Source organism: Candidatus Neomarinimicrobiota bacterium, assembly GCA_021157965.1.
Taxonomy (GTDB): Bacteria; Fidelibacterota; Fidelibacteria; order Fidelibacterales; family Fidelibacteraceae; genus Fidelibacter.
In genome coordinates this window covers 57,672-106,235 of sequence record JAGGVO010000057.1, presented here as the reverse complement: position 1 = coordinate 106,235, position 48,564 = coordinate 57,672, and the positions used below count along the sequence as shown (strand labels likewise).

Here is a 48,564-nt window from a genome sequence, read left to right as displayed (position 1 = left end):
TGTGACGAGCTTCAGCTTTTTGTGGCACCTAAAGTGCTGGGACAGGGAGTACCGGTTTTTGGAGGATTTGCAAAAAATCTGGACCAGGCTGTCCGACTGATATGGGATGAAATTCAAATGGTCGGTGCTGATATATTAGTGCGTGGGAGGCTTGAATCATGTTTACAGGACTGATTGAAGAGGTGGGAACTATCCGACGGGTGAAGGATAATACCGAGGGCAAATTCTTTGAAATTGCCGCCCAAAAGGTCCTGGAAGACTTAAAAATCGGGGACAGCATTGCCGTGGATGGAACATGCCTGAGCGTGGTGTCAGTGTTGAAAGATGGCTTTACGGCCCAGGCGGTTCAGGAAACCATCCGAAAGACGACCCTGGCTTTCTTTCGTCCCGGTTCGCGGGTGAATCTGGAGCGGGCCATGGCGGCAAACAGTCGCTTTGGCGGACACTTTGTCCAGGGACACGTGGACGGGATCGCTCCCATATCCTCCATTGAAAAAAAGGGAAATTCAGCCGTGATCACGCTGGAGATCCCGGAAAATTTAAGACGTTATATTGCCGTCAAAGGGTCTGTCGCCATTAACGGTATCAGCCTGACGGTGGCGGAATGTGCCGGAAGGTTTGTTTCTGTGGCAGTGATTCCCCTGACCCTGAAAGATACCCACCTGGGATTGAAAAAAACCGGGGATTATGTCAATATCGAGGTGGATATCCTGGCCAAATATGTGGCACGGCAACTCTCCGGGAATTCAGAGAATGAAACTCCCCTGGAAAAAAAAATCACAAGCTGGGGATATAAAAAGACATAAGGAATACCATGGATTTTAAAGAAGTGAAAAAGGCGGTTGAGGATATTCAAAAGGGGAAATTCGTCATTGTGGTCGATGATGAAAAACGGGAAAATGAAGGGGATTTTATCATTGCCGCAGAAAAAATTACCCCGGATGCCGTCAATTTTATGGCTATACACGGCCGGGGATTGATTTGTGTAGGACTCACAGAAGCCCGGGCCCGTGAACTGGATCTTGAGCCCATGGTGACGGAAAATACAGCTCTTCACAGTACCTGTTTTACCGTCAGTGTGGATTATGTAAAGGGAACGACTACCGGCATCTCAGCCTTTGACCGTGCGGCAACAATTAAAGCGCTGGCAGATCCTGATACTCATGCGGAAGACCTGGGGCGTCCGGGACACATTTTTCCCATCATTGCCCGCCAGGGCGGTGTGTTGCGACGGGCAGGACATACTGAAGCCTCGGTGGATTTGATGAAAATGGCCGGACTTACTCCGGTGAGTGTCATGTGCGAGATCATGGATGATGATGGCGAAATGGCCCGGGGTGAAGCCCTTGAACGCATCGCCCGGAAATTTGGCATCCGGATGATTACAGTGGAAGAATTGATTGCCTACCGGCGGACGGATGAATGCTATATTGAACGGATCAGCCAGGCGACCCTCCCGACAAAATATGGAAAATTTGATATTTCCATCTATGTGGATCATTTGGAGAACAAGGAACATGTTGCCCTCACAATGGGGGATATTACCAACGGTGAACCGGTGATGGTCCGTATTCACTCGGAATGCCTGACCGGTGACGTGTTCGGATCGCTCCGTTGCGATTGTGGTGACCAGCTTGACGAATCCATGCGGATGATCGCACAAAACAAGCGGGGCGTGATTCTCTACCTCCGGCAGGAAGGTCGGGGAATCGGCCTTCGGCATAAAATCAATGCCTATGAATTGCAGGACCAGGGTCTGGATACGGTAGAGGCAAATATCAAACTGGGTTTTTTACCGGACCTGAGGGATTATGGGATGGGTGCCCGGATTTTACACGATTTGGGCGTCAGGAAAATCAGACTTCTGACTAACAATCCCAAAAAGATTGTTGGATTGCAGGGCCATGGTTTGGAAATTGTGGAAAGGATTCCCATTGAAATCGCCCCCAATCCGGTTAATGAAAAATATTTGAAAACAAAACGTGATAAAATGGGACACATTATTTTAAACACAAAGAAGGTGTAATATGGTAAAAATCATTGAAGGACATTTATCTGCTGAGAAAATCAAGACAGCGATTGTGGTCAGCCGATTTAACGACATGATTACAAAGGAACTGACGGAGGGTGCTGTAGACTGTCTGAAACGGCATGGCGCCAGTGAAGAAGATATTGCAATCCATTGGGTCCCCGGAGCCATGGAAATTCCCCGTGTGGCCAAATCCGTTGCCCAATCAGGAAAGTACGATGGAATTCTCTGCCTTGGGGCTGTAATCCGCGGTGCGACACCCCATTTTGATGTGGTAACAGCCGAATCTTCCAAAGGTGTTGCCCGGCTATCCATGGAATCCGATGTGCCGGTAATTTTCGGGATTATTACTACCGATTCCATCGAACAGGCTCTGGAACGGGCCGGCACAAAAGCAGGTAACAAAGGCTGGACCGCCGCATTGAACCTGATTGAAATGGTGAATTTGCTGAAAGAAATATAAGCGACGAATATCCATCACCCCAAACTTCAGTCAAGAGCAAGAGAAAGGATTTTCCGGACCTTAATCATGGGAATTTGTGGGCACGAGGGTATGGAGGGGTGATACTACGGACTTCCGCCCGTGGAACTTTAAGGAATAAAAAAAGCCCGTTTAAACGGGCTTTTTTCATGTAAGAGAGGATTGTAATGAATATTATAGGGTCGGTATGATTTCGTCAATAAGCTCTAACAGGGTTTCCAGCTCTTCGGGTTGCCGGTCTGCCATGTGAGCGATGCGGAAAGTTTTTTCCTTCAAATCACCATAACCATTGGAGATTTGGTAACCCTTTTCACCCAGTTTGGCATTTAGCTCTTTGACGGAAATACCCTTGGTGTTTTTTATACAGGTTACCGTGTTGGACGCATACGCTTCCACCGGAAAAAGCTCAAAATGTTCCTGTGCCCAGGCCCGGGTCCGTTCAGCCATTTTCAGATGCCGGGCAAAACGGTTTTCGAGTCCTTCTTCATTCAGGATGTAATCCAGTTGAATATCCAAAGCAAACATATGGCTCAGAGAAGGTGTGGAGGGATATTGATAGGGTTTTTTCAAAATATATTTGTATAGATCCAGTAAATCCAGATATCCCCCCCGGTATTTAACCTGTTTGCCGTGTTCCAGTGCCCGTTCGCTGGCTGAGCACATGGAAAATCCCGGAGGAAGGCCAATCGCTTTTTGTGTGGAAGTGATACACACATCCACACCCAGCTCATCCACGGGAATGGGTGTACCGCCCATTGAAGAAACGGCATCCATCAGCCATAAAACATCCGGATACTTTTTCCGGATTTCGGCAATTTCTTTCACGGGATTCATCAAACCGGTGGATGTTTCGTTATGTGTGATCGTAAAAACATCGTATTTCCCGGTTGATAAATATTCATCCACAATTTCCGGTGTGGTCGGGTGCCCCCATTCCGTCCGGACCAGGTCTACGGGGACGTTGTTACATTCTGCCAGTTTCGCCCACCGGTTTCCGAATGCTCCTACGGAAAAGACAACCGCTTTTTTTGCCGTGAGAGACCGGATGGATCCCTCCATTAAGCCTGTACCGGATGTGGTTGATAAGAGAATGGGATTCTTTGTCATAAAGACTTTTGCAACCTTTTCCGATACCCGTTTCTGAAGTTCGGTGGCGTCCTTGGTTCTGTGACCGATCATGGGCGTACCCATGGCTTTAAGAACTTCCGGTCTTACATCAACCGGTCCTGGAATAAAGAGTTTTTTGTGCATGGGACCTCCTGAAAATTAGTGTTTTTTTAACCATATCAATGAACAAATGCAGGTAAATGTGGAAAATAATCGATTATTATTTTTTATTTTTCAAAATATGCCGGATAATTGTATCTGTTTCCGCCTCGGGATTTTCCAAAGCAAAATGTTTCACCGCTTTCAGCACATCTGTTTTTCGGAAACCCAGCGTTTCCAGCCCTGCAAGGGCTTCTTCCACCCGTTGCTCCATGGGTCCGGCCGGCGCTGAACCGGTCATTTCCGCTAATTCTTCCTCTGAAAGTTTTTCTTTTAGTTCAATGATGATTCGTCGTGCCTTTTTTTCACCCACTCCGGGAATCTTTATCAGGCTTTTAATATCTCCCGACAGAATACACCGGCGGAATTCATCTGCTTTGATGCCCGATAGCATGCTTTGGGCATTGCGGGGGCCGATTCCGTTTAGGGATATCAGTTTTAAAAAGAGATTCTTTTCTTCAGGATCGGCAAAGCCGTAGAGATTCAGAATATCCTCCCGGACATGGAGGTAGGTATATAACTGGCAGGATTCACCTGTCTCCGGCAGGGATTCGTAGGTGTTCAGTGTGATATGAACATCAATACCGACCGGTCCTGCCTGAATGACGGCCATGTCGGGATGTTTTTCTGTTAGAATGCCCCGGAGACTTGATATCATCGGGTTCTCCTTTGCTTTTTGTCCGGATACAGCAGGGACTCGTATTTCATATGATGGCAATGGGTCAGGGCGATAGCCAAAGCATCGGACGTATCCATTTCCGGGGGGAGATTTACCAGTTTCAACAGTTTCATAACCATATACCGGACTTGTTCTTTGGAAGCACCACCGTTTCCCGTCAATGCCTTTTTAATATAACGGGAAGCGTATTCAATGACGGGAACCTCCAGATTCCGGGCGGCTACCATCAAAACACCCCGGGCATGTCCCAAAAGAAGGGAAGTACGGGGATTCCGATTGGAATAAGTTTCTTCTATAATAACCAGTTCGGGCTTGTAATGTCGGATAATATCCCCCAGCTCCCGGTAAAGATGGTGTAATTTGTCTGGAAAAATCATCATCCGGCTGTTCTTGATCACGCCGGCGGCAATAAACTGGGTATGATGGGGGTTATAGTCTATTAATCCGTATCCGGTGGTGTTCAATCCCGGATCTATGCCGAGTAAAATCACTCATTCTCCACTTTGTTCATGATCTCTTCCGGGATATCCGAATTATCCCAGATGTTTTGGATGTCATCGTGATCTTCCAGGAGATCATAGAGTTTCAAAAATTTTTCCGCTGTTTGTTTATCTTCAATTTTTACCGTTGTACCGGGGACCCGGGAGATTTCCGCACTTTCGATTGGATATTTTTTTTCCAGAATTTCATGGATGTTGTTAAAGGGAGATGGGTCTGTCGTGATTTCAAAATAATCACCATCCCGCTTCATGTCCTCGGCTCCGGCTTCCAAAACATCCATCATCAATTCATCTTCATCCACACCTTCCGCCGGTATCAGGATAACACCTTTGCGGGTGAAATTCCAGGCAACCGATCCGTTTTCCCCCAGATTTCCCCCGTGTTTGCTCAGAATATGGCGAATTTCCGAAACAGTTCGCTGTTTGTTGTCTGTTACAGCTTCCAGAAGGAGAGCCACTCCCCCCGGACCATATCCTTCATAAGTGATTTCCTCATAATGAACCCCCTCCAGTTCACCTGTACCTTTTTTGACGGCACGAAGAATTGTATCATTGGGGACATTGTTTGCACGGGCTTTTAACAGGGCGGTTCGCAGTCGGGGATTCGCATTCTCGTCTCCTCCGCCTTCACGGGCGGCGATGGTGATCTCTTTCAGCAGTTTTGTCCAGATTTTTGCCCGCTTGGCGTCCTGGGCCGCCTTCCGGTGTTTGATATTTGCCCATTTCGAATGACCGGACATAGATACCTCAAAGTTCGTTTATTTGTTGTTTTTACACATAAAGTCTCCAGAATCTCTTTGTTTCCGGAGCTTATTATAAATTTAAAAATTTCTTCATTCATTGCACAGAATAATCAGTGGATCCTGAGGAGTACATCTCATTGATTAAGGTGGCATATCGGGATTCCACAACCTGCCGTTTGACTTTCAAAGTGGGCGTAAGTTCGTTTTTTTCCAAACTGAATGGTTCGGGAAGCAGGGTGAATTTTCTTACCTGTTCATACCGTGAAAAGGGTTTCATCCGGTCTTCAACTTCTTTCTTTATAATCTGGAATATTTCCGGATCTTTTGCAGCCTTCTCCAGCGGGAGAATGGGTTTCCCCTGTTTTTTGCAGTATTCAGAGAGGGTTTCATACGAAGGAACAATCAAGGCGCTTACAAAATTCCGGCCGTTGCCCGTCACCATAACCTGCTCGATCCATGAACTGGTCAATAATGCGTTTTCAAGGGGCTGGGGAGAGATGTTTTTTCCGCCGCTGGTGACCATGAGGTTCTTCACACGTCCGGTGATATACAGAAATTGATCTTCATCCAGTGTGCCCAAATCACCGGTTTGAAACCATCCCTCCTTGTTGATGGCTTCTTCCGTTAAAACCGGGTCTTTATAATATCCTTGTGTCACGTTATCACCCCTGACCAGAATTTCTCCTTCTTCGGAGATTTTCACTTCATTGCAGTCAATGGGCTGCCCCACTGAACCGGACCGGTTTGCTTCCGGTTTGTTCAGGGCGATAATTGGCGACGTTTCCGTTAAGCCGTATCCCTCAATGACACTCAGGCGGATAGACCGGAGAAAATCGCCGATTTCCGGCGTCAGGGGAGCTCCGCCTGAGATAAACATGCGGAGACGCGGACTGACGGCTGCCAGGATATTTTTGTATACCAGTGTATTGTAAATCCTGTCTTTCAGGCGGTCGGCCACACTGTATGGGATCTCACCCTGTGTATGCCTGAAATGTTTGCTGCCCTGAGCCATGGCCAATTTGAAAAGAGTCCGTTTCATTTCCGACATTCCGGCAATTTTCCCCTGGAGTTTTTCATAGAGTTTTTCCAAAAGTCGCGGGACGGTATTAATAATAGTAGGATGAATTTCTTTGGCATTGTCAATCACGGTAGCAATGCTTTCTGCATAGGCAATCTGTGCGCCGACAAAGAGTGGACAATAATACCCGGCCATGCGTTCGAAGGCATGGCTCAGAGGTAAAAAGCTGAGGAAACGGTCTGAAGGATAAATGGGAAGAGACCGGATGGCGGAAAAAGCATCGGTGACAATATTCCGGTGTGTCATCAAAACACCCTTGGGTTCTCCGGTGGTCCCGCTGGTATAATTGATGGCAATAACGGTATCAGGATTCAGTTTGGTAATGCTTTCCAGATAAGCCACCCGTTCATCCATATCCGCCTTTGAAAGTCTGAGCCAGCGAAGATGAGGGATATCATCCCGGATTCGGTCGATGGAATAGAGTGCGATTCCCAACTCTTTCAGCATTGCTTCGTGAGGTTCCAGAAGATCCCGATTTTCTACGAAGAGTGCCTTGGCTTCAGAATGGAGGAGCAGACTTTTTGCGTGTTCACTGCTCAGACTTGTATAAAGGGGAACAAGCACCGCGCCGATACTTTGAATGGCCAGATCAATGACCGGCCATTCAAAACGGTTCCCGCTCAGAAGCGCAATCTTATCCCCTGTTTTAACCCCTTTTTCTTTTAAAAATGAGGTCATTCGAACGATGATATTTCCCAGTTGATCATAACTTATGGATTCGTATGTCGAACCGTCAAATTTCTGATAAACCGCCGGCCGACTCTGCTGAGTTTGTATCTGTTCCCAAATGACTTCCGGAATTGTTTTCATTTCTCTCCTTTGCAAATTTCAAACTCACAACTTAATTTGTTATTTAAAATAAGTATCCTAATCCAATATAGAGTCCCCCGTTCCCGTCATTTTCATCGGCAGCCCGTCCGTAATCCACGGCGACAATAAAATTCTCATTCATGGCAATCCGGAAACCACCGCCGTAAGCGAGATGGAGTTGATCGTCCTGAACGGCGATTTTTTCCGTATCGGGAACTCCGCCTTGGTCGTAATCCCAGCGATTTGTCACTATACCACCATCCAGAAATGTGTTCAGGGCCAGGTAGAAATTTTGATTTAAAAGTGTGAAATAGGTGAATTTCCACCGGAGTTCGGCATTGCCGAAAGCCACGGCATCCCCTACCAGGCGATTCCGGAAAATGCCCCGAATGGTTTTAGCGCCGCCAAAGGCATCACGGGTCTGGTAAGAGTTGATATAGTAGGGAAGCATATAAAAGGGGATATCTCCACTGAGTTTTCCCTGATATCCCAAGCGGAGGGCAAGGGAAAGATCCCGGGGAATCAATGTAAAATACTGGCGGTGGGTAAGGCTGAGCAGTGTATAATCTCCTTCGTTATTACCCAGCAGGGAAGGTGCTGCTACGAGAAAACCCTCGGTCCATATACCCTGCATGGGATTGGCTTCATTATCCCGGCTGTCGTAGATGACTCCGAGCTTAAGGAAGCTTGTGGCGCCGCCATCTGCCTGATTGGCCGGGATGATGCCCCACCGGACATATTTGTCGTAAAGTCCGTCTACGTCCGGTAGCTTGTCTGCGTCATCCTGTCCTTCATTCAGGGATTCAATGTCCACAGGTCCAATATCATGACCAAAATAACCGAAACCGGCCAGCCAGCGGAGATTCTTGTGCATCATCTGACCCTGAAAGTCAGATGTCACCCTGAAAAGCTTTCGTTCATGACGGTAATAGACCCGGGAAATGTATGCCGAATTGGCCGGGTCATCATCTACATAGGATTCTTCAAAGGTTGATTCAATACCGTTAAACCCATAGAAATCCAGGGCTTTTTCGGTTAAATAATTGATTTCGGCCGTCACACGGATACCGTGGGGCAAAAGGTATTTTGAATCAAAAAAGATCTGGTTGGTCCCGCTTCCTTTGGTTGTCCTCGACCATTCCCCGTAAATGGAATAGCGGTAATCCGGATACATGCTTCCATCGCCGTAATTAAAAAGGTTTAGGATAATTCCGTAACGGAAGCCGGTATCGGTGCTGTAGGCAACAGCCGGTACACCGCCAACATTCCAGCCGGATTTGGCATCGGAAGCGGGTATCTTCCCTTCTGCCAAACAGTATCCGCCCAGCATCAATAAGAGCAAGAATCCTTTCAAAAGATACGTATTTTTCATGGTTCCCCCTGTGTTTTGCTTTCATCGTAAATACCGACCCGGCTGTATTTATCCAGCCGTTTTTCCAGTAATTCTTCCCGTGTAAATTTTTTTAATTGTTGAAGTTCATCCAGAATGACATCTTTCAGAATCTCAGCCATTTTCCGGGGATTCCGGTGGGCTCCGCCCAGTGGTTCGGGGACCACCCGGTCTGCAATTCCCATATCAAAAAGATCCTGAGCAGTTACCTTCATGGCTTCGGCAGCCAGTGGTGCCCGGGAGGCATCCCGGAAGAGAATAGATGCACAACCTTCCGGTGTGATGACCGAATACCAGGTGTGTTCCAGCATTACAAGGCGGTCTGCCACACCAATCCCCAGGGCTCCGCCACTGGCCCCTTCCCCAATCACAATGCTGAGAATGGGAACGCTCAGTCTGGACATTTCAAACAGGTTCCGGGCTATGGCTTCTCCCTGTCCCCGTTCTTCAGCTCCCAGACCGGGATATGCACCGGGTGTATCAATAAAGGTAATGACAGGTTTATTGTATTTTTCAGCCAGTTTCATTAAACGGAGGGCTTTTCGGTATCCTTCCGGCTGTGGCATGCCGAAATTCCGGATCATATTTTCTTTTACATTCCGCCCTTTTTGATGACCTATGATTATCACACCCGTCTCGGCAATCTGGGCAATACCTCCAACAATTGCCGGATCATCGGCATATCGGCGGTCTCCGTGAAGCTCTGTCCAGGTGTCTGTGATGTGTTGTATATAATCAAGGGTATAGGGCCTGTCCGGATGCCTGGCCAACTGAACCCTCTGCCAACGGTTCAGATTGGCGTAGGTTTTTTGTGCCAGTTCCTCAAATTCATCTTCCAATACCCTTATTTGTGTACTGTAATTTTCACCGTAAAGCTTTTCGCGTTCTTTCAAATCCCGGATCTGGGCTTCAATTTCCGAAAGCTCCCGCTCAAAATCCAAAATGATTTTTGCCATGTCCCTACCTTGTTCCGCTTATGGTTCTCACCAATAATTCGATATCCATCATGATGGAATAATTTCGCATGTAAAAGGTCATATACCTTTCGTGCTCTTCTTCTGATATATCTCCGGATTTTTCAAGCTGAAGAAGGCCAGTCAATCCCGGTTTGTAATATCTCTTATGGTCGGCAAATGTTGGGTCATCCCCCACGAAAGTCCAGTCTCCCTTCAATATCAAGACTAATTTACCATACCAGCGGGCCAAGGGTGAATTAAAAATGGCGCCGATGGCAGCAGGAAGGGCCAGAAAAATTAACAGCAGCAGACTCATACTAACATCAAAGGCCCGCTTAATAAAGGCACTGACAGGTTGGTAAATGTTGAACTGCATATCTACCATGGAAATATTATCGATGTTTTCAAGGTGGGTTTTCCCATAAATGGTATCCAGATTTTCGGGAACGATTTTAATATTCACAGGCATCGACTGAATCCGGTTCATGATTTGCATCATTTCCGTGCTGTGTGTTTCACCGGGGGCAAAAATGATCTCATCGATATGTTTCATCCGGACAATTTCCGGTATATCCTCAATCCGGCTGATTGTCATGGGGTGGTTGAAATCCCGGGCGGCAAATCCGACAAAAAGGTAACCCGTTTCCGGATGAGCCGTCAGGGTTTTGGCTATTTGTTTTCCCTTGATTCCCGCCCCCACGACCAGGGTTTTCCGCAGGGTGGATGTATCGTCTGTCCGTTTGCGGAGGAAAATGTGATAGATCAGCCTCCAGCCCGGAAGAAACAGGAGGGTGAGGAAGAATGCAATGAGGAATACCAGGCGGGAATGTGCAATAGGCGGAATGAAAAAGGTGATGGACCCGTTAATGAGTCCGCCCAATATGATACCGGCAAAGGTCCGGGTATAATCAAATTTCCGGTTTCTCAAGGTGCCCAAAGCCAGAATGGATGCCAAATAGACGGCGGCGTAGAGGGGAATGATAGGTTGATAGGTAAAGAACCAGGACGGATCCCGAAATCGAATCACCAGAGCCAGGGCATGGGCCAGGGCAATAAGGAAGAGGTCGAAAAGAGGTGACCGGAGCTGATAGAGAATCCTCCCGATAAATTTGAAAAGCAGGTGGAGGAAAATGCCTAAGCGGAGGGCCAAAACGGTAAAAAGCCATTTCCCCGGTCCGAAATGTTTTCGGACAAACTGATCCATGGCGCGGTAAAAAGCAATCAGACTGTCAAAAGGGGCTGATTTGGAACTTTCTCCCTTGTAGTGGACAATCGTTGTATCCGGAACATAGGTAACCTGATAACCTGCTTCCCTGACCCGGTAACATAAATCAAGATCTTCGCCGTACATAAAAAAGCGTTCATCAAAACCCATCAAAGATTGAATCAATTCCGTCCGGCAAAACATGAATGAGCCACTGACAGCATCCACGGGATAACTTTTTTCGGGGTCCAGATAGGTCAGGTTGTATTTTGCCAGAAAAGAATTCCCCGGGAAAAGGGAACTGAGTCCCAACATTTTTGGGAGGGCTACTGATGGCCGCGGAAAACTCCTCCGACAGGCAAGCTGAAGTGTCCCGTCCGTATTCAGAATTTTACAGCCCCCCAATCCTGTTTCGGGATGATCCTCCATAAATTGCATCATCACTGCCAGGGTGTCTTCCCGGATGATAGTGTCCGGATTGAGGAAAAGTGTGTATTTCCCCCGGGCGGTTTTCAGGGCCTGATTGTTTGCTTTTCCAAATCCAAGGTTTTCTGAGTTGGCAATCAGATGGACCTTCGGAAAATTTTTCCGGATCATGTCCGGTGTGCCATCTACCGAACGATTGTCTACGACAAAAATTTCAGTATTGAGATTCCGCGAAGCTTCTTGAATGGATTGAAGACACTGGCGGAGAAAATCCCGGACATTATAACTGACAATAATAATGGAAATATCGAATGGCGCGTCTGTGGAACGTTCGTTTTTCATGGGTTTTCGACGCTTTATTGTCGATGAAACAGACTGTTGAATTTTAGTTTCCAGACCATAATGACCGCTTCCCGGATGATTTTTTTTGACATTTTGGATTGTCCTACGGTACGATCAGCAAAAATAATAGGGATCTCGTGAAAACGGTAGCCCTTTTTCCATGCCCGGAAATTCATTTCGATCTGGAAAGAATATCCCTGAGATTTGATAGTGTCCAGGTCGATGTTTTCCAATACGGTACTTTTCCAGCATTTGAAGCCGGCGGTTCCGTCTTTTATCGGCAGACCCGTGATTAACCGGGTATACCAGTTGGCCCCGTAACTAAGAATCAAGCGGTGTAAGGGCCAGTTCACCACATTGATTCCTGAAACATAACGGCTTCCGATGACCCAGTCATATTCTTCTGCCACCTTAAAAAGTTTAACCAGATCTTTCGGGTCGTGAGAATAATCGGCGTCCATCTGGGCAATCAGATCATATCCGCGATCCAGTGCATAATGGAATCCTTTGATGTAGGCTGTACCTAAACCCAGTTTTCCGGGCCGGACAATCAGATGAAGTCCATCATCTTTATTTTGCATATCCCGGATCAAATCGGCTGTTCCGTCAGGAGAGTTGTCATCCACAATCAGAATATCCAGCGGATTCAGCCCTAAATTCTGGATGTCCCGGATCAGATTGCCGACATTGGCTTTTTCATTGTACGTTGGAATAATGACGATGCGTTTCAATAACCTGTTTCCTTTATGCGTTTTAGGATTGTTTTCAAGGGTGTCAGCGGGATGTCCGGCAAGGATTGCAACCGACTGATATCCAGTCCGCCTCTTAAAGGCCGTGGAGCTGCCAATGCCAGACGGTTTGTCGTGATGGGATGAATCAACGTCCTGTCCAGATGAAAAATGTCACTGACAAGACAGGCAAATTCATACCGGTTCAAATAATCAGGCCCCCCGTAATTTATAACTCCTGTAACCTCCAGCTGATCTAATTGTTTCACGGCCAATGCCATATCATTACTCCAGGTGGGATTATTGTATTGATCGTCCACTACATGGATCAGGTGGTTGTTTCGCAGGCTTTCCACAACCCAGCGGACAAAACTGGCCTTTTCTGTGGGACCTTTTCCAAAGAGGACATTGGTCCGGATGATCAGATGGTTTTTGAGAATACGCCGGATCTGGGATTCACCGCCTAATTTGGATAAGCCGTATATATTAATTGGGTCGGGACTTGCTGTTTCGTCGTAGGGACCGGCTTCTCCGTTGAAAAGATAGTCTGTGCTGAAGTGAATCAACTTACATGTATTCAAAGCACACCACTCCGCCAAATTGCGCGGGCCAAAGGTGTTTACTGCAAAGGCGGTGTCTACGGCTTTTTCGCAATCATCCACATTGGTAAAAGCCGCTGCATTCAGAATCAGGGATGGTTTGAATTCGTTGCACAGGGAAAAAACGGCATGTTTATCGCTGATATTCAGGGGGAAATAGGAAACACCGGGACTCAAAATATGGTCGTGAATATCCGTTGACAGGATTTTCCATGTGCCATCCCCGTAGACACGGGTCAGATGATAGCCCAATAATCCGTTCCCGCCTGTGATCAGTACTTTTTTTTCATTCATATCTTCGATGCTCAAATGATTCTAAAGAATCAATGAAATATAAGGGATTTCCTCCATGAATGAAAAGACGTTTAAACTTCTCAGCATCTCAATTTCTAAACGTTTAGTGGTTGAGATTGATCTTGAGAATCTTTAAAATCATCGTCTTGTGAAAAATAGGAGTCAATCATGCTATATGCTCTCATCATTGTTCCCCTTGGATCTATTGCAGCCCTGTTGGTTGCCTGGTACATGTATCACTGGATTTCTGGCCAGCCTGCCGGCCATGAACGGATACAGGTCATTGCCGGTTATATCCGGGAAGGGGCTATTGCCTATCTGAAACAGCAATACAAAACTTCGGGAATCTTCTTTTTGGCGGCCTTTATTCTCTTATTCATTTTTGCTTTTGGATTTGGAGCCCTTTCAGGATTTGTGCCTTTCGCCTTTTTAACCGGAGCGTTTTTCTCCGGTCTCAGTGGTTTTATCGGCATGATGACTTCTACAAAAACCTCCAGCCGGACAACTCATGCTGCAGAATCCTCTCTGAATAATGCCCTGAAAATTTCTTTCAGAGGCGGATCCGTGTTGGGACTTGTGGTAGTTGGACTCGGGTTGCTGGATATGATCGTGTGGTTTGTCATTCTTGAAATGACGGTGAATATTCCCAATCCCGTGGAAAAGCTCCAGATTATTACTACAACCATGCTGAGTTTCGGCTTCGGTGCCTCGGCCCAGGCTCTCTTTGCCCGTGTCGGTGGAGGTATTTTCACCAAGGCGGCAGATATGGGAGCCGACCTGGTGGGTAAAGTGGAAGCGGGAATCCCCGAGGATGATCCCCGGAATCCGGCCGTGATTGCCGACAACGTGGGGGATAATGTGGGGGATGTGGCCGGTATGGGTGCAGACCTTTACGAGTCGTATGTCGGATCTACACTGGGCGCCGCAGCTCTGGCCGTGAGTGCTTTTGCGGGGACGGATTTCCTCTATCAGGCGGTGACCCTTCCAATGATCATTGCCGCCCTTGGGACATTGGCTTCCATTTTCGGGATTTATTTCGTCCGGGCCAAAGAGCAGACAGAGCAAATTGGTCTCCTGAATGCCATAAATAGAGGAATTAACTTTTCATCCATCATCACATTGGGGCTCAGTGCCCTTGTTATCCATTTCCTGATTCCCGGCTATTTCTGGTCCCTCTTTTTACCCATTATTTCCGGGCTGGCTGTGGGTGTGGCCATTGGGTATACCACTGATTACTATACCAATGCAGCCTTTTCTCCGGTGAAACGCATTGCCGATCAGGCCCGAACCGGCCATGCCACGGTGATTACTTCCGGACTCTCTGTGGGATTCATTTCAACAGCCCCCACCTTTATTTTCATTGTGGTGGGGATGTTCCTCGCGTTCTGGACCGGTGGTGGTTTTCAGAATTTTTCTTCGGGACTTTTTGCTATCGGACTTGCTTCCGTCGGAATGCTCTCAACACTGGGGATCAATCTGGCAACGGACGGCTTCGGTCCTATTGCCGATAATGCAGGGGGACTGGCAGAAATGGCGGGAATGCCCAGCCAGACCCGGAAACGGACCGATGCCCTGGATGAACTGGGTAATTCAACGGCCGCCCGGGGGAAAGGCCTCTGTGTCGGTGCTGCTGCTCTGACGGCTGTGACCCTGATTGCTGCATTTATCGAAACGATCCGGGCAGCTCTTATGGGAATGAATATCGATATTATCTCCCTGGATGCCGTGGATATCCATATTAAAGATGCCAATGTCCTGCAGATTCTGGACTACCTGGGAGCTTCCATTATGGATATCCGCTTTATTATCGGACTTTTTATCGGAGGGATTCTCTGTACTTCCTTTATCAGTAAAACCATCGATGCCGTTTCCCGGGCTGCCGGTGAAATGATTGATGAAGTCCGCCGGCAGTTTCATGATATTAAAGGTGTGATGACCGGTGAAACACCTCCGGATTACAGCAGCTGTGTACGGATTTCCACTAAAGCTGCCCAGAAAAAAATGGTAAGTCCCGCCATGATTGTTATTCTCACTCCGATTCTTACAGGATTCCTCCTGGGGCCTATCGCTGTTATCGGACTTCTCCTCGGAAACCTGCTTGTGGGTATTATCCTCGCTATTTTTATGGCCAACGCCGGAGGTGCCTGGGATAATGCGAAAAAATATATCGAACGATCCAAATCTGAACTACGCTTCCAGATTGAGGACGGGATTAAAGCCATTTCAAAACGCGGACTCTGGCCTTTTTATCTGACCCACGAAACCAACCGCTTCCTTTATGAATTGGTGAACATGAATCCTCTGGCCTTTTCCATTGATGAAGAGGTTTCCGATTATATGGGACACATTATCGAATATGTCCAGGATGAATATGTGAAAAAGGGAAAAGATTTGAAACCGCTTATTGCATGTTATGGATCCCGGGATGTTAAACCCTCAGAGGATGAAACCCTCCACGAGTTCTGGGAAAAATTGAACCGGGATGACAAATTCATGTTCCGGGAATTTCTTAAACTCTCACATGAGGATCAGGATGTCCTTATGTCTATGCGTGAGATGAATGCGAAATTCAGGACGGTGATGGAAAGTTATCATGCTGCCGTCACAGGAGATACAGTGGGAGATCCTTTGAAGGATACCAGCGGCCCCTCTTTGGATATTGCTATCAAATTGGCGACCATGGTGAGTATTATCACGATCGGACTCATTCTCCGGTTTAATCTGGCGCAGTATTTATGAATCGACAGTGATATGTTATGCATATCACAAAGAGGCAGGGAAACCTGCCTCTTTGTCTTTATTCACAATTAATAAATTGAAAAGGATCATGATCATGTTATATTTAAGGGTATTTTTGTAACGGTGAAGCAATTCACGGGACTTATCACACATCACATTCTTTTGCTGAAAAATGTGGTAATTTCTGTTAAATGAATTCAAAACGGAGACATAGATGAATATGATAAAAAGTGCGGCACTTATAATAACCATCATGATGCTGGTCGGTTGTATGGAGATCAATACGAATCCTTCGCTCCCCCAATGGGAGGTGGACGTGGATGCTCCCATCACAAAGGTGGTTGTTAAAGCAGAAGATATTATCCCCGAAGATTCTTTGATTCACAAGGAAGCTGTCATGGGAGAGGATGGCTTTCAATACGTTTTTAAAGACACGATGGATATTGACGAACAGGAAGTGGGGGATCAGCTTAAACTCGATGCCATCAGTCCTCAGACTATCTCTCAAAGTGTGGACGATATCACGGTGGAAGGGACCAATAAAAACTTTGAATTCAAATTCGACACCGTCGGTGTGGACCCCATTGCCAACGGCACCCTTTCTGAACTGGGTAACATTGAACTGAATGATACAGACCCTGCATCTACACCCGATATTACCATGACGGAAGTTTTCCCCGACTTACCTGAGGATGAACAGAGTTATACCATCCCCCAGGGGACCGATTTTGATCCCATCGAAAAAAATATAGAATTTACCAATTTTTCGACTGCCACGTTTGTCAATGGTGAGCTGGAAGTAAAGATTGTAAATAACCTGGTTGTAGAACTCGGTTATCCGATTCAGGTGGAATTGCTGAAGACCGATCTTACACCCATTGGGTCAGGACTGGTTGCCACCTGGAATACAGGTGTGATGCCCGGGGATTCCAGCAGTCGCATTATTGATATATCCGGGGAAACTCTTCCCGGAAATATGACCGTCCGGGTCTCAGGGAAAATCGCCGGCAGTGGTGAAGCCAGCGGTGTGGTTGATGAATCGGTCCGCAACTCGTTCTTTGTAATTAAATCCCAGGCCCGGAATCTGGTGGTTTCACAGGCGACGGCGATTGTACCGGAGCAGGTGATTGATACCACAAGTTCCATTACCCTGGCAGCTGAAGAAAAAAATAAAGTCCAGCGGGCTGTAATTGAAGAAGGGAATCTTGGAATTATAATCCAAAATGACCTGCCGGTCAATGCCGTGATCAACCTTCAGGTTTCTTCTTTGGACGTAACACCGGATCAAAGCGGTGTACAGCCTTTTGAAAGGACGATCAACGTCCTTGCAAATAAGACTACGGATGTTACTTACAATATTAATGATATGGCACTGGTTATGGATGTATCAGACCAAACGGTCTATTACTCCTACGAAATCCGTACGGAAGATACATCTCCCGACAAAGTTCTCCTGAGTAAAAATGATGCTTTTCAGGTGGATATGAGCATTTACGGAGTCTCTCCCTCTGAGAAAATTACCTTTAAACAAATTACGGGAATTGTGGAACCCCAGGATATCACTGAAAGCGGTGAAATTGATGTCAGCTCTGATTCTGAAATCCGTGAGGCTTACATATCCAGTGGATCCATTATTATCGAGGTGGATAATCAGATTAACATGACCAATGCAGCTTTGCCCAATCTGGTGCTGGATATGCCTGAATTTTTTAATACATCAGGTGATCCTATCCGGGAAGTACGAGATCTGGGACCCGGATTAACGACCATTGTGATTCCCCTGGCCAATCATACCCTTGTTCCTCAGTCCCGTCTCAGCGGATCAGAGCTGAAACAATTTATTACTTACCAATCACATGTCACCACTCCGGCGGATGAATTAGGTTCCTATAATGTGACCGATTCCATCCGTGTGAATATTCAGGTAACCGAACTGAAATTCAGTGAGGTGACAGGAAAATTTTCCCAGGAAGCCATGGTCACGGATAGTGTTATTACGCTGGATGATAATAACAAACTGGACAGGGCTGTTCTTCAGAAGGGGAACCTTAACTTGATCTTTAATAACAATATCGGGGTTATCGCCGATGTGGTTTTCCTTTTACCGGAATTGTTGAAAAACGAACAACCTTTCCGGGAAGTTATTCATTTATCGGATGACTCAGCTCCCCAGATATTCACGATCCCCCTGGACGGGTATGTTCTGGATTTGGATTACATCTCACCGGATGTGGATCAGCAGATTGCCTACCGTTCCACGATCAGTCTTCCCGTCGATTCGGTAATGACTCTTTCACTAAACCAGGAAATCAGGGTGGATGTCGAACTGACGGATATGACTTTTAAAGAAATAACAGGATATATTGATACCGTAACTGTAGATATTGAACCCATTGAACAGTCCATTACCTCTCTTCCGGAGGAGTTGAAAAATGTGGATTTTGCCGATGTCTCCATCCAAGTCGTGTTTGAGTCACCAATTAATGTTCCGGTCTATCTGGATTTGAACATTACATCGGAAAATGAAGAAGGTGAGACGGTAAATGTAGCAGTAAGTCAGAATATTACAGACAATCCGGTTCTGGATATCCCTAATGCCAAGGATCTCATCAACATTTTCCCCAATAAAATCACCGCATCGGGACAGGCCCGGGTTGTGGGCGAAGGTACGGTCCGCCAGACGGATGTGGTCAAAGGGCATCTTTTCCTCTCAGCTCCCATCGCATTTGAAATTGGAGATTCCGTGTTTATTGAACTGGACGTGGAGAAAATGGATAAGAACGATATCCCGAATGAGTTTAAAAGCGCGATACTGAATGCAAGAGTGAATAATCTGTTCAGATTCGGCGCCGAGGTGACCGTCTGGGGAAGTCCTGATTCCAACTTCCTGAAAATTCCGGATCATCCTGATGTGATAGAAATTGCCCGGCTGGATGTGAATGCCGCCGACACTTCGCTTCAGGTTCTTGAACTCGGTGAAGATGTCATCGAATTCCTGAAAGAGGGGGGATATATGAAAACCGATGTCCGTCTGAAGGGACCGGAGGACGGTTCAACAGCACGGCTTTTAACGACCGATTCTATGACAGTATGGCTTTACGGGACATTCAAGGCGCAAATCGGCGGAGAGGATGAGGAGAATGATTGAGATGATTAAGAATAAGACTAAAAATAAAATTGAGATTGGAAGAGGGCTTGTATTGTTGATAGCCGGGTTTCTTCTACTGGGATCGGGAAGTCTTTTTGCCCAGAAGGCGGTAAATACCGGTGACACATCCCTGGAAGAGGTTCGTGAACGGGCCGATAAGGCTTTCGAAGAACTGGATCGTGAGATGGATGAATCGCAGGCAGAGGAAGAAGTCTACGATATGTCCGGTCAGAATTTTCTGGAAAAAGACACTTCCGATAATAAACAGGCCACAGAACAGGATGTAAATGTTTGGGAGCCGGAAAAGCAGCCGGTATCTCTTGCCTCTGCTTCGTCGGTTATAAAAGAAGACGGATCGGATGTTGCAGATTCCTATACGGATATCGTCTATAAACGAACATTCCGCCAGCCGGCAGCGTTACAGGGCAATCCGGCAAACCTTGGGATTGATCATGAGTCCATGGTTTCCCTCTCTCTCGTTGCACCCATGGTGAATATGGATTTCCAATTCTCCAACGGTGCACTTACCGTGGCGAATTATAACGATTTCGTGTCCCGGGATATACTGACTTTTGAAGATCGGGAATACTTTGCCGGACTGTTTGAAGAAAATGGCCTGCCTTTCTATTCACAGATATCCTTCCCAACTCTTTTTGCTCTGAGGGTGGGCCCCGTTTTTTTTAATAGCGGTGTCCATGTCGGGGTCTCCGGAACACTCCCCGGTGAAATCCTGGTCATTCCATTCCTGGGAAATCAGGCACCGGGTTTCAGTTTCGGCAATTCCATTACCAATATGGAAACATCGGCTGAAGTTTATGCCTATATAAGGAATTCACTGGGTATGGGACACACCATCAGCCAGTATATACCCATCGTTCGGGATATTGTGGATATCCGGGTCGGACTGGCCGTGAATGCCTATCTGGGAGGATTCAGTCTGGCTGAAGCCCATGATGTGGTTATCGGTGTGGATGAAACCTCTGTTCAAACCGCCGGAATTGCAAGCTACAGCTTTGTAAATCCTGATGCCGATGTTGAAGTGGCTGGACCAACCTTTGGCTTTGATTTCGGCGTGGGTGCAAAACTGAAGGATTTTCTGCCCATTCCCTTTGTGGCAAACCGGGTGGATGTCCAGCTTTCTTTCCTCGATCTTGGAGCAAGCGTCAACAGCTCCAATATGATTAAAAAAGAGTATCGATGGGATGCATGTATTGAAGACCCCGTTGGTACATTTTCCGAAGACGATCTGGATGTGGATTCCCTGCTGAATGCCAGCCATACAACTCTTGATTCGAACTTCGTTATGACCGAAAACCTGGCTTCCCGCATGAAGCTGGATTTGACATGGCAACCTATATCCGTATTGATGGTTCGCACAGGTTTAACTGCCTTTTTGAATGAAGGCCTGGGATATGAAGAATCCCCCCGGACATATCTTGAACTGGATATTTTTCCGTTGAAATGGCTTATGCTGAATCTGGGGGCCGGTTTTACCAATGGCAACGGGTACCTGAAAACAGGCATTGGGTTTAATACCCGGATCTGGGATATGGGTATTTATACCTATTCGCTGGGAAGTGCCGGATTTACAGACAATATCCGGGGATTTGGATTCAAACTGGTGAATAACTGGTATTTTTAACTTCTGCTAATTTTTATAATTTTTTTTCATAAAAACCCGGTGTTATCCGGGTTTTTGCTTTTAGTTGAGAATCTGTAGAAATTTTGTTGGGTTGATTTATTATTGTAAATAGAATAAAATATTTACAGGAAGATAGTTATAGAAAAATGATTATTAACTATTTCAAATATCCTGTCGTGAAACAGCATCAGACTTCGGACTGCGGGCCGGCTTGTCTTTTAAGTCTGATTCGCTATTTTGGCGGTTATGCTTATCTGGATAAGCTTCGTCTATTGTGTCATACTGATTATAAAGGATGTCGATTATATGATTTGAAGCAGGCGGCCGAAAAAACAGGCTTGAAATGTTCCGCGTTCCGGATTGAAAAAGGGAAATATCCGAAAGTTGAGTTGCCTGTCATCCTTCATTGCGAACTCCCGGAACATCTTGCCCATTATGTGATAGTCTATGCTCACAAAAAGGGCCGGTTTTTAATTGGGGATCCGGCAAAAGGTCTTTACTGGCTGGATCAGAAGGATCTGGACTCCCTGTGGAAAAGCAGGGTTTTGATGACTGTGCAGTGTGTTTCCCCTTACCGGGACCCGGATTATTTATCTGACGGGGAGTGGCTTTTATCCTATGTCAGGAAATATGCAGATCACGTTCTTCAAATTCTTTTCTGTGGCTTGATTTCGATTTTTGCAGGTTTTTTCACGGCATTTCTGATCAGGACTGTAACAGAACGTGTTATTCCCCATCAGGATAAACAACTATTATTAATAAGTCTTGTTTTTCTGGCATGTTTTCTGCTCATCAGAAGTGCTGTATCTTATATCCGGAATCTTCTTTTTTACCGGCACGGAAAAATTCTTTTTAAGGATATTTTTCAGGAATCCATTGCCCACTTTACTCATCTTCCATATTCGATTATAACACGATTCAGTACCGGTGAAATGACTTCTCGGTTTCTGGATATTTTTCGGATACAGTCGTTTTACCAGTTTACTCTTTTGCAGGGATTGGCAGATGCTTTTATTTTGGCCGGAAGCCTTCTTGTAATGGTCTTTTTCTCTCCTTTTTTGGCAGGATTATCCACCTTGCATGTTCTGTTGTTGGCCGGGATTTTGACAGGGTTTTATCCCCGGCTTCGAAAACTTCAGAATACTATGCTTCAAAAAGGTGCTGCCTTCAGTCATGAATTGATAGAAACGATGGAGGGAATGCCGGAAATTTCTGCGTTTGGGGTACATACCTATTTTATCGGGCTGAACAGGGAAAAATATGATTCTTTTTTAAACCGGTGGAAGGAAGTGGGGTTGTTAAACAGCCGTTTATTTGTGTTTTCCGAGTGTTTTCTCGGACTGTTTCAGCTTCTGTTTATCGGTTGGGGTATCGTGAGTGTACTGAATGAACAAATATCCTTTGGCAACTGGCTTGCCGCCTTTATTCTCACGGCTAATTTTATCCCCTCCCTTTTCAGATTGATGGAAAATGCTTTAAAGGGGGCTGAAGCCCGGGAAGCGATCACACGGATCCGGGATTTGCTGGTCCATCCTGTGGAAAAATGTGATGGGAAATCCGATGATCCCACCTCGGATTTTTCTCTGGATCTCCGGAACTGCACTTTCCAATGGCCAAAATATCACCCTCTTTTTGAAAAAATCAGTTTTTCGCTCCGGAAAGGATCCCTGATACAGATTTCCGGTGACAATGGGACAGGAAAAACAACCTTGGTCCATTCCATCCTGCGTCAGTATCAATTTTGTGAAGGGGATATGTACTGGAATGGGAAACCTGTCATGATGACGGATGTTGCGGATTACCGGCGGCATTTTGGCTTGGTCAGCCAGGATGTGAAAATTTTCAACATGACACTGTGGGATAATATTTCCCTGGGACGAAAACCGGAGGATTATCGCTGGCTGAATGATATGCACCGGGATTTCAACTGGTTTTTTCAAAAATTTGAATATGGTCTTCTGACGATTCTTGGAGAAGGACACCTCCGGCTCTCCGGGGGAGAAAAGCAAATCGTGGGACTTCTTCGGGCTATCTTCGAAGAGCCGGAGGTCCTGATTCTGGATGAGTGTTTCAATTCTCTGGACCATATGACCCGTCAATGGGTTCTGAAATGGATCAAAGTGTATGCCGGAAACCATGCGGTCATTCTTATCAGCCACGATACCCAGATTACGGATCTGGCTCATACCGTTGTGGACCTGAAAAGAGAATACGTCGGGTGATGCTATGTTTATGATTGCTTATCAATCTTTTTTCAAACGCATGAAGTCTGTTCCCTGGAGTGGATTTCTTATCCTGTGGTCCGTTTTATCTATGGCGTTTGTCTGGATTTATCAGGATCATTTCACAACACGCCAAACAGTGGAACAGCTCCTGGGAGAGCAGTTTTCCCCAGTATATATTGACCTGATTTTCGCACGGATCCGGGATATAACTTACTGGACATTGCTGTTTATCCCTTTTTTCATTCTTATCCGTATCACTTTGATGGCACTTCTGGTTCACCTCTTTTTTATGATTATGCAAATATGGATTCCTTTTAAAAAGGTTTTTCATGCCATGTTGCCTGCATTTGGCATTTTAATTCTCAGGGATTTTTCAAAATTGATACCCCTGTTCAATCCGTTTACTGCAGGTGATATGCTTCCGGAAGTACTCACAGTTCCCCTTTCTCTCGGTTCAATCGTATCGATCAATCGCTATCCTATGCTGAATAAACTTCTGAATGCCTTCAATTGTTTTGAGGGGTTGTGGCTTATATGGGTTGTTTTGACCCTGACCGTCTGGACCGGTTTAAAAATCAGAAAAATTGTTTTTCCGCTACTGACAGCCCGTTTGCTGGGTGTAATCCTCATGTGGGGATTGGGAGTTTTCTATGAAATCTACATGCTGTAAAGCAGGTTATTCACCTCCCGGGGCCGTGTGGCTTGTCCTGATCCTTGCGGCCAGTTTTCTGTTTATCTTTCAGGTTGTAAAAAATGAAATGCCCCCGGGGGAATTGTCTTCTTTTTCATACCACTCGGTTTCGGGTCAAAAGACTTTTGTCCCTGAAAGGGGGAAATTTAAAATCGTTATCCTTTTCTCCATGAACTGTCCGTATTGTATGCAATATCTTGCACGCCTGAACCGTATGAGAGAGAGGTTGCCTGATCAGCAGTATGGCCTGTTTACCACAGATAAAACCCTTTTTACTTCGGCATTGTATAAGTCATGGGTTTCACTCCGGCAGGATTCGCGGTTTACGGCAGGAATTCTGGATATTAGCACGGCATACACTTGTTTTGGAGATCCTCCTTTGCCGGTCACATTTATTTATGATGGTGAGAATAAATATGTCCATTCACTGCGCGGTGACAGGAATATTCGGGAACTCCTGAAATGGATTCCGGCGGGAAACAAGAAACATAAACGAAAGGGGGTCGGAAATGAATGAACTTACCTTGAACGAGATGATGGAGTACACGGGAGGATACCTGCCCGGGTCTTATCTTGCCTGTCTGGCTGGGATTATCACCCTGGGCTTTGGTATCTTCACATCACAGGGAATGGTCATGAATATCGGAACGTCGCTTATCTTCCGGTATTGTGACTAAAATCCCGGGGGCGCGCCGGGAGAGCCGAAAACGGCTCTCCCGGTTTTAAAAGAAACAAAGAGGGAAGAAATATGTGTTTTATCAAACGATTACGGGTTGAATTTTTGTCCTGTCTGATTTTCTGGCTTATGATGGCACCTGTCCTGACAGCTTCGGACCCGGACGACTCCATATCCTGCAAATGGGTTCTAAAGCAACGGAATAGAAATGATTATCTGACAATTACTATTCATGACACTCTGGTGGATTCGCTGGATTGTCTACGCTATCGTGAAATCTTTACTGCTTCACCTCTTGGCGGTGTGGATGTCATTTTTAACCGGAAGACGGGTGAGCCGGTGTGGTTCCGGATCCCTGCTTTGGGAGAGGAAGTAAAGGTGGATTACAGTAAAAACGAATATCTCGTGAATAAACGGATGAAAGATAAATCCTATACCATGCATACCCCCTTCGAGAGAGTGGCTTTTCCCTCTTACGCCCGTTTTGCCCGCCTCTTGTATCATTCGCCCCCTACAGACAATCCCATTGAGTTCTATCTGTATAATGGTAAAACGGTTCCTTACCTCTATGAAGCGGCAGGTATGGATACACTCAATTTTCAAAATCGAAAAATCCCATGCCGTAAATGGCATGTTAGTATGAAGGCAAGCCCTTTGATGGGACAGGAAGATTATGTCTGGATAAAAGACAATCCGCCAGTTGAAATCATGAAAGTGAAATTTATTACCCGGATTGGTAAAGTGCTTGGCTTTTCTCTGGGAAAAAATACGGCAGTCTTTGAAAGAGTATACTAAGAAATCGAAATATGTAACAGGTGTAGTGCTATTTCTGATTGCTCTGGTTGCTGTCTACATCGGGATATGGTTCCGCAGGGCCCTGATTTTGAAGGACTCCTCCCTGCCTGAATTGAGCCGGTTAATCCGGAAATCGGCCTATCTGAAGGAGAAAATAACCTGTATTTCCTCACTTGATGAGAATTGGATTCACCTGGATCAGCTTTCTGACACGATGGTTCTTCTGTTGCTGACATCAGAGGACCGCCGTTTTTATGAACACCATGGTGTGGATTTTTTCCGGATTCTGAAAATTTTATTTACTCCGAACATTTCCGGGACAGAAAAACCGGGTGGCAGTACTCTGACACAACAATTGATAAAAACTATCTGGGGCTCCTGTGACAGAACGATATGGTTCAAACTCCATGAAATGGCCGGAGTCTGGATTGTTGAATGGCTTTTAAGTAAGGATGAGATTCTTGAACTCTATATCAACTGTGTTATGTGGTCACCAAACAGTGTGGGACTCGCTTCTGCGGGGCGAGAATTGTTTGGTAAAGAAGTTGAAGAATTGCGGCCGGATGACATGATTCTGCTGGTGGCCGGTCTTCCCAATCCTGAAGCTCTGGCGGAATTTATCAAACGGAGCAAACAAAACCGGCGCCTTTTGAATCGTATCCAACGCCTGAAATCAGAAGCCGTTTCCATGGGTATCTCTCTCGAAAGCAGAAAGGGAAATGTTTATGAATAAGAAAATGCATTACCTGATTTTGATTTTATTGTTTTTATGGTTACTGCTGCTTTTGTACCGTCACAAGGAATTGACCCGATGCCTTCTCCATGCTGAACGTTCGGCAACAGAACTGCTCAGCCTGGAAAATCTCAGAGCCCGCTATCTGATAACACCTGTGGACTCGCTTTTTGAAACCGGAAGTGGCGAAGGTTTGCTTTTAATGATAAACCGGGATGAAAATTCGCAGACTATTAAAAGTTATCTGCAAACACATTTTCCAGCGTGGCCATTGATTGTTGTTGCAAACCGGCAATCTCTTCCTGCCGGATGCGAGTCTTGCGATTCCCGGATTTCTTTTCCTGAATCATTGGATATCCCTTTAAACATTCTCTGTTATTACAGGAGGGATACATGCCGGTATTTTTTTCTGTATGAACCGGCAAATCCCTGGAGGCTGGCTTTGGATATGAAAATTTTGAGGAAATTCTATGAAAAAAACGCTTAAGTGGTTTGTATTTGCCATGACATTCTGTTTGATCCTGATGTTTAGTACATTGTTCAGACCATGGATAAAAAAACTCAGAACTGAAAGGTATATGTTAAAGTATGAAAATACGATACAAGAGGTGTGCAGACGATTTTCTTTATCGCCTTCAGTTTATTTCAGTGTTGTCTATGCTGAACGGCTTCATAATGTAAATCATCTGGACAAAGCAGATTTCAGCAGGGCCCGGTTGGGTTTTGATGCCTCTGTCGGATTTGCCCAGTTGAAAATTTCCACTTGTGAATGGATTGAACTCCATCATTCGGATCTTTTACCCTTTTCATCATCAAATAGCAGGTCCCATCTTATTCGACGTTTGTCTTATCCGGATACAAATATTGTGTACAGTGCTGTTTATTGTTGCCTGATCAAGGACAGATTCGAGGAACGGTTTGGGTATTCCCCTGATGTTGCAGCTCTGGGGTCTTACTATGGCCGGGGAATTGATTATGGAAAAACGATGGATCAGGAATTTTACCTGAACAAATTGGGACTTACAGCTTATGATTATTATACACATCATTTTAAGACGGATCCTTAAGCTTATATGTTGCATCGGTTTGCTCTGGGCGTGTTCAGATAATCGGGAATCGCCGGAAATCATACCAAGGGAAGCATGGAATGCACGTGATCCGGTCCATCCCCGACGGATGGAAAAAAGAAGGCGACACCATGTCCCTTTTAAAGGAATTTGCATACACTACTCCGGCTTTAGTTGTAATATAAGTCCGCATTCACTTCAGGCTTACCAAATCTTACATCTCCATTATCCGGATATAACATATCATTACATTATAAACAAAAAAGGAAATGTTTATCAGGGACGGGATATGGCTTATTTCTCCGAAACCCCGACAGGGGCGGATGAATATATCCACCTGTGTTGTGTTTCCGATATGAAATTTCAAAAAGGTATCTGGTTGCCGGAGAAACAGGCTGAATCTCTCCGTAAATTAATTCAGTATTTATACGATTTATATTATATTCCTGATAAGAATATCTTTTTTTATGACAGTACCGGTTATGAAGATTTGGATTTCATGTAAATTTCATTAACTTTTCCGTGATCGAAAGGTCATATCTATACATTGAAATCCTGTATGAATAAGGAGTAAAAAAGCTATGGTAAGTGAAAAAATGAATCCTTTTAAACGTGTGTTGAATGTCTTTGCCAATCCGGAAAAAACCTTTACATCCTTTGGTGAGAAAATCACATGGAAGGATTTGTGGCTTCCGGTATTATTGCTTGTGCTTGTTTCAATGCTCACGGTACAACTGACACATCCGATTCAGGTAAAGGAAAGCCGTCAGATGATCACCCGGATGGATAACCTGACAGATCAGCAGAAAGAGGCTATGTTGCAGCGGATTTCCACCGATCATGTCCCGATTCAAAATATGATCCTTGGTGGTATCACACCGATTATCTATGCTTTTTTCATGGCAGTAATATATTTATTTGTCGGGAATTTCTTCGGCGGAGGATATGCAAAATATATGACGTTGCTTGCCATAGCCCTTCACATAAGCATGGTGGATGTCCTGGCCAGTATAGTTAAAATTCCCATCATGCTTGCTCAAAAAACAATGATGGTCCATACGAGTCTGGCTATGTTTTTCAGCGATTTTGATTTATCCAATATTTGGTTTCGGATTGCCATGCAGGCCGATGTTTTTAAAATCTGGAAGTGGATACTCTGGATTATTGCCTTTAAGGTGATTTACAACTATTCCGGCAAAAAGGCCTTTGTTCTGACAGGTATCATCTGGCTGCTTGGGGCAGTTCTCACTGTTGTCCTGCAGGGATTCTCACCCCTGGCATAAAAAATTGGACAACCCTTTGCTAACCAGGGTGTCCGAAACGGAGAAAATAAAGACAGGATCGATTCATGAAGGTAGGCAAGATAAAATGGATATTCGTGTGTGTGTGGGTAGCGGGATGGATTCAGGCTGCACCGCTTATGACATTGAGTGAGTGTCGGGAACAGGCACTCAAAGCAAATGGAGACCTCTTACAGAAACGGCTGGAAACAGAAAAAACCGGGTTGACGGTTAAACAGAGTTACTCTAACCTTTACCCCTCCGTTTACGGGCATGTATCTGCAAGTTATTCCCACACCGATAATTCTATCGTCACAACTGACAACTCGGGATATACACTCTCAGGAACTGTAAGTCAGAATGTATTTTATCCCGGGCTTTTTTCAGGCTTGAAAGCGGCAAAGTTCTCGGAAGAAGTGGCAGGGTTGAATCTGCAGGATGCCATTTCACTTCTGGAAGCATCGGTGATTCAATATTATTACAGCATCCTGGCTTCTGATGAGTTGATAGCCGTCTATAAAGAAAACATTCGCTTTGCTGAAGAAAATATCAAACGGGTTCAGAGTATGGTCGAGCTGGGGGCAAGGACAGAGTCCGATTTGTTGAAGGTCAGGGTTCAGAAAGGCCAGTTTCAAAGCCAGCTTTTATCTGAAGAACAGCGGAACAGAAGTCTGAAGCGTGAGCTTAACCTACTGATGGGACAGGATCCTGCAGAAGAACTGAGACTTCAGCCAATGAATTCGGGACCTTCCAGCCTTCCGGATATTCAGGAAGCCAGGCGCATGATTAAAAAATACAATTTCTCTCTGTTGGCTCTGAAAAAACAGATCGAACTTCAGAAACTCAATGTAAAAATAAAAAAAGAATCTTATTTGCCGACTATTTCAGGGGATTATACCTATTCTTACCGCGATGATGACGGGGGGGCGGTAAAATCCAATTCACTGGGTTTATCGGCTAATATTTCCCTCTTTGAAGGTTTTCGCAGAAGTACGGAAAAGCAAAAAGCCGAAATCGATTTAAAATCTTTGCAAATCATGTATGATGATGCCGTTAACGATTTATTTGCCCGGCTCGATGAGTTGTATCAGTCTCTGAAAACCTATCGTGAGCTGACTGAGATTCATGAGGTTAGTCTGGAATCGGCAAAACGGGATTATCAATTGGTCACACAACAGGTTGAACTGGGCTCCGGAACGATCCTGGATCAGTTAGATGCCCAGTTATCCGTCCTTGCTTCAGAAAGTCAGCTGGTGGAAGCCCGGTATAATACTAAAATAACAGAAGCACACATTAATCAACTTTTAGGGAAATAAAATGAAGAAATGGATTATTCCGGTTGTTATTCTGGTTATAGCAGCCATTGTGTATTTCAATTTGAAGATGAACAAAGAGCAGGCGGTTGAAGTGCAGACAGAAGTTGTTAAACGTCATACCGTCGAAGAAAAAGTTTCTGCAAGTGGGCGGGTGAAGCCTGTCACCCAGGTGGATATCAGTGCCAATGTGGCCGGTGAAATTATTGAGATGAATGTGAAAGACGGTCAGAATGTCCGTAAAGGACAGGTATTGGCCCAGTTGGATAAAATTCGTTACGAAGCGGCGGTGTTCAGTGCCCGGGCGACATATTCTTCCACAAAAGTTGCTTTTGAAAAAGCGAAAAAAGATCTTAAACGGGCAAAGGCTTTGTTTGAATCAGGAAATTTGAGTCAGGCTGACCTCGATCAGGCACTGGCGGAATATGGAAGAATTCAGAGTAATCTGGCTCAGGCTGAATCGAGTTTAAAACAGGCCGAAGATAATCTGTCCAAAACAACGATCATTTCCCCCATCGACGGGACCATTATCCAGGTTCGGAAAGAAGCGGGTGAAATTGCCCTGGGCTCCCAGTTCCAGGCTGACATTATCATGGTTGTGGCTGATCTCTCCAAAATGGAAGTGGAAGTGGATGTTAATGAAAATGATGTGGTCAGAGTCTCACTGAATGATCCGGTGGATATTGAAATTGATGCCATTCCCGATACATCTTTTAAAGGGGTGGTTACGGATATTGCCAACCTGGCCCAATCCACCGGACTGGGAACTCAGGAAGCAGTCACTTACTTTACGGTTCTGGTTGAAATGCTGGAAGTGCCGGATATGATGCGTCCCGGTATGAGTGCGACAGTTGAAATTCTTACGAATAAGGCTGTAAATACAGTTGCCGTTCCTATTCAAAGTGTAACAGTGCGGCCTGCCGATAAGGTTTTTACTGCCGTTAAAAAAGATTCCCTGTCTGATGAACAAGTGACACTGGAAGAAAAGGACGTGGATGAAATGATTGAGGTCATCTTCCGGGTGGATCAGGATACGGTTACGGCTGTTCCTGTTACCATCGGACTTAGCAGTCGGGATCTGTTTGAAATTAAATCCGGCATTCAGGCCGGGGATGAAATTGTCATCGGAAACCATAAAGTCCTGAGCCGTGAATTGCAGACTGGAATGCATGTCCGGAAATCAGGGGGTGAAGAAGGCAAAAAATCAGGTAAGAAACGCTAAGGAGCAGAGCATGGCCTTATTGGAACTGAAGCAAGTAACCAAAGTGTACCAAGTGGGGGCTGTGGCCGTCCATGCTCTCCGGGGAATTGACCTGATGGTTGAAAAAAATGAATACGTCTCCGTTATGGGTCCCTCCGGCTCGGGAAAGTCTACTCTGATGAATGTCATCGGGTGCCTGGATACACCGACTTCAGGGACCTATATACTGGATGGAAAAACAGTTCATGATGATAGCATTGAGCAGAACAGCAACGGCAAACTCTCCGATGATGACCTGGCTTTTGTACGAAATCAAAAAATCGGGTTTGTTTTTCAAACATTTAATCTGTTACCCCGGATAACGGCCCTGCACAATGTGGAACTTCCGTTGATTTATGCCGGAATTCATAAAAAAGACAGGATTGAAATGGCAAAAGAGGCCCTCCGGAAAGTAAATCTGGAGGACAGGATGCATCATCAGCCCAATGAACTTTCAGGCGGACAGCGTCAGAGAGTGGCCATTGCCAGGGCTCTGGTCAACAACCCTTCGATTATTCTGGCAGATGAACCTACCGGAAATCTGGACAGTAAAACATCCCGTGAAATCATGCAATTGATGGATCACCTTCATGAAGAAGGCAATACAATCATTCTGGTTACTCACGAGACAGAAATTGCTCAACACGCTCACCGGGTTGTCCACTTTTTGGATGGTTTGATCGCCAGTGACGGATTAACTCCTAAGGGAAAAGGGTAAATGGGCCAACTGTTTGAAAGTGTGATTATGGCCATGAAGGCCATTCTCAAGAATAAAACCCGGGCATTTTTAACAATGTTGGGTATCATTATCGGAATTTTGTCGGTTTCACTCATGGGGACCGCCATCTCCGGAATTGATGAGACGTTTGAAAACAGTATTCAGGGCATGGGTCAGGATGTTTTATATGTACAAAAATATCCCTGGTTTATGATAAATGATGAATGGTGGGAATACCGGAACCGTCCTGACATTGAGGAAGAGTATGCGGAACAAATTCTGGAACGGGCGTCTACCATCGCTTTTGCCACGCCTTCGACAGGGCGCCGGGGAGATGTAAAATATGGCAAAAATTCCGTGGAAGGGGTGGAAATAAACGGGACAACCTGGCAGGAAGCGTATATATCAGCCCTCAAACTGGAGTCTGGTCGCTTTTTTTCTGAACCCGAAAGCCGTTATGGCACCAAGGTGGCAGTCATCGGATATGATATTAAAACAAGTCTTTTTCCCAATGAGGATCCCCTGGACAAAGAGATTTTAATCCAGGGTAATACCTTTAGAATTATTGGTGTTATTGCTCAACAGGGAAAATTTCTGGGACTCATGAGTATGGATAATATCGTTACCATTCCCCTGAAATCCCTGAAAAATATTTTTGGTGGCCGGCGGGGGATATCGGTCAGTGTAAAACCTAAAGAGGGAGTGACTGTAGAGCAGGCAAAAGAAGAACTGATGTTTATCATGCGGGGACTTCGGGGACTCAAGCCTCAGGAAGAGAATGATTTTTCCATTAACCAACAGGAGGCATTCCGACAGCAATTTGCCAATATCCGGCTGGCGATCAGAGCTGTAGGATTTGGAATCACGGCCCTTTCTTTGATTGTAGGGGGGATAGGTATCATGAACATCATGTTTGTAAGTGTCAGGGAGCGAACCAAGGAAATCGGGATCCGGAAAGCTCTGGGCGCTAAAAAGAATATTATTCTTTTTCAGTTTCTCAGTGAAGCTGTGATTATTTCTCTCATCGGCGGCACAATCGGTATTCTCATCACGGTTGGTCTTGTCGGCCTGCTGCAAAAATTCTTTGTCGCACGCCTTTCTCTTAATCTTATCCTGATTTCACTTTCTGTCTCGGTCATTACAGGCATTTTATCAGGTATTATACCTGCTAACCTTGCCGCGCGATTGAATCCGATTGAGGCGATCAGATATGAGTAGAGATAAAGTTGAGGAATTCAGGGTAAAGACGATAGACAGGATCGAGGAGATAAAATATGAATTTGCATGAAGTGCTGACATCATCCCTGGATTCCATCCGCCAGAACAAACTCCGCTCCTTTTTGACCATTCTCGGGGTTGTGATCGGGATGTTTTCAATTATCGGCGTGATGACGGCGATCAATGTCCTCCAGAATTCTGTCGAAAGTAATCTGAATATTCTGGGAACCAACACCTTTTTCATCCAGAAATATCCTGCGGTCCAAATGGGTGGGGGTACCCGCTGGAAATACCGTAACCGGAAAAATTTGACGTATGAGGATTATCAGCAATTAAAGGACCGTTTTTCCGGTCCGGCAACGATCACGGCTGAAGACTGGCACAGCGGTGATCCCGTCAAATTTCAAGAAAAACAGACAAAAAACAGTGTGGGAATCCGGGGTGTTACACCCGAATGGGAATTTTCATCCGGTTATTTTCTCCAGAGCGGCCGTATGATTAACCGCAATGATGTGGAGCAAATGCGAAATGTAATTATCTTAGGACAGGATGTCATTGATGTTCTCATGCCTCAGTATAATCCGGTGGGACAGACGGTTACCATCCGGGGGGTTAAATTCAGGGTGATTGGGATATTGGAACGGAAAGGGACTATTTTCGGTCAGTCCGAAGATAATGTGGTGGTTATACCCCTGACCACCCATCTTAAAATGTTTGCAAGTCGCTGGACATCCCTGGGATATGCTATTGCAGTTATGGACATGGACCGTTTTGAAGAAGTTCAGGATGAAATTGTATTCAATCTCCGCCTGATCCGGGGTGTGCCTTTGACGGAAGAAAATGATTTTGAGGTAGTTTCCAATACATCGTTGATAGATACTTTCAATCAGGTAACAGGAGCCATAAAAATGGCTGCTCTTCTCATCAGTTCGATAGCTCTTGTGGCTGCCGGTATCGGTATCATGAATATTATGCTGGTCAGTGTTACCGAAAGAACCCGTGAAATCGGCATCCGTAAAAGCATGGGAGCCCGAAAGCGGGATATTATGAATCAATTTCTGCTCGAAGCCCTGGTTTTAACGGAACTTGGAGCCCTGATTGGTATTATACTGGGTATTCTGACCGGAAACCTTGTGGCTGTTTCCATGGATGTGAGCGGTGTTTTTCCCGTCCGGTGGGCCGTTATAGGTGTGATAATTTGTTCGCTGATTGGAGTGGTTTTCGGAACCTATCCTGCCGTGAAAGCAGCCCGCCTGGATCCCATCGAAGCCCTTAGATATGAATAAAAAGTCCTATCCTGAAGCAATTTATTCAATATTGGTATATTTAATTTCGCTGGTATAGTAACTGACATTTTTATCAAAAGTTGGCACGGAACACTGAAAATTTCCGCTGTTACCGGGAAGAAGGGCTGAGGAAGAATAGATGCCGCCAGGATATTTCATGTTGTTGCCTAATACGAAACTGCTGTCTGAACGGATAAGATTGGCCCCCTCATCATAGAGCCGGAATACGACCCGGACAAAGTCCGCCCGTTGGTTTCCGTTGTTTGTCACCTTTCCCAGGAATACCTTTTTATCCGCATAGATCATTTCTTTGACAGGACCGTCAAATTCCAATACAGGCGCCTGCTTTTTTATGGGCTCAATGTTTTTAATCTGTTTACGCTGAAGGGTAATAATGCCGATCAGGGTTTGGACCTTGATTTCTGAGAGATTTTCTTCCTGGATTGTCCCCTGAACAATTGTCCCGTTTTTCAAAATGATCTGATGGGTCAGTTCAGGTACTGTGACCATTTCCCGGATCTCATTCCGGATTTTTGGCATATTGACTTCGGCTTTGTACATGAGCACTTCTTCTTTGAGAGCTTTGAGTTCATTTTTCAGCTGAAGTATCTCTTCATCTGCAGAATAGTAACGGTTCCCTTCGGATTTTTTATTGAGTGCATCCGAAGCCGGCGGAACCTGTGCGGCAGCCGAAGAAATCATGATAATAATAAGACAAAGGAAGCATCGTTTTTTCATTCTGCACCTCCCTGAAAGTCACGATGAAGGGCCAGTGCGGTTTTCTCCATAGCTTGGTACAGGTCGGGATCACCCGATTTACGGACGGCAGTGGCGATATCCATCCAAAAAATAAGATTGTGTTTTTCTTCAAGCGACTGAATCAAAAACATCAGTTCTTCAGGGGACTTAAATGCAATGAGTCCGTCCAATGCTTTTTTCCGCAGATAGTAAGGAAAATTTTCGTCAGTAGCAATAAAGCGGAGGGAGGGGATTATTGCCGGATCGGAGAAATCATCCAATACCGTTAAGGCACTGTTCAGCATGAGATTATGCCGTTCCTTGCTCCGGTCCAAAAATTTAAGGAGAGCAAGAAGTATTTTTTCATCCTGGGTGACATCCAAAATATTAAATGAAAATTCCCGTAACATCTGATCCGTCCGGGGATCGCCCATGAGTGCAATCAGGGCTTCTGTAAAAGCCGGTTCATTTTTTTCAGCCAGGATTTTCAGAGCCCGTTCACGGGTCCTCAGGCTTCGTTTTGGATCGTTGATGATTTTCAGTAAGACGGGAACAATTCCATCATCGTCGTATTTTCCGAGGGATTTGGCAAAGGTGTCATCCAGCTGTAAAAAGTGATCATAGGATTTCTGATATAAATCTAAAAAGCGGGGGAGACTCTGTAAATCCGTATTGGAAAAAATACTCCCGAGGATTTTTTTCTCCAGATTTATCCGAAGATTCATCAAGGTTGAATATGCGTCCATCATCAGTACGCCCCATTTGGGGTCATTCAGTTGAGCCGTTTCGTCAGCAATGATTTCCAGGGCCCAGTATTCCAGGGTCTCTGGTTTTTTTAACTGGGACTGGATCAGGCGATAGGCGAGGGGATCCCTGCTTCGAATGATATACCGGAGAGCTTCTGCCCGCAGTTCCTGAGCTTGTTCATCATCCTCGTACGTGGCGATAATTCTGTCCAGGGCTTTCGGCTTTTCTTCCAGGTAACGGTTGTACTGGTTTACAATGGCCCGGCTGTCTTTCAATGAACCACTGCCGCTGCATCCCGCCAGAAAACCGGCTAACACAAGAAACATCAGATATTGTTTTTTCATCTCATATATTCCTGTAAGACATTTTTGCTGGTAAAAAAAGTGCTGACCATAAGTTCCATCTGCCGGAGATAGACGTTTTTGATCTGTCCCGGCGCCCATACACAAATATCAATAAAGTAGGTCCGGTTTGTCACTCCGTCATAGAAATAAAAACTGGAAAAAGGTCCGCCCATGGTTTTTTCCGGATGTCCCCATAACCCGCGGATATTGAAAACCGGGCGATTACCCCAGTGAACCAGCCGGTGAGTCAGATAGCGTTTTTCCACATAGGTGCCATCCAGATAATTCAGGCTCAGCCAGTGCCGCATAGTGACTGCCCATTTTTCATCCAAAACCGAATTGAGTCCGCCTTTCTGCCAGTAAATGGTTACCCAGCGGTAAGGACTGGTCCGGCCGAGTTGAATGATGTGCTCAACGGGATTTTCTTCCAGAATCTGATAACTGTGGGGAACCCTGAAAGAAAACCCGTATTTTTCAAACAACTTTTTTGTGATCTCTTTCTCTTCAGCTTTGTAATAGATCTCGTCAAATTGCCGTTCAACAAATGCTTTGTTCAGTGCATCGTAAATGGAACTTCCCTCATTCCGGATATAAGTCAGAAGAGTTTCATCGTCAGGAGCCGCCAAAATAATGAAAATCTGACGTTTTGCCAGTTTCTCCTTAATGGGAAATAGAAACCGCTCACCTTTTTCAATCATGCGCAGAGCTGTATCCGGCAGTATCCGTTGAATATACCGGGATGTCCTGTCAGTTCTGTCCAGGGTCGTAATGAACATGAGATTTTTTGATGCCCGGTAATCTTTGAAGTCTGAAAGAGGAATCGGTTCAAAATGATAAATACGCTCAATTTGTGGTGTTCTCAGCTCTTTTTCCACCGGTTCCCGGATATCTTTCTCAATGATTGCCCAGAGTGAGTCATCCACAAATGTGTATACCGGTCCGTCATTTCCCACAGCCAGCTTTTTATAGGGTTCACACCCAAATATGGTTAAAAGGATTAAGCTCAAAAGAATTAGTCGCTTCATCGTTAATCTCCGATTCAGGATAATTGATGTCCTTAGTGATAAAATAGTCAGAGAAATGGTCAAAATCACATGTTATTTACGGCTTGTCCCCCGTAAAGAGCCACATGACGGCTGTCTTCGCCGGGACAGAGGCATTATAACGGGTATCAAGGCGGATTTCCCGGGCGTTATAAAGGGGAGAAATGAGTTCCGGACGCTTTCCGTTGATTTCCGGAACCAGGGGGAGGATTGGGACAGATATACGATGTGAGCCGTCATTGTAGATCAGAAGGAGTATGTTTTGGCCATCCTTTCGCCAGGCGGCATAAAGTGAATCCTCAATCAGGATATGTTCCATGGGAACAGTGAAAAGACCGGGTTTTTCCTGCCGGAGACGGTTCCAGCGCCTGAATTGTTCATAGAGCAGATTTTCAACGTTTTTTCGGCCCTCCCGTGTAAAGGCTGAGCGGGAATCTCCCGGGAAACCTCCGGGAAATTTCTTCCGGTTCTCCGGATCGTGTCCGCCGGTCATCCCGATTTCATCTCCATAATAGATCTGAGGAATTCCTCTAAGACTGTACAAAAGGGCAAAGGCATTTAAATATGTTTGAATGTCTTTGCCTGTGTCCGTAAAAAAACGTCCCATATCGTGATTATCCATGAATACCGTCATCATGGAAGGATTCCTGTAAATGAAATCCCGGGAAAGATTTTCATAAAATGTTTTGATCCCGATTTTTCCGGTAGTCAGCTGATAAATCTGGCTGGAATGGGCAAAATCCGTAATGGAGCTGAGCCCGTTCTGCAAATCGGGCCGGCTGCTGAAGAAGAAGGAGAGGGGGGTCTTTTCAAAAACCATGGTTTCCCCCAGAATGAATAAGTCGGGATACTCTTTCCGAACTCCCAGAGCCCATGCCGCTGCACCTTCGGTGTCCGAATAAGGCCAGGTATCCTGTCGGATGCCGTCCAATCCAAAGGTTTCAATCCACCAGATGGCATGTGTGATCCAGTAATCCACAACAGCTTCATGCCGCAAATTCATATCCGCAAGGTATCCGGCAAACCAACCGGATTGGACGATTTCCCGCAGTGAATCCGGCCCCCAGGTGTTGATGACATCTGAAATCCGGTAATTACAGGGTTCAAAATCATCGACTGAATAATTTATCCATTCGGAAGAAGGGGGATTAACCGCCAGGGGATGGGAAGGTGAGATGTGATTGATGATATGATCCATGATGACTTTTATTCCGAGGGACTGGCTCCTGCGGATCAGTTCCCTGTAGGTCTCAAAATCACCCAGGTGCGGTTCGATGGCATAGAGATCTGTGGGGGTGTAGCCATGATAGCAGTTGATGTAATTGTTTTCAAAAACGGGTGTCATCCACAAAACCGTGATCCCCAGATCCTCAAGATAATCCAGATGGTTGATCACACCTTGAAGATCACCGCCGCGCCGTCCCCATTTATGCTTAAGGCGAACCGGGTCCTTGTGTCCCGGAATGAAATTTCGTTCAGTATTTCCATCTGAAAAACGGTCCGGTATCAGCAGGTAAATCACATCCCGCGCATCGATATTTGCCGGTTTCTTTCCGTTCCGTTCTGCAATGGGGAATTCCAGAGAAGAAGATTCTTTACCCAAAAGTCCTGTCTTCTTTTCAAATGTGATGGTTTCCGTACCGCTCTTGAGGATTCTCAGTGTTACACGATGATACGCCGGATTGGGATAGGGGTGTTCTTCAAGAATTTCGGCATATTCTCCGGTTGACTGTGCGGAAAAACCGCTGAAGTCATCCCCATACACAAGCAGAGTGACGGTATCGGTTTCCATCCCGCTCCACCAGTTTGGAGGCTCGGTTTTTGTAATTGTCAGGGAAAAAAGAGATCCCGCCGAAAAAAGAAGAATCAGCGGGAAAATCCTTAAAAAAGTATATTTCATAAAAAACCTTAAAGGATTGATTGAATCTTTTGCCGGATCACATTTTTCGGAACAGCACCAATGATGGTATCTGCCACAGTCCCGTTTTTGAAAATCAGCAGGGTGGGAATGGAACGGATCCCGTATTTTTGGGCAGTTGTCGGGGAATCATCCACATTGAGCTTGGCAACGATGATCTTGCCTGCCATATCGGCGGCGATTTCCTCCAGGGCCGGGGCAATTATGCGGCAGGGCATACACCATTCTGCCCAGAAATCAACGGCTACAGGAATCTCACTTTTTAAAACATCTTTTTCAAAATTCGCATCACTTACATTGATGACATTTTTAGCCATATTGATCTGCTCCTAATTTATTGTTTTTGAGTTTACCCGATATTTAAAATAACATTTCACGAATTAGATCGCACGCACTTTGTTACGTTACCGGGAAAGTGAACGGTTCAACCGGAGTATTTCCTGAAACGTAGGCCTTTTGCCATACAACAGTACGGCCAGGCGGAATATCCGGGATGAAAGCCAAATCAGGAATACAATCCAAATCACGAGATATAGCGCCATGCCCAGAATGCTCCAGAAAGAAGGAGTGGATATACCGATCCGGGCAATCATCAGTAAGGGGGTAATCAGCGGGATGTAAGACAATATGGCCGAAAGGCTGCTTTCCGGATGTTCCAGCATAAATGAAATAAAATAGATAGGCAATAAGGCAATAAGGGATAGAATACCACCAAGCTGCTGAGCATCCCGCTCATTGTCAAATAAAGAACCCAGGGCAACATAAATGGTGCTGAACATGAGATACCCCAAAATAAAAAAAACAAAATACCATATCAGGTGAACTGTATTCATGAGTCCTGAAGTTAACTGATCGGACAGATAATGGTTTCCGACCTGGTATAAGATAATCATATAAATAAATATTTGTGTTAATCCAAGAAGTCCCATGCCTAATATTTTACCGGCCATGATTTCAGATGGTTTGACTGATGACAGGAGGAGTTCCACAATTTTGTGGGTTCTTTCCTCGATAATGCTGGAAATAATGCTTTGGGAGGTGGTAATAATTCCCATAATGAGCACAAACATGAAGACAAAGGGTGTCATATAACGGATGAGAATATTTTGTCCGGATAAAACACCGCTTTCTGTGAGCTGATATTCTATTAGTTTTACGGGTGTTTGGATAAAAGCCAGCACATCCCGGTTCAATCCCGCTTTATCCATCCGGTAGGATTCCGCGGCGTCCTGGAGTCCGCTTTGTATCCGGTTGATATGCTCGGGCCCCATGTTTTCGTAGTAGATTTCTGACAGGATCGTATCTGATGCTGCCAGGTGGACGGTAAGCACGGCATCCGATATTCCCTGGCGGATTATTTGATGGATCAGGGTGTCTTTTTCCGTTTCTGTTTTGGGAGATTGCCGGGTGAAAAGGTAGCGGGGCTCATCATTTTCCAGCCGGTATTTTCGGCTGAATGTGTTTTCTATAGTATCTGCCAAAGCATCATCGTTGGATATCAGAACCAGGTATTCCGGTTCAGGTCCGCTTTTCATGGCAAGCATTTGAGGACCAATAGCCAGGGCCAGAATGATAAATGGGAGGATGATGGACAGGATAAAGGCCTTGGAACGGACCCTGTGAATATATTCCCATTGCAGGATTATCCGGATATTTTGCCACATATTATACCTCAACCAGTTTTATGAAAATATCTTCAAGGGATGGTGTATACCGGGCGATGCCGTCTATGTCATAAGCATCCGTCAGGCGACGGACAGCTTCTTTAAAGGGAAGAGATTCAGGCAAATATCCCCTGAGAATCTTATTCTGTATGTGGTACGATTCGAAGAGTCCCGGGGGGATTTTACCCGGCCCGGACCTGAAACGGACCTCAATTTGCTGATCCCCGTGTTCTTCCTTAATGGCTGCAAGTGCCCCTTCCAGCACAACCCGTCCCTTATTGATCAGACAGATATGATCGCAAAGTTGTTCAACCTGGTCCATCTGGTGGGTACTCAGAACAATGGTTTTTCCCTCATCACGGAACTCGCGGATGATATCCTTCAGGATGATTTGATTAACCGGATCCAGGCCGGTAAAGGGTTCATCGAGGATGAGAAGGTCGGGGAAACTGACTGAGGCAACAATAAATTGTATTTTCTGCTGATTCCCCTTGGATAGCTCGCTGATTTTACGGTCTGCCTGGTCACCCATGCCGAAACGGTCCAGCCAGGTGTCACAATGTTCGGCTGCTTCTTTGGGTGACAGTCCCTTCAGTTGACCGAAAAACTGGATAACCTCCCGGATTTTCCGTTTTTGATAGAGTCCCCGCTCTTCGGGCAGATAACCCAGATTACGGCTGTTTACCGCTCCCGTTTTTCCGTTACCGATCCGGATTGTACCGGAATCCGGCCGGATAATATTCATGATCATCCGGATCGTCGTGGTTTTACCGGCGCCGTTGGGACCCAGAAGACCATAGACGGAACCCCGTTCTACCTGAAAAGAGACATCCTGAACGGCGCAAACTTTTTCAAAGTGTTTTGTGACCTTTTCCAGTTTTAACATATCAAATCTCCAGAAGTTAAGGAAATTACTTTGCACCAGCCATGAAAGCAAATTCTCAATAAAAATAATTATTGTAAGGTTAATAAATTCATGGTAGTATTATCACAAATACAATAAAGCAGATGAGATAGAGGAGGATAAAATGTCAAAAGTCTTTGATGATATTAAGAATTTCATGAATGACTGGTGGATTAAAAACGGGCCCAAAGTGGAAGGCATGGTAAAAACCACGGCTGAGAAAGCGGAGCATCTCACACAGAAAGCGCGTCTGAAATATGATTTATATCAGGCCGGCCGGGATTTGGCCAAAGCCTATGAAGAGCTGGGTGAAAAAGTCTATCATGAAATGAGTGAGAACAAAAAATTTGACTTTTCCTCAGATGATGATATCCAGGTTCTCATGGATCAGATTGTCCAGGCCGAGAAAAAGGTCCAGGAAATCCGGGACGAACTGGCACAGGTAGGGATGACTCCGGAAGATGATCCTTTCGGGGAGGAAACTCCGGAAGATATCGCCATGGCCGACGTACCCGAACCAGATGAGACAAAGAGCGAAGACTGACGGTCCTTTGAATTTATGAAGCATCGGAAACGAGACATATCTTATATTTCCCGGAAGTGGGGAGTTAGCCCCAATTTATCCAGTTATCTTGAGGAAATTGCCGAGACAGAACCCCTGCCGCCGGAAGAAGAGGTCCGTTTGAGTCAGCTTATTAAACAGGGGGATAAGGATGCGCTGAACAAGATGCTTTGTGCCAATTTGCGTTTTGTGGTTTCCATCGCTAAGAAATACCAGCGCCGGGGACTTCCTCTGGAGGATTTGATCAATATCGGGAATCTGGGTTTGATTAAGGCAGCGCACCGGTATGATGAAAGCCGGGGGTTCAAATTCATTTCCTATGCTGTCTGGTGGATTAAACAAACTATCCTGCAAGCCCTGGCAGAACAGTCCCGCACCATCCGTATTCCCCTGACGATGGTTTCCATTATGAATAAATATGCACGCGAGATGGAATATCTGGAGCAGGAATACGAACGGGAACCGAATTTTGAAGAGCTGGCACAGGATATGGATATCAATCAGGATACACTGGAAAAAACCCTTCAGCTCAGCACAGCCCCCCTGTCTGTTGATGCCCCGGTCCGTGATGAAAACGATTCCTATTTTCTGGATATCATTGAGGATAAAGATGCGGAGGCCCCGGACAGGGAACTGATGGATGAATCACTGAAATATGAGTTGCACGATGTATTAAAGAATCTGACGGACAGGGAACAAAAAATCATTAAAATGTACTATGGATTGGAGAATTATCCTAAGATGACCCTGGAAGAGATTGGGGAAAAAGTAAATCTCACGCGTGAACGCGTCCGACAAATTAAGGAAAAAGGCCTCCGGAAACTCCGGCATATCAGCCGGGCCAGGCTGTTGCAGAAGTTTTTAGGTTAATACTTGATAGAAAGTAAATTCACCCTTAAAATATAAACGTATGAGCCCAAAACTGAAAAAATCACAGAACACAAAGTTTCTCATCTTTTTTGAGCATGCATCGGAAATGCGGGAGATGGTGATTCCTGTCAGCCGTATGGTGCGGATTATCTGCCTTGTATTTTTCGTCTTATCCATGACTATATATGGCTCCGCTCAGTATCTTGCGGGCATTTATTATGAGGAGAAAATTAAGGCAATTACAGCGGATAATGATGATCTTACATCGGTTCTTTCTGAAATGCGGACCCGGATATCCACCCTGCAGAACCAGATTGACGTAATTGTGGAAAAAGATAAAGCCCTGCGTCTGTACGCCAATCTGCCGGAGATTGACCAGGATATTCGAAAAATGGGTGTGGGTGGCCGTGTGACGGAAGATTTCAATCTGGATAATCTGGATCCGGAAAATGAAAGCGCTCTGGAAAAGATGGATCTGAATTTGAAAGCTCTTTCCCAGACTATCAAGCTTGAATTGATGAGTTATGAGACCCTTTTTGAGACACTTCAGACTCAGAAAGACCGTTTCGAAAGTATTCCGTCCATTTCTCCCACAAAACTGGGGTATCTTTCTTCCCGCTTCGGTTACCGCCTGGATCCCTTTAACGGAGAAAGAACCTTTCATCATGGGATTGATATTGCCGCACAGTCGGGAACCCATGTCTATGCCACCGCAGGGGGGAAAGTAGTCTATGCGCGATATAATGGTGGTTACGGATATACGATTAAAATTGAACATGGCTATGGATTTTCCACAATTTATGCTCATTTGAGCCGCATGAATGTACGGAAAGGACAGATAGTCCGCCGGGGGGATGTTATTGGGTTTGTTGGAAGCTCAGGTCGTTCAACCGGTCCGCACCTTCACTATGAAGTGCGGTATAACAACAACCCCGTCAATCCTATCGAATATATCTGGACCGACGCATCCCTTTAGTTACCAAAGCAATATAAATACCCGTTCCGGGAACCAATATAGACTTTATTCTCATGAACAACCGGTGTGGCTTCACAACCAAAAGGTTGTGCATCCAGCCTTTTTAAACGGCCTTCGGGAGAGTATTCAAAAAGGTATATTCCCCAGTAGCCTGCCGCGATGATTTTATCCCCCACCACAACGGGAGTCGATATGGAAGGACCGATGATCACTGAATCCAGAACAACGGGTTTGGAATACCACGTGCTGTTGTCCGGTCCCAATACCTTACAAGGTTGTGTTTTTTTATAATCGATTATGTATAAAAAGCTGTCCAAAGCACTGATGGCGGTGATATGGGGATATCCCTCCGGTCGCGTGTGGTCATTGACGGATGCACTCCCGATAACCCCGCCTTTCCACTCTGCCACTACGGCATTCCCTACGGGCAGAAACCATTCCACACAGGATGAATCGGGAGGTTTTCGGGGATTCAGTTTCATCACCCCGCCTTTTCCGGGGATATGCTGTTTCTCAAGCGTCACCAGTAAACAACTGTCTGATGTAACCACCGGTGATCCGTCCATATCACTGCCGGTGATAAAATCCCAGTCTATCTGACGGGTTTCCAAATGGTATCCATAGACATGTCCCGAACCGGATGTGATGTAAATATGATTACCGAGAAGACACGGGGAACTTTCCGTTACCAGGTTTAAACCATGGCTCCGGGTGTCTTCCAGGGCATAAAGCCGGTGTGATTCCAGAATGTGCGGCTGAAGAAAGCCCTCCCGAATTTCCGCCTGTTCCGGCCGGGGATCAAAAACGATGAATTGTCCGTTTTCCAAACCTAAATATGCCAGGGAATCCACAATAAGGGCCGAGCCGTCCACATCCCGGCTGTAACTGGCAAAAAAAGGAACATTCATTTTCCACAGGGCTTTGCCTGTATGATAATCTATCGCCTGATAACTGGTAATCATGGGATGATCCAGGTATTTATTCAGTCCCAGTCGGCTTCCTTGTAAAATGATCAGCTGATCCTTTCCCGGAGGCCTGTACAGGGTTCCCGTCCCTTTGATCACATCATCAAAAGCATATTGCCAGATCAATTCTCCATCAGAAGCCCGGATCTTTTTCAGGTGATGATCATACGCACCCTGGATGATGTATAAAGTATCTTCAGTTTCCACCAGCAATGGCTGGCCGGTCCATCCGCAGCCCTTCCAGGTCCGGTTCCCTGCCTTTCGGGACAGCGTGGTTTCCCCTTCTCCCAGGTATAGGGACCATTGCAGCTCAAGGCGATCCGGCGCCCTGTTTCCGTAGACATTGCGGCCCGGGCCTCCTAAAAAAGTGCTGTTTATCAGGGTATCTTTTCCACCGGCTTGTATGTTTCCCATACCGGGATCCAGAACAGCCAGCCACAAGATCAAGATAAGGCAGGTAAGACCATAGTGCATGATATGAAGCTAATGAGTTTTATTATCTTTCTTCAACATAAAAAATGATAATCGGCTGATTTTCTCCCTCCTTACCCTTAAATTCCGTCTATGAAAATATCTGTGGTATTTCTGGACAGGGACGGGGTGCTGAATGAAGACCGGGATGAATACGTCCGTACTCTACGGGATGTGAAGGTCTATCCGTATGTACCCGAAGCCATTCTGCAACTGACACAGCATGCCATAACTGTTATTATCATCAGCAATCAGTCCGGTATTCACCGGCATTTTTTTTCCGGGGATACAGCGGAGAGAATATTCAAAAAGGTAATCCAAACTGCAGAGTCTGCAGGCGGGAAAATCACGGATTATTATTATTGTCCCCATACCCCGGAAGAAGGATGTTCCTGCCGCAAACCCCGAACAGGTATGATTCAACAAGCGGTTGCCGATCATAACATCCATTTGAATGAAGCTTTGATGGTGGGAGACAGCCGTTCAGATTATGAAACCTCCCGGAATGCCGGCATTCCCTTTATCCTGGTCCGGACCGGCAAGGGAAAAGAAACCGAAAAAGCATTAAAAACAATGGATCCGGATCTGACGGTGGCTGATACCCTGAAAGAAGCCGTATCAAGTATCGTGAGGAGAACCTGATGAATATCTGTGTCTTGCTGGGTGGAGCTTCACCGGAACGGAATGTCTCCATTACCAGTGGAAAAGCAGTGGGTCAAGCACTGGAATCTCTGGGTCATACCGTTTTTTATGTGGATCCCTCCACACCCTGGCATGAAATGGCCCGGTTCCGCAAAAAACTGGAGACCTTTGATGTAACGGACAGTCATTTTGATGATATGGTACAGCGGGATGAAACGGTTTTTATGGATCATATCCGGAAATTGAAAGCCCTGGATACTGATGTGGTTTTTAATGCCCTCCACGGGGGAAGCGGTGAAAACGGTATCATCGCAGCGGTTCTGGATATTGCCGGGTTGCCTTATACAGGATCAGGTCCCCTGGCGTCTGCCCTGTCTATGGATAAATACCTCTCCAGGGTTTTGGCAGAAAAAACAGGCGTTCAAACGGGACGCGTCGTCAGGATTACAAAGAGCACACACATCAATCCCGATGAATTGACATTTCCCCTGGTGATAAAACCCAACAGTGCCGGATCATCCGTGGGGCTCCATGTCCTGATGGAACCCTGTGATATCCGTCCACTGGTGAAGGATGCCCTGAAATATGATTCGGTGATTCTGGCGGAAGAATACATTCCGGGACAGGAACTCACGGTGCCTGTTGTGGGTGGCAAAGCCTTTCCCCTTATTGAAATTCTCCCTGAAGGTGGTGTGTATACCTTTGAGACAAAATACGCATCAGGGAAAAGCCGTTATCTGATACCGGCACCTCTGACTGATGATTTGACCCAATCCCTGAAAGAGAAGGCCTTGCGCATCTGGGATATTTTGGGTCTTGAAAATTATGCCCGGATTGATTTCAGACTGAAAGACGGGAAAGAGATTTATTTTCTGGAAGCCAACTCCCTGCCCGGCATGACGGCCACAAGTCTTCTTCCTAAATCGGCTAAAGTCATGGGGATGGATTTCCCGGCCTTAACGGATTGGATTGTAAAGGATGCCCTGAAACGTTTTGAAAAAAAGGAATCAACATGAATCTGGTTTTTTACAACACACTCTCCCGGAAAAAAGAACCCTTCATTCCACTGAAAAAAGGTGTTGTAAAGATGTATACCTGTGGCCCGACGGTTTATAACCATGCCCATATCGGCAATTTCCGGGCCTATATCTTTGAGGATCAGCTGAAGCGCTACCTGAAATATAAGGGATTCAATGTTACCCAGGTGATGAATCTTACGGATGTGGACGATAAAATTATCCGCAGTTGTTTTGAAAAAAAGATTCTCCTTCAGGATTATACACGGCCTTTCAAAGATTCTTTCTTTAAGGACCTGGACATTTTGAATATTGACAGGGCGGAGGTTTTTCCGGCGGCTACGGAACACATCGGGGATATGGTAAAATTAATTCAGTCTCTGATGGAGAAGGGGCTGGCTTATCGTACAGAGGACGGAAACATTTTTTACAAGATCACGGCTTTTCCCCGTTACGGCCGTTTACAGAATCTGAACCCGGAAAATCTCCGAAGTGGAGGCCGGGTGGAAAGTGACGAATACGAAAAGGAATCGGCGCACGATTTTGCCTTGTGGAAGGCCTGGAAACCGACTGACGGGGATGTCTATTGGGACACGCCGCTGGGTAAAGGCCGTCCCGGCTGGCATATCGAATGTTCTGCCATGTCCATGAAATATCTGGGAGAAACATTTGATATTCATACCGGCGGAGTGGATAATATTTTTCCCCATCATGAGAATGAAATTGCCCAGAGTGAGGGGGCTACGGGTAAACCTTTTGCCCGGTACTGGCTCCATTGCGAACACCTGCTCTGGGACGGGGAGAAAATGAGTAAATCCCTGGGAAATATTATTTATATCCGGGGGTTGATCGACAGAGGCTATTCCCCCCGTGCCATCCGATATACACTGCTTTCCACTCATTACCGCCAGAAATTGAATTTCAGTCTTTCTCTACTGGAACAATCGGAAAAATCCCTCAAGCGGATTGACGATTACCTCTTTGAGCTGGATCAGATTCATGAGGAAGGTCCTGTCCATGAAAAGGTGGAAAAAGAAGTTGCCCGGATGCTGGAAAAATTTGAAGGGGCCATGGATGATGATCTGAACATTTCTCCGGCTCTGGCTTCGGTATTTGAATTAATCCGCAGGATAAACCGGATAAAGACAGATTTGCCGATGACAAGTGGTGATAAAGAAAGGATTTTGGAAGCATTACAAAAAGTGGATCAGGTTTTAGGGGTTATTTTTTCGGGAGATCACGAAAAGCCCGCAACGTTGTCCGATGAGGACATTGAAGCGAGGATAATCGAACGGAATGAAGCACGGAAGAACAGGGACTGGGCCAGAGCCGATACCATCCGTGATGAATTGCTGAAAGCCGGGATTGAACTCATCGACCGGAAAGAAGGGACTACCTTCCGGCGGAA

General features: G+C 45.7%; 45 protein-coding genes (1 of these 45 cut by a window edge). 27 read left to right on the top strand and 18 right to left on the bottom strand.

The features are described from left to right. Positions 1-158 precede the first annotated feature (158 nt). The 3 genes from J7K63_09360 to J7K63_09350 are packed head-to-tail and all read left to right on the top strand — an operon-like array spanning position 159 to position 2,492. The gene (locus J7K63_09360; GenBank protein MCD6235229.1) at positions 159-806 is read left to right on the top strand and encodes a riboflavin synthase; all 648 of its coding nucleotides are present in this window, start codon (positions 159-161) and stop codon (positions 804-806) included. A gap of 8 nt (positions 807-814) precedes the next feature. Continuing rightward, positions 815-2,026 carry a bifunctional 3,4-dihydroxy-2-butanone-4-phosphate synthase/GTP cyclohydrolase II gene (locus J7K63_09355; GenBank protein ID MCD6235228.1) on the top strand — a complete coding sequence of 404 codons (1,212 nt, stop codon included), beginning with the start codon at positions 815-817 and terminating at the stop codon, positions 2,024-2,026. A gap of 1 nt (position 2,027) precedes the next feature. Beyond that, entirely contained in the window at positions 2,028-2,492 is a 465-nt protein-coding gene (locus J7K63_09350; protein ID MCD6235227.1) for a 6,7-dimethyl-8-ribityllumazine synthase, read from the top strand. A gap of 192 nt (positions 2,493-2,684) precedes the next feature. Here J7K63_09350 and J7K63_09345 read toward each other — a convergent pair whose 3' ends face one another. The 10 genes from J7K63_09345 to J7K63_09300 form a co-directional block, all read right to left on the bottom strand. After that, positions 2,685-3,761: an alanine--glyoxylate aminotransferase family protein gene (locus J7K63_09345; GenBank protein ID MCD6235226.1), complete on the bottom strand. Its 1,077-nt coding sequence runs from the start codon at positions 3,759-3,761 to the stop codon at positions 2,685-2,687. 76 nt (positions 3,762-3,837) lie between these two features. After that, the gene (gene ruvA / locus J7K63_09340) at positions 3,838-4,434 is read right to left on the bottom strand and encodes a Holliday junction branch migration protein RuvA (protein MCD6235225.1); all 597 of its coding nucleotides are present in this window, start codon (positions 4,432-4,434) and stop codon (positions 3,838-3,840) included. After that, positions 4,431-4,946: a crossover junction endodeoxyribonuclease RuvC gene (gene ruvC, locus J7K63_09335; protein MCD6235224.1), complete on the bottom strand. Its 516-nt coding sequence runs from the start codon at positions 4,944-4,946 to the stop codon at positions 4,431-4,433. The genes ruvA and ruvC overlap by 4 nt, the downstream gene beginning before the upstream one ends. Next, positions 4,943-5,695, bottom strand: a complete 753-nt coding sequence (locus J7K63_09330) for a YebC/PmpR family DNA-binding transcriptional regulator (GenBank protein MCD6235223.1) — start codon at positions 5,693-5,695, stop codon at positions 4,943-4,945. The genes ruvC and J7K63_09330 overlap by 4 nt, the downstream gene beginning before the upstream one ends. A gap of 97 nt (positions 5,696-5,792) precedes the next feature. Next, positions 5,793-7,586: a long-chain fatty acid--CoA ligase gene (locus J7K63_09325; GenBank protein ID MCD6235222.1), complete on the bottom strand. Its 1,794-nt coding sequence runs from the start codon at positions 7,584-7,586 to the stop codon at positions 5,793-5,795. A 43-nt stretch (positions 7,587-7,629) separates the two neighbouring features. Further along, entirely contained in the window at positions 7,630-8,958 is a 1,329-nt protein-coding gene (locus J7K63_09320; GenBank protein MCD6235221.1) for a BamA/TamA family outer membrane protein, read from the bottom strand. Continuing rightward, a complete protein-coding gene (locus tag J7K63_09315) occupies positions 8,955-9,932 on the bottom strand; it encodes an acetyl-CoA carboxylase carboxyltransferase subunit alpha (protein ID MCD6235220.1) in 978 nt (325 codons plus the stop codon). Before J7K63_09315 ends, J7K63_09320 begins: the two co-directional genes overlap by 4 nt. A 4-nt stretch (positions 9,933-9,936) precedes the next feature. After that, the gene (locus J7K63_09310) at positions 9,937-11,904 is read right to left on the bottom strand and encodes a glycosyltransferase (GenBank protein ID MCD6235219.1); all 1,968 of its coding nucleotides are present in this window, start codon (positions 11,902-11,904) and stop codon (positions 9,937-9,939) included. A gap of 14 nt (positions 11,905-11,918) precedes the next feature. Next, on the bottom strand, positions 11,919-12,635 hold the full coding sequence (locus tag J7K63_09305; GenBank protein MCD6235218.1) for a polyprenol monophosphomannose synthase: 717 nt from the start codon (positions 12,633-12,635) through the stop codon (positions 11,919-11,921). After that, on the bottom strand, positions 12,632-13,525 hold the full coding sequence (locus tag J7K63_09300; protein ID MCD6235217.1) for an SDR family oxidoreductase: 894 nt from the start codon (positions 13,523-13,525) through the stop codon (positions 12,632-12,634). The genes J7K63_09305 and J7K63_09300 overlap by 4 nt, the downstream gene beginning before the upstream one ends. A 168-nt stretch (positions 13,526-13,693) precedes the next feature. Here J7K63_09300 and J7K63_09295 point away from each other — a divergent pair, with 168 nt between their 5' ends. The 18 genes from J7K63_09295 to J7K63_09210 all read left to right on the top strand — a co-directional run bounded on the left by J7K63_09295 (position 13,694) and on the right by J7K63_09210 (position 34,296). Beyond that, positions 13,694-16,264, top strand: coding sequence for a sodium-translocating pyrophosphatase (locus J7K63_09295; GenBank protein MCD6235216.1), 2,571 nt, complete (start codon positions 13,694-13,696; stop codon positions 16,262-16,264). A 214-nt stretch (positions 16,265-16,478) separates the two neighbouring features. Continuing rightward, positions 16,479-19,412: a hypothetical protein gene (locus J7K63_09290; protein ID MCD6235215.1), complete on the top strand. Its 2,934-nt coding sequence runs from the start codon at positions 16,479-16,481 to the stop codon at positions 19,410-19,412. Between the two features lies 1 nt (position 19,413). Next, a complete protein-coding gene (locus tag J7K63_09285; GenBank protein ID MCD6235214.1) occupies positions 19,414-21,054 on the top strand; it encodes a hypothetical protein in 1,641 nt (546 codons plus the stop codon). A 146-nt stretch (positions 21,055-21,200) separates the two neighbouring features. Then, a complete protein-coding gene (locus tag J7K63_09280; GenBank protein ID MCD6235213.1) occupies positions 21,201-23,276 on the top strand; it encodes an ATP-binding cassette domain-containing protein in 2,076 nt (691 codons plus the stop codon). A gap of 4 nt (positions 23,277-23,280) precedes the next feature. After that, positions 23,281-23,949, top strand: a complete 669-nt coding sequence (locus J7K63_09275; protein MCD6235212.1) for a hypothetical protein — start codon at positions 23,281-23,283, stop codon at positions 23,947-23,949. Then, positions 23,930-24,487, top strand: a complete 558-nt coding sequence (locus tag J7K63_09270; protein MCD6235211.1) for a hypothetical protein — start codon at positions 23,930-23,932, stop codon at positions 24,485-24,487. Before J7K63_09275 ends, J7K63_09270 begins: the two co-directional genes overlap by 20 nt. Next, a complete protein-coding gene (locus J7K63_09265; protein ID MCD6235210.1) occupies positions 24,480-24,647 on the top strand; it encodes a hypothetical protein in 168 nt (55 codons plus the stop codon). The genes J7K63_09270 and J7K63_09265 overlap by 8 nt, the downstream gene beginning before the upstream one ends. Before the next feature lie 71 nt (positions 24,648-24,718). Further along, complete coding sequence (locus tag J7K63_09260; GenBank protein MCD6235209.1) at positions 24,719-25,441, top strand: hypothetical protein; 723 nt, start codon at positions 24,719-24,721, stop codon at positions 25,439-25,441. Then, positions 25,392-26,174: a transglycosylase domain-containing protein gene (locus J7K63_09255; protein MCD6235208.1), complete on the top strand. Its 783-nt coding sequence runs from the start codon at positions 25,392-25,394 to the stop codon at positions 26,172-26,174. The genes J7K63_09260 and J7K63_09255 overlap by 50 nt, the downstream gene beginning before the upstream one ends. Further along, on the top strand, positions 26,167-26,661 hold the full coding sequence (locus J7K63_09250; protein MCD6235207.1) for a hypothetical protein: 495 nt from the start codon (positions 26,167-26,169) through the stop codon (positions 26,659-26,661). Before J7K63_09255 ends, J7K63_09250 begins: the two co-directional genes overlap by 8 nt. Further along, positions 26,645-27,241 carry a hypothetical protein gene (locus J7K63_09245; protein ID MCD6235206.1) on the top strand — a complete coding sequence of 199 codons (597 nt, stop codon included), beginning with the start codon at positions 26,645-26,647 and terminating at the stop codon, positions 27,239-27,241. Before J7K63_09250 ends, J7K63_09245 begins: the two co-directional genes overlap by 17 nt. After that, a complete protein-coding gene (locus J7K63_09240) occupies positions 27,204-27,746 on the top strand; it encodes an N-acetylmuramoyl-L-alanine amidase (GenBank protein MCD6235205.1) in 543 nt (180 codons plus the stop codon). The genes J7K63_09245 and J7K63_09240 overlap by 38 nt, the downstream gene beginning before the upstream one ends. A 76-nt stretch (positions 27,747-27,822) precedes the next feature. Next, positions 27,823-28,524 carry a YIP1 family protein gene (locus J7K63_09235; protein MCD6235204.1) on the top strand — a complete coding sequence of 234 codons (702 nt, stop codon included), beginning with the start codon at positions 27,823-27,825 and terminating at the stop codon, positions 28,522-28,524. Between the two features lie 65 nt (positions 28,525-28,589). Further along, entirely contained in the window at positions 28,590-29,837 is a 1,248-nt protein-coding gene (locus J7K63_09230; GenBank protein MCD6235203.1) for a TolC family protein, read from the top strand. Between the two features lies 1 nt (position 29,838). Continuing rightward, positions 29,839-31,056, top strand: a complete 1,218-nt coding sequence (locus J7K63_09225; protein ID MCD6235202.1) for an efflux RND transporter periplasmic adaptor subunit — start codon at positions 29,839-29,841, stop codon at positions 31,054-31,056. 10 nt (positions 31,057-31,066) lie between these two features. Continuing rightward, positions 31,067-31,792: an ABC transporter ATP-binding protein gene (locus J7K63_09220; GenBank protein ID MCD6235201.1), complete on the top strand. Its 726-nt coding sequence runs from the start codon at positions 31,067-31,069 to the stop codon at positions 31,790-31,792. Further along, positions 31,793-33,010: an ABC transporter permease gene (locus tag J7K63_09215; GenBank protein ID MCD6235200.1), complete on the top strand. Its 1,218-nt coding sequence runs from the start codon at positions 31,793-31,795 to the stop codon at positions 33,008-33,010. A gap of 56 nt (positions 33,011-33,066) precedes the next feature. Continuing rightward, a complete protein-coding gene (locus J7K63_09210; protein ID MCD6235199.1) occupies positions 33,067-34,296 on the top strand; it encodes an ABC transporter permease in 1,230 nt (409 codons plus the stop codon). A 21-nt stretch (positions 34,297-34,317) separates the two neighbouring features. Here J7K63_09210 and J7K63_09205 read toward each other — a convergent pair whose 3' ends face one another. The 7 genes from J7K63_09205 to J7K63_09175 all read right to left on the bottom strand — a co-directional run bounded on the left by J7K63_09205 (position 34,318) and on the right by J7K63_09175 (position 41,636). After that, entirely contained in the window at positions 34,318-35,034 is a 717-nt protein-coding gene (locus tag J7K63_09205) for a hypothetical protein (protein ID MCD6235198.1), read from the bottom strand. Next, positions 35,031-36,125 carry a HEAT repeat domain-containing protein gene (locus tag J7K63_09200; protein ID MCD6235197.1) on the bottom strand — a complete coding sequence of 365 codons (1,095 nt, stop codon included), beginning with the start codon at positions 36,123-36,125 and terminating at the stop codon, positions 35,031-35,033. The genes J7K63_09205 and J7K63_09200 overlap by 4 nt, the downstream gene beginning before the upstream one ends. After that, entirely contained in the window at positions 36,122-37,150 is a 1,029-nt protein-coding gene (locus J7K63_09195) for a DUF4837 family protein (GenBank protein MCD6235196.1), read from the bottom strand. The genes J7K63_09200 and J7K63_09195 overlap by 4 nt, the downstream gene beginning before the upstream one ends. A 76-nt stretch (positions 37,151-37,226) precedes the next feature. Beyond that, a complete protein-coding gene (locus J7K63_09190; protein ID MCD6235195.1) occupies positions 37,227-39,068 on the bottom strand; it encodes a cyclomaltodextrinase N-terminal domain-containing protein in 1,842 nt (613 codons plus the stop codon). An 8-nt stretch (positions 39,069-39,076) separates the two neighbouring features. Then, a complete protein-coding gene (trxA, locus tag J7K63_09185; protein ID MCD6235194.1) occupies positions 39,077-39,403 on the bottom strand; it encodes a thioredoxin in 327 nt (108 codons plus the stop codon). Positions 39,404-39,490: 87 nt separating this feature from the next. Beyond that, complete coding sequence (locus J7K63_09180; GenBank protein ID MCD6235193.1) at positions 39,491-40,750, bottom strand: ABC transporter permease; 1,260 nt, start codon at positions 40,748-40,750, stop codon at positions 39,491-39,493. Position 40,751: 1 nt separating this feature from the next. Continuing rightward, positions 40,752-41,636 carry an ATP-binding cassette domain-containing protein gene (locus J7K63_09175; GenBank protein ID MCD6235192.1) on the bottom strand — a complete coding sequence of 295 codons (885 nt, stop codon included), beginning with the start codon at positions 41,634-41,636 and terminating at the stop codon, positions 40,752-40,754. Positions 41,637-41,778: 142 nt separating this feature from the next. Here J7K63_09175 and J7K63_09170 point away from each other — a divergent pair, with 142 nt between their 5' ends. The 3 genes from J7K63_09170 (at position 41,779) to J7K63_09160 (ending at position 44,062) form a co-directional block, all read left to right on the top strand. Continuing rightward, on the top strand, positions 41,779-42,198 hold the full coding sequence (locus tag J7K63_09170; GenBank protein MCD6235191.1) for a hypothetical protein: 420 nt from the start codon (positions 41,779-41,781) through the stop codon (positions 42,196-42,198). Positions 42,199-42,213: 15 nt separating this feature from the next. After that, a complete protein-coding gene (locus tag J7K63_09165) occupies positions 42,214-43,086 on the top strand; it encodes a sigma-70 family RNA polymerase sigma factor (protein MCD6235190.1) in 873 nt (290 codons plus the stop codon). A 115-nt stretch (positions 43,087-43,201) separates the two neighbouring features. Further along, positions 43,202-44,062: a M23 family metallopeptidase gene (locus J7K63_09160; protein MCD6235189.1), complete on the top strand. Its 861-nt coding sequence runs from the start codon at positions 43,202-43,204 to the stop codon at positions 44,060-44,062. Here J7K63_09160 and J7K63_09155 read toward each other — a convergent pair. Beyond that, complete coding sequence (locus J7K63_09155; GenBank protein ID MCD6235188.1) at positions 44,059-45,501, bottom strand: PQQ-binding-like beta-propeller repeat protein; 1,443 nt, start codon at positions 45,499-45,501, stop codon at positions 44,059-44,061. The two genes, J7K63_09160 and J7K63_09155, sit on opposite strands and share 4 nt — an antisense overlap. A 102-nt stretch (positions 45,502-45,603) precedes the next feature. On the opposite strand from J7K63_09155, the gene J7K63_09150 reads away from it, so the two are divergent. The 3 genes in view from J7K63_09150 to cysS are tightly spaced (each overlapping or abutting the next) and all read left to right on the top strand, a layout consistent with a single transcriptional unit that may run on beyond the window. Continuing rightward, positions 45,604-46,140 carry an HAD family hydrolase gene (locus J7K63_09150; GenBank protein ID MCD6235187.1) on the top strand — a complete coding sequence of 179 codons (537 nt, stop codon included), beginning with the start codon at positions 45,604-45,606 and terminating at the stop codon, positions 46,138-46,140. Then, on the top strand, positions 46,140-47,156 hold the full coding sequence (locus tag J7K63_09145; protein ID MCD6235186.1) for a D-alanine--D-alanine ligase: 1,017 nt from the start codon (positions 46,140-46,142) through the stop codon (positions 47,154-47,156). The genes J7K63_09150 and J7K63_09145 overlap by 1 nt, the downstream gene beginning before the upstream one ends. Beyond that, on the top strand, positions 47,153-48,564 hold the 5' portion of the coding sequence (gene cysS / locus J7K63_09140) for a cysteine--tRNA ligase (protein ID MCD6235185.1). Its footprint extends 4 nt past the window's final position; the window shows 1,412 of its 1,416 coding nt (coding positions 1-1,412); it begins with the start codon at positions 47,153-47,155; its stop codon lies beyond the right edge, outside the window. The genes J7K63_09145 and cysS overlap by 4 nt, the downstream gene beginning before the upstream one ends.

Excerpts from the sequence above, each read along its gene's own strand:
- J7K63_09250 (MCD6235207.1), top strand. The coding sequence starts at position 26,167 with ATGAATAAGAAAATGCATTACCTGATTTTGATTTTATTGTTTTTATGG.
- J7K63_09170 (MCD6235191.1), top strand. The coding sequence starts at position 41,779 with ATGTCAAAAGTCTTTGATGATATTAAGAATTTCATGAATGACTGGTGG.
- J7K63_09355 (MCD6235228.1), top strand. The coding sequence starts at position 815 with ATGGATTTTAAAGAAGTGAAAAAGGCGGTTGAGGATATTCAAAAGGGG.
- J7K63_09145 (MCD6235186.1), top strand. The coding sequence starts at position 46,140 with ATGAATATCTGTGTCTTGCTGGGTGGAGCTTCACCGGAACGGAATGTC.
- J7K63_09155 (MCD6235188.1), bottom strand. The coding sequence starts at position 45,501 with ATGCACTATGGTCTTACCTGCCTTATCTTGATCTTGTGGCTGGCTGTT.
- J7K63_09220 (MCD6235201.1), top strand. The coding sequence starts at position 31,067 with ATGGCCTTATTGGAACTGAAGCAAGTAACCAAAGTGTACCAAGTGGGG.
- J7K63_09235 (MCD6235204.1), top strand. The coding sequence starts at position 27,823 with ATGGTAAGTGAAAAAATGAATCCTTTTAAACGTGTGTTGAATGTCTTT.
- J7K63_09320 (MCD6235221.1), bottom strand. The coding sequence starts at position 8,958 with ATGAAAAATACGTATCTTTTGAAAGGATTCTTGCTCTTATTGATGCTG.
- J7K63_09300 (MCD6235217.1), bottom strand. The coding sequence starts at position 13,525 with ATGAATGAAAAAAAAGTACTGATCACAGGCGGGAACGGATTATTGGGC.
- J7K63_09310 (MCD6235219.1), bottom strand. The coding sequence starts at position 11,904 with ATGAAAAACGAACGTTCCACAGACGCGCCATTCGATATTTCCATTATT.
- J7K63_09350 (MCD6235227.1), top strand. The coding sequence starts at position 2,028 with ATGGTAAAAATCATTGAAGGACATTTATCTGCTGAGAAAATCAAGACA.
- J7K63_09290 (MCD6235215.1), top strand. The coding sequence starts at position 16,479 with ATGAATATGATAAAAAGTGCGGCACTTATAATAACCATCATGATGCTG.
- J7K63_09275 (MCD6235212.1), top strand. The coding sequence starts at position 23,281 with ATGTTTATGATTGCTTATCAATCTTTTTTCAAACGCATGAAGTCTGTT.
- J7K63_09280 (MCD6235213.1), top strand. The coding sequence starts at position 21,201 with ATGATTATTAACTATTTCAAATATCCTGTCGTGAAACAGCATCAGACT.
- J7K63_09245 (MCD6235206.1), top strand. The coding sequence starts at position 26,645 with ATGAAAAAAACGCTTAAGTGGTTTGTATTTGCCATGACATTCTGTTTG.
- J7K63_09345 (MCD6235226.1), bottom strand. The coding sequence starts at position 3,761 with ATGCACAAAAAACTCTTTATTCCAGGACCGGTTGATGTAAGACCGGAA.
- J7K63_09225 (MCD6235202.1), top strand. The coding sequence starts at position 29,839 with ATGAAGAAATGGATTATTCCGGTTGTTATTCTGGTTATAGCAGCCATT.
- trxA (MCD6235194.1), bottom strand. The coding sequence starts at position 39,403 with ATGGCTAAAAATGTCATCAATGTAAGTGATGCGAATTTTGAAAAAGAT.
- J7K63_09295 (MCD6235216.1), top strand. The coding sequence starts at position 13,694 with ATGCTATATGCTCTCATCATTGTTCCCCTTGGATCTATTGCAGCCCTG.
- J7K63_09360 (MCD6235229.1), top strand. The coding sequence starts at position 159 with ATGTTTACAGGACTGATTGAAGAGGTGGGAACTATCCGACGGGTGAAG.
- J7K63_09180 (MCD6235193.1), bottom strand. The coding sequence starts at position 40,750 with ATGTGGCAAAATATCCGGATAATCCTGCAATGGGAATATATTCACAGG.
- ruvA (MCD6235225.1), bottom strand. The coding sequence starts at position 4,434 with ATGATATCAAGTCTCCGGGGCATTCTAACAGAAAAACATCCCGACATG.
- J7K63_09240 (MCD6235205.1), top strand. The coding sequence starts at position 27,204 with ATGATTATTATACACATCATTTTAAGACGGATCCTTAAGCTTATATGT.
- J7K63_09190 (MCD6235195.1), bottom strand. The coding sequence starts at position 39,068 with ATGAAATATACTTTTTTAAGGATTTTCCCGCTGATTCTTCTTTTTTCG.
- J7K63_09285 (MCD6235214.1), top strand. The coding sequence starts at position 19,414 with ATGATTAAGAATAAGACTAAAAATAAAATTGAGATTGGAAGAGGGCTT.
- J7K63_09230 (MCD6235203.1), top strand. The coding sequence starts at position 28,590 with ATGAAGGTAGGCAAGATAAAATGGATATTCGTGTGTGTGTGGGTAGCG.
- J7K63_09195 (MCD6235196.1), bottom strand. The coding sequence starts at position 37,150 with ATGAAGCGACTAATTCTTTTGAGCTTAATCCTTTTAACCATATTTGGG.
- J7K63_09270 (MCD6235211.1), top strand. The coding sequence starts at position 23,930 with ATGAAATCTACATGCTGTAAAGCAGGTTATTCACCTCCCGGGGCCGTG.
- J7K63_09260 (MCD6235209.1), top strand. The coding sequence starts at position 24,719 with ATGTGTTTTATCAAACGATTACGGGTTGAATTTTTGTCCTGTCTGATT.
- J7K63_09200 (MCD6235197.1), bottom strand. The coding sequence starts at position 36,125 with ATGAAAAAACAATATCTGATGTTTCTTGTGTTAGCCGGTTTTCTGGCG.
- J7K63_09215 (MCD6235200.1), top strand. The coding sequence starts at position 31,793 with ATGGGCCAACTGTTTGAAAGTGTGATTATGGCCATGAAGGCCATTCTC.
- J7K63_09330 (MCD6235223.1), bottom strand. The coding sequence starts at position 5,695 with ATGTCCGGTCATTCGAAATGGGCAAATATCAAACACCGGAAGGCGGCC.
- J7K63_09265 (MCD6235210.1), top strand. The coding sequence starts at position 24,480 with ATGAATGAACTTACCTTGAACGAGATGATGGAGTACACGGGAGGATAC.
- J7K63_09210 (MCD6235199.1), top strand. The coding sequence starts at position 33,067 with ATGAATTTGCATGAAGTGCTGACATCATCCCTGGATTCCATCCGCCAG.
- J7K63_09160 (MCD6235189.1), top strand. The coding sequence starts at position 43,202 with ATGGTGATTCCTGTCAGCCGTATGGTGCGGATTATCTGCCTTGTATTT.
- J7K63_09315 (MCD6235220.1), bottom strand. The coding sequence starts at position 9,932 with ATGGCAAAAATCATTTTGGATTTTGAGCGGGAGCTTTCGGAAATTGAA.
- J7K63_09325 (MCD6235222.1), bottom strand. The coding sequence starts at position 7,586 with ATGAAAACAATTCCGGAAGTCATTTGGGAACAGATACAAACTCAGCAG.
- J7K63_09175 (MCD6235192.1), bottom strand. The coding sequence starts at position 41,636 with ATGTTAAAACTGGAAAAGGTCACAAAACACTTTGAAAAAGTTTGCGCC.
- J7K63_09165 (MCD6235190.1), top strand. The coding sequence starts at position 42,214 with ATGAAGCATCGGAAACGAGACATATCTTATATTTCCCGGAAGTGGGGA.
- J7K63_09205 (MCD6235198.1), bottom strand. The coding sequence starts at position 35,034 with ATGAAAAAACGATGCTTCCTTTGTCTTATTATTATCATGATTTCTTCG.